This is a genomic window from Neoroseomonas terrae (assembly GCF_018129025.1).
Lineage (GTDB): Bacteria > Pseudomonadota > Alphaproteobacteria > Acetobacterales > Acetobacteraceae > Neoroseomonas > Neoroseomonas terrae.
Window position 1 is genome coordinate 56,586 of the sequence record NZ_JAAEDI010000010.1, and the last position, 56,350, is coordinate 112,935.

General features: G+C 67.9%; 54 protein-coding genes (1 of these 54 running past the window's edge). 25 read left to right on the forward strand and 29 right to left on the reverse strand.

Going from position 1 to position 56,350, the window contains the following annotated elements:
- The 3 genes from GXW78_RS10615 to GXW78_RS10625 form a co-directional block, all read right to left on the reverse strand.
- On the reverse strand, window positions 1–986 hold the 5' portion of the coding sequence (locus GXW78_RS10615; protein ID WP_211868584.1) for an amidase. It extends 337 nt beyond the left edge of the window; 986 of the gene's 1,323 nt are visible here — the first part of the coding sequence; its start codon is at window positions 984–986; its stop codon lies beyond the left edge, outside the window.
- Window positions 979–1,200, reverse strand: coding sequence for a hypothetical protein (locus GXW78_RS10620; protein ID WP_211868586.1), 222 nt, complete (start codon window positions 1,198–1,200; stop codon window positions 979–981). Before GXW78_RS10620 ends, GXW78_RS10615 begins: the two co-directional genes overlap by 8 nt.
- A gap of 242 nt (window positions 1,201–1,442) precedes the next feature.
- Window positions 1,443–2,132, reverse strand: a complete 690-nt coding sequence (locus GXW78_RS10625; protein WP_211868587.1) for an SDR family NAD(P)-dependent oxidoreductase — start codon at window positions 2,130–2,132, stop codon at window positions 1,443–1,445.
- Window positions 2,133–2,250: 118 nt separating this feature from the next.
- Here GXW78_RS10625 and GXW78_RS10630 point away from each other — a divergent pair, with 118 nt between their 5' ends.
- From GXW78_RS10630 to GXW78_RS10680, 11 genes are all read left to right on the forward strand, one after another.
- Window positions 2,251–3,069: an IclR family transcriptional regulator gene (locus GXW78_RS10630; RefSeq protein WP_246522034.1), complete on the forward strand. Its 819-nt coding sequence runs from the start codon at window positions 2,251–2,253 to the stop codon at window positions 3,067–3,069.
- Complete coding sequence (locus GXW78_RS10635; RefSeq protein WP_211868588.1) at window positions 3,066–4,157, forward strand: four-carbon acid sugar kinase family protein; 1,092 nt, start codon at window positions 3,066–3,068, stop codon at window positions 4,155–4,157. The genes GXW78_RS10630 and GXW78_RS10635 overlap by 4 nt, the downstream gene beginning before the upstream one ends.
- Window positions 4,154–5,185, forward strand: coding sequence for a 4-hydroxythreonine-4-phosphate dehydrogenase PdxA (gene pdxA, locus GXW78_RS10640; protein ID WP_211868589.1), 1,032 nt, complete (start codon window positions 4,154–4,156; stop codon window positions 5,183–5,185). Before GXW78_RS10635 ends, pdxA begins: the two co-directional genes overlap by 4 nt.
- A gap of 9 nt (window positions 5,186–5,194) precedes the next feature.
- Window positions 5,195–6,316, forward strand: a complete 1,122-nt coding sequence (locus GXW78_RS10645) for an iron-containing alcohol dehydrogenase (RefSeq protein WP_211868590.1) — start codon at window positions 5,195–5,197, stop codon at window positions 6,314–6,316.
- A 10-nt stretch (window positions 6,317–6,326) separates the two neighbouring features.
- Window positions 6,327–7,502 carry a sialidase family protein gene (locus GXW78_RS10650; protein ID WP_246522035.1) on the forward strand — a complete coding sequence of 392 codons (1,176 nt, stop codon included), beginning with the start codon at window positions 6,327–6,329 and terminating at the stop codon, window positions 7,500–7,502.
- Window positions 7,499–8,389 carry a dihydrodipicolinate synthase family protein gene (locus GXW78_RS10655; protein WP_211868592.1) on the forward strand — a complete coding sequence of 297 codons (891 nt, stop codon included), beginning with the start codon at window positions 7,499–7,501 and terminating at the stop codon, window positions 8,387–8,389. The genes GXW78_RS10650 and GXW78_RS10655 overlap by 4 nt, the downstream gene beginning before the upstream one ends.
- A 53-nt stretch (window positions 8,390–8,442) precedes the next feature.
- The gene (locus GXW78_RS10660; protein WP_211868594.1) at window positions 8,443–9,423 is read left to right on the forward strand and encodes a Bug family tripartite tricarboxylate transporter substrate binding protein; all 981 of its coding nucleotides are present in this window, start codon (window positions 8,443–8,445) and stop codon (window positions 9,421–9,423) included.
- 16 nt (window positions 9,424–9,439) lie between these two features.
- A complete protein-coding gene (locus GXW78_RS10665; RefSeq protein ID WP_211868596.1) occupies window positions 9,440–9,622 on the forward strand; it encodes a LysR substrate-binding domain-containing protein in 183 nt (60 codons plus the stop codon).
- A gap of 65 nt (window positions 9,623–9,687) precedes the next feature.
- Complete coding sequence (gene dinB / locus GXW78_RS10670; protein ID WP_211868598.1) at window positions 9,688–10,767, forward strand: DNA polymerase IV; 1,080 nt, start codon at window positions 9,688–9,690, stop codon at window positions 10,765–10,767.
- Window positions 10,767–12,017 carry a DUF763 domain-containing protein gene (locus tag GXW78_RS10675; protein ID WP_211868599.1) on the forward strand — a complete coding sequence of 417 codons (1,251 nt, stop codon included), beginning with the start codon at window positions 10,767–10,769 and terminating at the stop codon, window positions 12,015–12,017. The genes dinB and GXW78_RS10675 overlap by 1 nt, the downstream gene beginning before the upstream one ends.
- The gene (locus GXW78_RS10680; protein ID WP_211868601.1) at window positions 12,014–12,571 is read left to right on the forward strand and encodes an alpha-ketoglutarate-dependent dioxygenase AlkB; all 558 of its coding nucleotides are present in this window, start codon (window positions 12,014–12,016) and stop codon (window positions 12,569–12,571) included. The genes GXW78_RS10675 and GXW78_RS10680 overlap by 4 nt, the downstream gene beginning before the upstream one ends.
- A 228-nt stretch (window positions 12,572–12,799) precedes the next feature.
- Here GXW78_RS10680 and GXW78_RS10685 read toward each other — a convergent pair whose 3' ends face one another.
- The 7 genes from GXW78_RS10685 to GXW78_RS10715 are packed head-to-tail and all read right to left on the reverse strand — an operon-like array spanning window position 12,800 to window position 20,781.
- A complete protein-coding gene (locus GXW78_RS10685; protein ID WP_211868603.1) occupies window positions 12,800–13,675 on the reverse strand; it encodes an SMP-30/gluconolactonase/LRE family protein in 876 nt (291 codons plus the stop codon).
- The gene (locus GXW78_RS10690) at window positions 13,675–14,631 is read right to left on the reverse strand and encodes a Bug family tripartite tricarboxylate transporter substrate binding protein (RefSeq protein WP_211868605.1); all 957 of its coding nucleotides are present in this window, start codon (window positions 14,629–14,631) and stop codon (window positions 13,675–13,677) included. The genes GXW78_RS10685 and GXW78_RS10690 overlap by 1 nt, the downstream gene beginning before the upstream one ends.
- Window positions 14,628–16,730: an acetate--CoA ligase family protein gene (locus GXW78_RS10695; RefSeq protein WP_211868607.1), complete on the reverse strand. Its 2,103-nt coding sequence runs from the start codon at window positions 16,728–16,730 to the stop codon at window positions 14,628–14,630. Before GXW78_RS10695 ends, GXW78_RS10690 begins: the two co-directional genes overlap by 4 nt.
- 10 nt (window positions 16,731–16,740) lie before the next feature.
- Complete coding sequence (locus GXW78_RS10700; protein WP_211868609.1) at window positions 16,741–17,802, reverse strand: acyl-CoA dehydrogenase family protein; 1,062 nt, start codon at window positions 17,800–17,802, stop codon at window positions 16,741–16,743.
- 4 nt (window positions 17,803–17,806) lie between these two features.
- Window positions 17,807–18,976: an acyl-CoA dehydrogenase family protein gene (locus GXW78_RS10705; protein ID WP_211868611.1), complete on the reverse strand. Its 1,170-nt coding sequence runs from the start codon at window positions 18,974–18,976 to the stop codon at window positions 17,807–17,809.
- 1 nt (window position 18,977) lies between these two features.
- Complete coding sequence (locus tag GXW78_RS10710) at window positions 18,978–19,748, reverse strand: enoyl-CoA hydratase/isomerase family protein (protein WP_211868613.1); 771 nt, start codon at window positions 19,746–19,748, stop codon at window positions 18,978–18,980.
- A 28-nt stretch (window positions 19,749–19,776) separates the two neighbouring features.
- Window positions 19,777–20,781: a Bug family tripartite tricarboxylate transporter substrate binding protein gene (locus GXW78_RS10715; RefSeq protein WP_211868614.1), complete on the reverse strand. Its 1,005-nt coding sequence runs from the start codon at window positions 20,779–20,781 to the stop codon at window positions 19,777–19,779.
- Between the two features lie 226 nt (window positions 20,782–21,007).
- On the opposite strand from GXW78_RS10715, the gene GXW78_RS10720 reads away from it, so the two are divergent.
- Entirely contained in the window at window positions 21,008–22,576 is a 1,569-nt protein-coding gene (locus GXW78_RS10720) for an ABC transporter substrate-binding protein (protein ID WP_211868616.1), read from the forward strand.
- A 21-nt stretch (window positions 22,577–22,597) separates the two neighbouring features.
- Here the strand turns inward: GXW78_RS10720 and GXW78_RS10725 are convergent, their stop codons facing one another.
- The 6 genes from GXW78_RS10725 to GXW78_RS10750 form a co-directional block, all read right to left on the reverse strand.
- The gene (locus GXW78_RS10725; RefSeq protein WP_211868618.1) at window positions 22,598–23,365 is read right to left on the reverse strand and encodes an SDR family NAD(P)-dependent oxidoreductase; all 768 of its coding nucleotides are present in this window, start codon (window positions 23,363–23,365) and stop codon (window positions 22,598–22,600) included.
- A gap of 12 nt (window positions 23,366–23,377) precedes the next feature.
- Window positions 23,378–25,486, reverse strand: a complete 2,109-nt coding sequence (locus GXW78_RS10730; protein WP_211868620.1) for an acetate--CoA ligase family protein — start codon at window positions 25,484–25,486, stop codon at window positions 23,378–23,380.
- A 3-nt stretch (window positions 25,487–25,489) separates the two neighbouring features.
- Window positions 25,490–26,260, reverse strand: a complete 771-nt coding sequence (locus tag GXW78_RS10735) for an enoyl-CoA hydratase/isomerase family protein (protein WP_211868622.1) — start codon at window positions 26,258–26,260, stop codon at window positions 25,490–25,492.
- 446 nt (window positions 26,261–26,706) lie between these two features.
- On the reverse strand, window positions 26,707–27,327 hold the full coding sequence (locus GXW78_RS10740; protein ID WP_211868624.1) for a TetR/AcrR family transcriptional regulator: 621 nt from the start codon (window positions 27,325–27,327) through the stop codon (window positions 26,707–26,709).
- Between the two features lie 65 nt (window positions 27,328–27,392).
- Window positions 27,393–28,358: a Bug family tripartite tricarboxylate transporter substrate binding protein gene (locus GXW78_RS10745; RefSeq protein WP_211868626.1), complete on the reverse strand. Its 966-nt coding sequence runs from the start codon at window positions 28,356–28,358 to the stop codon at window positions 27,393–27,395.
- 53 nt (window positions 28,359–28,411) lie between these two features.
- Window positions 28,412–29,293, reverse strand: coding sequence for a LysR family transcriptional regulator (locus tag GXW78_RS10750; RefSeq protein ID WP_211868628.1), 882 nt, complete (start codon window positions 29,291–29,293; stop codon window positions 28,412–28,414).
- 122 nt (window positions 29,294–29,415) lie between these two features.
- Here GXW78_RS10750 and GXW78_RS10755 point away from each other — a divergent pair, with 122 nt between their 5' ends.
- The gene (locus tag GXW78_RS10755) at window positions 29,416–30,495 is read left to right on the forward strand and encodes an LLM class flavin-dependent oxidoreductase (protein ID WP_211868630.1); all 1,080 of its coding nucleotides are present in this window, start codon (window positions 29,416–29,418) and stop codon (window positions 30,493–30,495) included.
- A gap of 64 nt (window positions 30,496–30,559) precedes the next feature.
- Here GXW78_RS10755 and GXW78_RS10760 read toward each other — a convergent pair whose 3' ends face one another.
- The 6 genes from GXW78_RS10760 to GXW78_RS10785 are packed head-to-tail and all read right to left on the reverse strand — an operon-like array spanning window position 30,560 to window position 36,845.
- Window positions 30,560–31,534: a LysR family transcriptional regulator gene (locus GXW78_RS10760; protein ID WP_211868632.1), complete on the reverse strand. Its 975-nt coding sequence runs from the start codon at window positions 31,532–31,534 to the stop codon at window positions 30,560–30,562.
- A 56-nt stretch (window positions 31,535–31,590) separates the two neighbouring features.
- A complete protein-coding gene (locus GXW78_RS10765) occupies window positions 31,591–32,733 on the reverse strand; it encodes a 2-methylaconitate cis-trans isomerase PrpF family protein (protein WP_211868633.1) in 1,143 nt (380 codons plus the stop codon).
- Between the two features lie 6 nt (window positions 32,734–32,739).
- Complete coding sequence (locus GXW78_RS10770; protein ID WP_211868635.1) at window positions 32,740–33,717, reverse strand: Bug family tripartite tricarboxylate transporter substrate binding protein; 978 nt, start codon at window positions 33,715–33,717, stop codon at window positions 32,740–32,742.
- Window positions 33,718–33,772: 55 nt separating this feature from the next.
- The gene (locus GXW78_RS10775; RefSeq protein WP_211868637.1) at window positions 33,773–34,072 is read right to left on the reverse strand and encodes a DUF4387 domain-containing protein; all 300 of its coding nucleotides are present in this window, start codon (window positions 34,070–34,072) and stop codon (window positions 33,773–33,775) included.
- Window positions 34,073–34,092: 20 nt separating this feature from the next.
- On the reverse strand, window positions 34,093–35,472 hold the full coding sequence (locus tag GXW78_RS10780; RefSeq protein ID WP_211868639.1) for an acyclic terpene utilization AtuA family protein: 1,380 nt from the start codon (window positions 35,470–35,472) through the stop codon (window positions 34,093–34,095).
- A complete protein-coding gene (locus GXW78_RS10785; protein WP_211868641.1) occupies window positions 35,469–36,845 on the reverse strand; it encodes an LLM class flavin-dependent oxidoreductase in 1,377 nt (458 codons plus the stop codon). Before GXW78_RS10785 ends, GXW78_RS10780 begins: the two co-directional genes overlap by 4 nt.
- A gap of 211 nt (window positions 36,846–37,056) precedes the next feature.
- On the opposite strand from GXW78_RS10785, the gene GXW78_RS10790 reads away from it, so the two are divergent.
- The 8 genes from GXW78_RS10790 (at window position 37,057) to GXW78_RS28620 (ending at window position 43,887) form a co-directional block, all read left to right on the forward strand.
- Window positions 37,057–38,463 (forward strand): MmgE/PrpD family protein, encoded by a 1,407-nt coding sequence (locus tag GXW78_RS10790; RefSeq protein ID WP_211868643.1) that lies wholly within the window; start codon window positions 37,057–37,059, stop codon window positions 38,461–38,463.
- 11 nt (window positions 38,464–38,474) lie between these two features.
- Entirely contained in the window at window positions 38,475–38,801 is a 327-nt protein-coding gene (locus tag GXW78_RS10795; RefSeq protein ID WP_211868645.1) for a DUF4387 domain-containing protein, read from the forward strand.
- A gap of 5 nt (window positions 38,802–38,806) precedes the next feature.
- Window positions 38,807–40,201 carry an acyclic terpene utilization AtuA family protein gene (locus GXW78_RS10800; RefSeq protein WP_211868647.1) on the forward strand — a complete coding sequence of 465 codons (1,395 nt, stop codon included), beginning with the start codon at window positions 38,807–38,809 and terminating at the stop codon, window positions 40,199–40,201.
- 35 nt (window positions 40,202–40,236) lie between these two features.
- Window positions 40,237–41,217: a Bug family tripartite tricarboxylate transporter substrate binding protein gene (locus GXW78_RS10805; RefSeq protein WP_211868649.1), complete on the forward strand. Its 981-nt coding sequence runs from the start codon at window positions 40,237–40,239 to the stop codon at window positions 41,215–41,217.
- Between the two features lie 38 nt (window positions 41,218–41,255).
- Window positions 41,256–42,227: a Bug family tripartite tricarboxylate transporter substrate binding protein gene (locus GXW78_RS10810; protein ID WP_211868651.1), complete on the forward strand. Its 972-nt coding sequence runs from the start codon at window positions 41,256–41,258 to the stop codon at window positions 42,225–42,227.
- A gap of 174 nt (window positions 42,228–42,401) precedes the next feature.
- Window positions 42,402–42,584: a hypothetical protein gene (locus GXW78_RS10815; RefSeq protein ID WP_211868653.1), complete on the forward strand. Its 183-nt coding sequence runs from the start codon at window positions 42,402–42,404 to the stop codon at window positions 42,582–42,584.
- 131 nt (window positions 42,585–42,715) lie between these two features.
- Window positions 42,716–43,273: a LysR substrate-binding domain-containing protein gene (locus tag GXW78_RS10820; protein ID WP_272876828.1), complete on the forward strand. Its 558-nt coding sequence runs from the start codon at window positions 42,716–42,718 to the stop codon at window positions 43,271–43,273.
- 449 nt (window positions 43,274–43,722) lie between these two features.
- Window positions 43,723–43,887 (forward strand): transposase, encoded by a 165-nt coding sequence (locus GXW78_RS28620; protein WP_408904177.1) that lies wholly within the window; start codon window positions 43,723–43,725, stop codon window positions 43,885–43,887.
- Window positions 43,888–43,941: 54 nt separating this feature from the next.
- Here the strand turns inward: GXW78_RS28620 and GXW78_RS10830 are convergent, their stop codons facing one another.
- A complete protein-coding gene (locus GXW78_RS10830; protein WP_211868656.1) occupies window positions 43,942–44,643 on the reverse strand; it encodes a glutathione S-transferase in 702 nt (233 codons plus the stop codon).
- Between the two features lie 281 nt (window positions 44,644–44,924).
- On the opposite strand from GXW78_RS10830, the gene GXW78_RS10835 reads away from it, so the two are divergent.
- Window positions 44,925–45,224 (forward strand): DUF427 domain-containing protein, encoded by a 300-nt coding sequence (locus GXW78_RS10835; RefSeq protein WP_338147726.1) that lies wholly within the window; start codon window positions 44,925–44,927, stop codon window positions 45,222–45,224.
- A 41-nt stretch (window positions 45,225–45,265) separates the two neighbouring features.
- Here GXW78_RS10835 and GXW78_RS10840 read toward each other — a convergent pair whose 3' ends face one another.
- On the reverse strand, window positions 45,266–46,651 hold the full coding sequence (locus GXW78_RS10840) for an FAD-containing oxidoreductase (RefSeq protein WP_211868661.1): 1,386 nt from the start codon (window positions 46,649–46,651) through the stop codon (window positions 45,266–45,268).
- Window positions 46,652–47,111: 460 nt separating this feature from the next.
- Between GXW78_RS10840 and egtB the strand changes: the two genes are divergently transcribed.
- Together egtB and egtD are read left to right on the forward strand one after the other, a co-directional pair.
- A complete protein-coding gene (gene egtB, locus GXW78_RS10845; RefSeq protein ID WP_211868663.1) occupies window positions 47,112–48,314 on the forward strand; it encodes an ergothioneine biosynthesis protein EgtB in 1,203 nt (400 codons plus the stop codon).
- A complete protein-coding gene (gene egtD / locus GXW78_RS10850) occupies window positions 48,311–49,270 on the forward strand; it encodes an L-histidine N(alpha)-methyltransferase (protein ID WP_211868665.1) in 960 nt (319 codons plus the stop codon). Before egtB ends, egtD begins: the two co-directional genes overlap by 4 nt.
- Window positions 49,271–49,494: 224 nt before the next feature.
- On the opposite strand, the gene GXW78_RS10855 is transcribed toward egtD, so the two are convergent.
- Both GXW78_RS10855 and GXW78_RS10860 read right to left on the reverse strand, forming a co-directional pair.
- A complete protein-coding gene (locus GXW78_RS10855; RefSeq protein WP_211868667.1) occupies window positions 49,495–50,334 on the reverse strand; it encodes an NAD-dependent epimerase/dehydratase family protein in 840 nt (279 codons plus the stop codon).
- Between the two features lie 7 nt (window positions 50,335–50,341).
- Window positions 50,342–51,322 (reverse strand): Bug family tripartite tricarboxylate transporter substrate binding protein, encoded by a 981-nt coding sequence (locus GXW78_RS10860; protein ID WP_211868669.1) that lies wholly within the window; start codon window positions 51,320–51,322, stop codon window positions 50,342–50,344.
- A gap of 227 nt (window positions 51,323–51,549) precedes the next feature.
- Here GXW78_RS10860 and ggt point away from each other — a divergent pair, with 227 nt between their 5' ends.
- Window positions 51,550–53,163 (forward strand): gamma-glutamyltransferase, encoded by a 1,614-nt coding sequence (ggt, locus tag GXW78_RS10865; RefSeq protein ID WP_211868671.1) that lies wholly within the window; start codon window positions 51,550–51,552, stop codon window positions 53,161–53,163.
- Window positions 53,164–53,306: 143 nt separating this feature from the next.
- Here ggt and GXW78_RS10870 read toward each other — a convergent pair whose 3' ends face one another.
- The 3 genes from GXW78_RS10870 to GXW78_RS10880 are packed head-to-tail and all read right to left on the reverse strand — an operon-like array spanning window position 53,307 to window position 56,127.
- A complete protein-coding gene (locus GXW78_RS10870) occupies window positions 53,307–54,794 on the reverse strand; it encodes a tripartite tricarboxylate transporter permease (protein WP_211868673.1) in 1,488 nt (495 codons plus the stop codon).
- Window positions 54,795–54,799: 5 nt separating this feature from the next.
- A complete protein-coding gene (locus tag GXW78_RS10875) occupies window positions 54,800–55,267 on the reverse strand; it encodes a tripartite tricarboxylate transporter TctB family protein (protein ID WP_211868675.1) in 468 nt (155 codons plus the stop codon).
- Complete coding sequence (locus GXW78_RS10880) at window positions 55,267–56,127, reverse strand: tripartite tricarboxylate transporter substrate binding protein (RefSeq protein ID WP_211868677.1); 861 nt, start codon at window positions 56,125–56,127, stop codon at window positions 55,267–55,269. The genes GXW78_RS10875 and GXW78_RS10880 overlap by 1 nt, the downstream gene beginning before the upstream one ends.
- Window positions 56,128–56,350 lie beyond the last annotated feature (223 nt).

Genomic DNA, 56,350 nt, shown 5'->3' on the forward strand with positions numbered 1-56,350 from the left:
AGCCCGTCCAGGGCTCGGACGTAGTCAACGGCGGAGAGCTGCAATCCTCGCTCGCTGGCGGCAACGATCGCTGCACTGGCTTCGTTCCTCCAACGTTCCGGATGCATCTCTGCCGTTCGGGCCGCGCCGGCTGCGCTCAGGGTTCCCCACACGCGACGGACGAGGTTCAGGTCGAACGGAGCCTCGCGCTCGATGACCTCGCAACCAGCCTCGCCCAGCACGGCAGCACACTCCATGACAGCGGCAGCCACTTCGGGATCGACACCTTCCCCGGCGATAGAGGCACACCACCCCACCTTGAGCGGGCGGTCCGGGGCAACGGTATCCGGCACACGGGTGGAGGACGGGTCCCGCGGATCCGGACCAGCGACGGCGCCCAATAGCAGCGCGAGGTCATCGAGGTCGCGGGCGATCACCCCGACGGCTTGGAAATCGAGCGCCATGGGCGGAAAGCCGTGACGTCGGGCAATGCGGCCGTTGCTTGGCCGAAGGCCGTATAGGCCAGTGTAGCTGGCGGGCAGTCGTGTGGATCCGCCGGCATCCGTCGCCAGAGTGAGCGGCACCAGGCCGGCCGCTACAGCGCCCACCGAACCGTCGCTCGATCCGCCAGGCGTCAATTCCGTGTTCCACGGATTTCTGGCGGGCCCATGCAAGGGGCTGTCCGTGCGGCCCGAAAGCGCAAACTCCGGCGTGTTGGTCTTGCCGACTATTACCGCGCCCGCCCGACGAAGCCGCTCAACGGGAATGTCGTCGACCGGCGGAGCGAACTCTGCCCACATGCGGCTTCCCCAGTGGGCGGGCATGCCGGCAACCCACAGGTTATCCTTCACGGCAAGCGGGACGCCATCGAGCGGACTCAGACGCTTGCCCTCGCGGCGCCGGGCGTCGGCTTCACCCGCGGCCCGGTTGGCACCATCCTCATCGACATAGACGAAGGCTCCGAGCTCCGAGTTCGCCCGCCGTATGCGGGTTAGGCTGTCAGCCACCAACACGCTGGAGGTGAGAGTGCCGTTCTCCGGTCATCAGTTCACGACAGTCAGAAACTGCAGGCTTGTCGTCTTCGAGGCGAGCGAAGACGCCACCCTTGTCGCCCGAGCCAAACGTGTTGATCGGCTTACTACTGCCGATCTTGAACACACAGATCAGCTCATGCTGGCTGCGGTAGGCGCTTCCTTGCCCAGGCCTGGTCTTGTTCCACACGGCAATGTTCTTCAGCTCGCCAACCACCTCGCGACCCACCCGATCGGCCGGCGCCGGCCATCGCCCAAGTGCCGGTTCTGTCTCTCCTGGCCATTTCGGCAGGTACCGATGGGGTCAGATGCCCCTCCCCGCGGAAGGAGTAGGGTCGCGAATCCTGTCCGGTTCCAGCGGGTTGGGGTGCGCTGGCGGGAACATAGGGCACGCCGGCCCTGCGCGCGCATCGACCCGCTGTTTGGTCCCCGTCAGAGCGAGCTGCCGCCGCAGACCAGGATCTGCTGGCCGGTGATCGCGCCCGCTTCGGGACCGAGCAGGAACGCGGTCAGCGCTGCGACTTCCTCCGGGAGGATGTAGCGTCCGATCGGAGGCAACTTGGTCGGCACGCCGCTGCGCCCGGGGTCGCGCAGCATCGGCGTGTCGGTGGCGGCCGGTGCGACGACATTGGCGGTGATGCCGCGCGGCGCAAGTTCGATCGCCCAGGACCGCACCATGGCGACCAGCGCGGCCTTGCTCGCCCCATACTGGCTGCGCCCGAAGCCGCCCGCCGAGGCGCGGCTGCCCACCAACACGATACGCCCACCATCCGGCATCCGTGGCACCAAGCGGTCTGCCAGCAGCGAAGCGGCTTCGACATGCAGGCGCCATAACGTCCGCCCCGCCTCCACATCCAGCGAACCCACCACGCCGCCGCGCATCAGCCCCGCGGCATGAACCAGGGCGGTCGGCTGCAGATCGGCGATGGCGGCCTCCAGCGCGACAGCGTCCAGCAGATCGACGGCACGATGCGTGAATTGGGGGTCGGCCACGTCCGGGGCGGTGCGGCTCAGCCCGGTAACCTGCCAACCCTCCCGCAGGAGCCGCGCGGCGATGGCGGCACCGATGCCTGAGCTAACGCCGGTCACGATGGCATGCCCAGCAGCGGTCTCGATGGTCATCAGTCGTCTCCCTGGCGTTCCAAGCCGCTTGACAATGCGGGTGGCCGACGGATAGCAAGCAAGAACAAATCGAACAAGTGTTCGCATTCCGATCACCAACAAAGACAGGGAGGTGGAGTTGGACGGAACGCGCGGTCGCGCCGAGAACCCGAAGAACCTCGTCCAGTCCGTCGCCAAGGCCTTCGCTGTGCTCAGGGCCTTCGGGGCGGACCTGCCCGAGTTGACGGTGGCGGAGGTCGCGGCGCGCACCGGCCATGACCGCGGTACCGCCTTTCGCCTGATTCACACCCTGGTCGACCTCGGCTACCTGCGCGCGGTACCGGAAGGGCGACGCTTCCGGCTGACGCTGAAATGCCTGGAACTCGGCTATGCCGCGCTCTCGGCCGGGGACCTCCCCGCCCATGCGCGCCCCCTGCTGCGCGAATTGGTGCCCGACATCGCCGATGCCGGCTCCCTCGGCGTGCTGGAAAAAGGTGAGGTCATCTACCTCGCCCGGGTCGAAACCGGGCTCGAACGCCTCGGTGTTGTGCGCCGTCCCGGCACGCGCATCGGCGCCTATGCCACCGCGCTCGGCCAAGCGATCCTCGCCTGGCTGCCGCGGGAGCAGCAGGTCGCGCAGCTCGGCTGTGTCGAGCGCGTCAAACTCTCCGATCACACGCTAACCGATCTCGACGCGCTGCTGGCGCGGCTCGTGGAGGTGCGGGCGCGTGGCTACGCGGTGTCGGATGGCGAGAACGCCTATGGGCTGCGCACTGTCGCCGCACCGGTGCTCGATGCGCGCGGGGCGCCGGTCGCCGGCGTCAGCCTGACGGTGGGCGGCGGCCGACTGGCGATGCCGGACTTCATCGCCCTGACCGAGCCGCGCGTCCGTACCCTGGCGGAGGAACTGGGCAGCGCGGTCCGCCTGTCACTCGGCACGATCGGCGCGCCGCGATGACGGTGCTGCGCCTGATCGCCGACGACCTGACCGGCGCGCTGGATACCGCCGCCGAGCTGACCGGGCTGTGCGGCGCAGTGCCGGTCGGCTGGCACGGCGCCGGCGACGCTACCGGCAGCCTGGCACTCGATTCCGGCACACGCGAGGCCACGCGCGAGGTAGCCATCGCCCGAGTGCGCCGCATGGCGCCCGCGCTGCGCGGCGCTGCGATCGCGTTCAAGAAGATCGACAGCCTGCTGCGCGGGCATGTCGGGGCAGAACTCGCCGCCTGCCTCGACGCCGGCGGCTGGGCGCACGCCGTCATGGCCCCGGCCTTCCCCGTGCAGGGGCGCGTCACGCGCGGCGGCGAGGCTCTGCTGCACGATGGCGCCGTCATCGCCAGCCTGCCCGCGTTGCTGGCAGAGGCCGGGCTGCGGCCGGAGCGGGGCGACCCCGGTGCGCCGCTGCCCCTCGGCCTGTCGGTGTTCGACGCCGAGACCGATGATGACCTCGCGCGCATCGTCGACTGCGGCCGCGCGGCCGCCGGGCCGGTGCTGTGGTGCGGCAGCGGCGGCTTGGCGCGCGCGCTCGCCAGTGGCACCCTCGCGCGGACGGACGGGACGCTGCGCGGCCCGGTCCTGGGACTGTTCGGGTCGGACCAGGATGCGACGGCGCGGCAGCTCGCCTGCTGCGCGCCTTGCCGTGTTTCGATCGCGGCGGGGGACGCGGCGGAGGCGGCGCGCGTCGCGGCGATGCTGGATGCCGCCGGCGTCGCGATGGCCGATGTCGCGCTGCCCGCCGGTCTCGATCGCGCCGAGGCGTCGCGCCGCATCGCGGCCGCCATGGCCGCCTTGACACGCCGCCTGAACCCGCCCGGCACGCTGATCGCCGCCGGCGGGGAAACGCTGCGGGCGATCTGCGACGCGCTCGGCGCCCAGCGGCTGGAGGCAACGTCCATCGTCGCGCCCGGCGTGCCGCGTTCCATCATGCGCGGCGGCGCTTGGGACGGCGTCCCCGTCATCTCGAAATCCGGCGCCTTCGGCGGTGAAGCGCTGTGGCGCGACCTTCTGGCCGACAACGGCTTGCCTTCCGGGAGTTCCTTCGCATGACGCCGCGTCACCTCGCGATCACCATGGGCGACCCGGCGGGCATCGGTCCCGAGATCATCGTCAAGGCGTGCCGAGCGCTCGGCGATCGCATCGCGTCGGGTGCCCTGCGGCTACTGCTGATCGGCAGCGGCGCCGCGCTCGACCGCGCGCGCACCGCGCTGGCGCCGGAACTCGCGATCCCCGAGGTCTCGGCCGGGCAGGCCGACTGGCCGGCGTTGTGCTTTCTCCAGGCCGGGCCGGAAGGCGCCCCGATCGAGCCCGGCGTGCTGACCGCCGATGGCGGCCGCTTCGCCTATCTCGCCGTCGAGCACGGCGTGCGCCTCGCACAGTCGGAAAAGGTCGGTGCGATCGTCACCGCGCCGCTCAACAAGGAGGCGCTGAACAAGGCCGGTTACCACTATGCCGGCCATACCGAGATGCTCGCCGAGCTCACTGGTGTGAAGGGCAGCGTCATGCTGCTGGCCCACGGCAACATGCGCGTCAGCCACGTCACGACGCATTGCGCGCTCGAGGACGTGCCGAAGCGCGTCACGCCACAGCGCATCCGGCTGGTGCTCGACCTGACGCAGCAGGCTCTGCGCGGTCTCGGCATCGAGCGCCCGCATATTGCCGTCGCGGCGCTGAACCCGCATGCCGGCGAAGGCGGGCTGTTCGGCCGGCAGGATATCGACGTCGTCGCTCCCACCATCGCGCAGGCGGTCGCGGATGGCCTGCGCGTCACCGGCCCGGTGCCGGGCGACACCGTCTTCGTGAAGCTGCGCGCCGGCCAGTTCGACGCCGTGGTCGCAATGTATCACGACCAGGGGCACATCCCGGTGAAGCTGCTCGGCTTCCACGTCGATCCGTCAACGGGGAAATGGGATGCGCTGTCGGGCGTCAACATCACGCTCGGCCTGCCGGTGATCCGCACCTCGGTCGATCACGGCACAGCCTTCGACATCGCCGGTAAGGGGATCGCCAGCGAGCGCAGCCTGATCGAAGCCATCGAATACGCGGAGCTGCTGGCCGCGCATCGCGCCGCTGCCTGAGGACATGCCATGACCGACCTGCTCCACCCCATCGAGATCGACCGCCCCACGCGCATCGCCTTCGGCCCCGGCCTGGTCGGTACCGTGGGCAAGTGGGCAACCGAAAAAGGCATCACGCGCAGCCTCGTGGTGGCGGACGCCTTCAACGCGGCGCGCATAGACCTGCTCGATCTGCCCGGCGACGTGACCGTGTTCGGCGAGGTCAAACCGGAGCCCGACATCCCGAACCTGGATGCCGCGCTGGCGCTGGCAGCACGTGTGCAGCCGCAACTCGTCATCGGCTTCGGCGGCGGCAGCGCGATGGATCTCGCGAAGCTCGTCGCCGTGCTGCCGGGCAGTGGGCAGTCGCTGCACGAGGTGGTGGGCCCGGAGAAGATCGCCGGTCGGCGCGTCGCACTGGCTCAGGTGGCAACGACCTCAGGCACCGGCAGCGAGGCAGGATCACGCGCGCTCGTCACTGATCCGGCGACGCAGAACAAGCTCGCGGTGCAATCGCGGCACATGATCGCCGACCTCGCCGTGGTCGATCCCGACCTGACGCTGACCGTGCCGCGCGCGGTGACCGCGGCAACCGGCGTCGATGCGCTGGCCCATTGCGCCGAGGCCTTCACCAGCCGCAAGGCGCACCCGCTGATCGACCTTTATGCGATCGAGGGTATCCGCCTGGTCGGGCGCTTCCTCGCCCGCGCCGTCGCCGATGGCAGCGACCGCGAGGCACGCGCCGGATTGGCACTGGCATCGCTGTATGGCGGCTTCTGCCTGGGCCCGGTGAACACCACGGCGGGGCACGCGGTGGCCTATCCGCTCGGCACGCGGCACCACATCGCGCATGGGCTCGCCTGCGCGGTGATCTTCCCGCACACGCTGGCCTTCAACGCGCCCGCCGCGCCGGAGAAGACGGCGCTGATCCTCGATGCGCTCGGCCTCGGCGGTGCGCCGGACGTGCTGGCGGCGAGCCACGGCTACTGCGCCGGGCTCGGCATCGAGATGCGGCTCTCCGGCCTCGGCGTATCGCAAAGCGACCTCGCCGCCATGGCTGAGGAGGCGCACGCCATCCGCCGGCTGCTCGACAACAACCCGCGCGAGATGAGCCGCGAGCGGATCCTCGCGATCTATCGCGCGGCGCTGTGAGGAGATGCCCATGTCCGACGTGATAGATCGCCCTGAAGTACTGGCCCCGGCGCCCGCCGATCCGGCCCGCATCGAGGCCTTCATCCCGACGCCGTGCGTGCAGAACCACGCTTCCTTCCTGCTGCCGCTGCCAGGCGGTGATCTGGGCTGCGTGTGGTTCGGCGGCACGCAGGAAGGAGTGCCGGATATCTCGGTGCATTTCTCGCGCCTGGCTGCGGGCGCGGATCGCTGGTCGCCGGCGACGAAGTTGTCGGACGACCCAACGCGTTCCGAGCAGAACCCGCTGCTGTTCACGGCGCCGAATGGGCAGCTGTGGCTGCTGTGGACGGCGCAGGTCTCGGGCAACCAGGACACTGCCATCATCCGTCGTCGCATCTCGCCCGATGGTGGCCGGAGCTGGGGCCCGATCGAGACGCTGTTCGGCGAGCAGCCCGGCTTCGGCACGTTCATCCGCAGCCCGATTGTCGTGCTGGACAATGGCGACTGGCTGCTGCCGATCTGGCGCTGCACCAAGCCGCCGGCGGGTGCGTGGACGGGCGACCTCGACACCAGCTCGGTGATGATCTCCGCCGATGCCGGCGCAACATGGACGGAACATGCGGTGCCCGGCAGCACGGGCTGCGTGCATATGAGTATCGTCGATCTGCGTGATGGCACGCTGGCGGCATTCTATCGCAGCCGCTGGGCGGATTCGATCTATGTGTCCCGTTCTTCGGATGGCGGGCGGAACTGGTCGGTGCCGGCGCCGACGGAACTGCCGAACAACAATTCCTCCGTGATGGCGACGCGGCTCGCGGATGGGCGCCTCGCCATGGTTTACAATGATTCCAGTGCGGCCGATGCGACCGGGCGGCGCGTGTCGCTCTACGACGACATCGGCGGCGAGGACCTTGCCCCCGCCGCGCCGTCCGCGGACCGCAGCGCCTTCTGGGGTGCGCCGCGCGCGCCGATGACGCTCGCGCTGTCCGCCGACCAAGGCCGGACCTGGCCGGTGCGGCGCAACCTCGAGACCGGCGACGGCTACTGCCTGACCAACAATTCGAAGGACAGGCTGAACCGGGAGTTCTCCTACCCGTCGCTATGCCAGACGCCGGATGGGGCGCTGCACATCGCCTATACCTACTGGCGGCAGGCCATCAAGTACGTGCGCGTTGTGCCCGATTGGGCGGCGGGAGAGCGCGCATGACCGTGCTGCATCCGCGCGGCGTGTTCAGCGCCGCGCTGACGCCGATCACCGAGGCGGGCGCACCCGACCACGCGCTGTTCGTCACCCATTGCCGGCGCCTGTTGGCGGAGGGCTGCGATGGCATCGCGATGCTCGGCACCACGGGCGAGGCGAACTCCTTCTCCTCCGAGGAACGGCGCGCCTTGCTCGAAGCGGTGGTCGCCGCCGGCATCGCGCCCGAACGCCTGCTGCCCGGCACCGGCGTCGCCGCAGTGACCGAGACGGTGGCGCTGACGCATCACGCCTTGTCCCTCGGAGTCACCACGGTCGTGATGCTGCCGCCCTTCTACTACAAGGGCGTCACGGAGGACGGCCTGTTCGCTGCCTATGCCGAGGTGGTCGAGCGCGTCGCCGATCCGCGCCTGCGCGTGGTGCTGTACCACATTCCGCAGATGTCGGCGGTGCCGATCCCCTTCCCGGTCATCGAGCGGCTGCGCGAGGCCTATCCTGGCACGTTCAGCGGCATCAAGGATTCCGCTGGCGACCTGTCGCACATGGAGGCGCTGGTCGAGCGCTTCCCCGGCCTCGCCGTCCTGGCCGGTGCCGATCCGTTGATGCTGCCGCTGCTGCGCAAAGGCGGCGCGGGCTGCATCACTGCGACGTCCAACCTCGTCGCCGCCGATCTGGCCTTCGTCTTCCGGCACTTCGCGGATGCCGCACAGGCTGCGGCGGTCGAGGCGGCACAGGCACGCATCGTCGCCACGCGCAACCGCGCCTCGCGCTTCGCCCAGATGGCGTCGCTCAAGGCGTTGCTCGCCGAACAAACCGGCGAGCCCGGCTGGCGGCGCCTGCGCCCGCCACTCCTGCCGCTGACGCCGGCGGAGGAAAGGGCATTGATCGACGACTGAAACGTCCAAGACGGCCGCCGCCACACAAGGCGGTCAACAACATGGAGGCAACGATGAACAGACGTCAGATGATCCTCGCATCCGCGGCCGGTGGCTTGGGCGTGCTCGCCGCCCCCGCCATCCACGCGCAGGGCGCCTGGCCGCATGGCCGGCCCATCCGGGTGATCTGCCCCTGGCCGCCCGGTGCCGCCAATGACGCGTTGGCGCGGCTGCTGGCGGCGCGGCTGCAGGAGAAGCTTGGCGCCACCGCCGTGGTGGAGAACCGCACCGGCGGCGCCGGGCTCGTCGGCACCACCGCCGTGCTCGCGGCCCCGCCTGACGGCTTCACGCTGCTTGCCTCGGCGTTCAACACGGCGGTGATGCCGCTGGTGCTGAAGGGCGCCACCTTCGACCCGCAGCGCGACCTCGAAGTTATGGCGCGCACCGCGCAGGCGCCGCTCGTCATGGTGATCAGCGGCCAGCGTCCGCAGCGCACGCTGGCCGAGGTGATCGCAGCAGCGAAGGCCCGTCCGCGGGATTGGAGCTTCGCGATCTCCTCGCTTGGCTCCGCCGGGCACCTTGCCACCATCGAGTTCAACCGCCGCACCGGCGTCGAGATCGACATGGTCACCTATCGCGGGACCCAGCCGGCCCTGACCGACCTGATGGGCGGCAGCGCGCAACTCCTCATTGATCCGAGCTTCGCTCTGCTACCGGCGACTGGCGATGGGCGCATTCGGGCATTGGGCATCGCGACGGCGGAGCGGTCGAGCCTGGCGCCCGACGTGCCGACCATGGCCGAGGCCGGCCTGCCCAACTATCGCTTCCAATCCTGGTACGGTGTCTGGAGCCCCAAGGGCACCCCCGCCGAGATCAACCAGCGCGTCAATGCGCTGATGCAGGAGACGATGCGGGAGCCCGCGATAGTCGAGCGGTTGAAGAGCCAGGTTCTCGAGCCCGTGACGGAGAGTATCGAAGAGACGCGACGCTTCATCGCGGCAGAGATCAGCCGCGCCACTGAGTTACTGCGTAGCGTCAACTATCAGCCCGAGTGAATGGCGTCATGCTGCCTTGGCAGGTGCCGGCCTTGCCTATGTCTGGGAGAACCGAGCTGCGTCCTGGGTTGCCAATGGCCGGCTGGTCCGCTGCCTGGAGGACTGGTGCCCGCCAGACGACTGGCTCTACATCTACTACCCCACCCGCAAATATCTCGCAGCAGGATTGCGGGCGGTGATCGACGCACTATGCGCCTGACGCAGCTGTCAGGCCGGCAATCCCGTTTGTTCCCTATACGTTCGCGATATGCTAGCCTGCGGGAAATGCAGACGCAGGCGCCCCGCAAGATCGTCCATATCGACATGGACGCCTTCTACGCGTCAGTGGAACAGCGCGACGACCCGTCGTTGCGCGGCCGCCCCGTGGCGGTCGGCCATGGCGTCGCCCGCGGCGTGGTGGCCGCCGCGAGCTATGAGGCGCGGGCCTTCGGCGTCCGCTCGGCGATGCCGTCCGTCACCGCGTTGCGCAAATGCGCCGAACTCATCTTCGTCCCACCGCGCTTCGAGGTGTATCGGGCCGTGTCGCGGCAGATCCACGCGATCTTCGCCGACTACACCCCGCTCATACAGCCCCTGTCGCTGGACGAGGCCTATCTCGACGTCACGGAGAACCGCCGTGGCCTACCTACCGCCTGGGCCACCGCGAAGGAGATCCGCGCTCGCATCCGCGACGAGACGGGCCTGACCGCTTCCGCCGGCATCTCCTACAACAAGTTCCTGGCTAAGCTTGCCTCCGACCAGCGCAAGCCCGATGGGCAGTTCGCCGTGACGCCAGAGATGGGGCCGGCTTGGGTGGAGACGCTGCCGGTCGCACGCTTCCACGGCGTCGGTCCGGTCACGGCAAAGCGCATGCAGGCCCTTGGCATCGAGACCGGGGCGGATCTGCGCGCAAAGTCGTTGGCCTTCCTGCAGGCGCATTTCGGCAGTGCGGCAGTCTGGTACCACGCCATTGCCCGCGGCGAGGACGACCGTCCCGTCGATCCCGACCGGACGCGCAAATCCTCCGGCTCGGAAACCACCTTCGATCGCGATCTGGTGGATCCCACCGGCATCGAGGCCGGTGTTCTGCAGATGGCCGACGACGTCTGGGTCTGGTGCACGAAGACCCGGGCCTTCGGGCGGACCGTCACGGTGAAGGTCAAGTTCGCGGATTTCCGGCAGATCACCCGGAGCCGAACGCTGGCCGCCGCCGTCACCGGGCAGGAGCCGTTGCGGCAGGCCAGCCTCGACCTGGTGCGCTTGGTGTTTCCACCCCGGACAGGCGTAAGGCTGGTTGGCGTGACCGTGTCGAACTTCATGGCCGACGCCGCCGGCGACCTTCCCCTGTTCTCCGAGGCTGGCTGATGGCGCAGCGCGCCGGCAGCGCCGACATGCCGCTGCATGGCGGCCGGGTGCCGGCCTGGCTCGGCCAGCGCATGACGCGCCTGGGCGCCGTGATCGTCGAGGCCATCATCTTGGAATATGGTCGCGACGAGCTGCTGCGGCGCCTGGCGCATCCCTTCTGGTTCCAGTCCTTCGGCTGCGTGATGGGAATGGACTGGCATTCCTCGGTCATCACCACCAGCGTGATCGGCGCGCTGAAGCGCGGGCTGGCGCCGCTGTCGAAGGAACTCGGACTGCATGTCTGCGGCGGCCGCGGCCGGCACAGCCGCGAGACGCCCGCCGAGCTGATCGCGGTGGGCGAGCGCGTGGGGCTGGATGGCGAGGCGCTGGCCAAGGCAAGCCGCCTCGTCGCGAAGGTGGACAGCGCGGCGGTACAGGATGGCTTCGATCTCTATCTGCACGCCTTCATCGTCGCAGATGACGGAAGCTGGGTCGTGGTGCAGCAGGGCATGAGCGACGCGCGCGCGCAGGCCCGCCGCTACCATTGGCTCTCCGAAGGCATGGCGAGCTTCGTCGATGCGCCGCATGCGGCGATCGAGGGGCAAGGCCAGGGCCGCATCGTCAACCTTACGGACCGTCGCGCGGCGGGTTCGCGCGACGCGCAGCTCGATCTGCTCGGCGGCATCGGCCCGGATGGCATCCTGCGCGAATTGCAGCGCATCGACGTCCCAGCGGTGCCGGCGGCACAACAATCGCTGCTGCCGCATCTCGTCATGCCCGCGCATCACGATGTGCGGCCGGAGAACGTGGTCGAGCGCCGCCTGCATGGCGCACTCGCGGCCGCGGCGGATAGAGGGCCGGCGGATTTCGCGGACCTTCTGCTGGTGCCAGGCGTCGGCGCCCGCACGGTGCGCGCACTGGCTATGGTGGCGGAAGTGGTGCACGGCGCCCCCTGCCGCTTCACGGATCCGGCCCGCTTCTCGCTCGCGCATGGTGGCAAGGACCGACATCCCTTCCCCGTGCCAACGAGGGTCTATGACCGCACCATCCAGGTCATGAAGTCGGCCGTGCTGAAGGCCAAGCTGGGGAACGCCGAGGAACTCGCCGCGATCGGCCGGCTGGACGACCAGGCGCGGCGCCTCGAGCGGCAGGCGACCGTGCCCTGCGTTGCCGCGCTGATCGAGGAGGAGCGCGCGCGTTCGCACGACTATAGCGGCCGCAGCATCTTCGGCTGGGAACCCGCCGGGGATGACGCGGAAACAGGCGCATGACGGATCTGTTCGGCACGTCCGTGCTGCCCGGCCTGTCCGTCAGGGGCGACCTTGTGACAGCCGAGGAAGAAGCCGCCCTGATCGCGGCAATCGACTCCACGGATCTGTCGCCGTTCCGCTTCCAAGGCTGGACTGGCAAGCGGCTGACCGCGTCCTACGGCTGGACCTACGATTTCGACACCGGCCGGATGAGCCAGGGAGTGCCCTTGCCGGACTGGCTGCTGCCGTTCCGCGACCGCGCCGCGAACTTCGCGGGACTGCCGGCTGAGGCGTTGGTCCAGGCGCTGCTGATCCGCTATGGCCCCGGTGCCGGGATTGGCTGGCACAAGGATCGCCCTGCCTTCGAGCATGTCATTGGCCTGTCGCTCGGCGCGGCCGCGATCATGCGCTTCCGCCGCCGGCGCGGCACCGGTTTCGAGCGCGCCAAGCTGCCGCTCGAGCCCCGCGGCGCCTATCACCTGGCCGGCGAGGCCCGGCATGAATGGGAGCACAGCATCGCCGAGATGGACGAGCCGCGCTGGTCGGTCACCTTCCGCAGCCTCGCAGTGCCGTAGCCGCCACCCCGCCTCACCGCCACATGCCGCGCGTCTGGGCGGCCAAGTCGATCCGCGACGCGGCGGCCGTTCGGGCCATTGCTTTCGGCTTCGTGTTGATGGAATGCAGGGTGTGATGCCGCGCGCGGTCAAGGCGTCGCGCAAGGGTCGTTGTCGTAACCACGGTCGGCGATCAGCTTGCGCGCGCCGATTGGGAACATGAGGGCTGCGCCGCAGAACCCGGCGCCCTCAGAGTCGGCAGCGCGGTTCTGCCAAGCCGATCGCCGCCAGTCCCTCGATCGCGAGCAGCCCACCGGCTTCCTCCGCTGGATCCTCGAAGCGGACGCTTTTAGAAATGGACGTTACATACAGCACATCCAGGTTCGCGCCGCCGAAGGCCAGGCTGGTCGGATAGCGGATCGGGAACGCAATCTGCTGGACCATGCGACCGCTCGGATCGAAGCGCGCGATCGTGCTCGTCCGGATGAGGCAGGACCAGAGATACCCTTCCGCGTCTACCGTCGCGCCATCGGGTGCCGTGCCAAGTGGCTTCAGATCGACGAAGGTACGCTTGTTGCGCGGCGTGCCGGTCTCCGTGTCGTAGTCGAAGGCCCAGATCGTCTGGCGCGAGCTGTCCGCGAAGTAGAAGGTCCGCCCGTCGGGGCTGAAGCACGGACCGTTGGAGGTCGCGATGTCGTCGGCGAGCAAGGTCGCCCCGCCATTCGGATCCAGCCGGAAGAGGCCGCCGATTACGGGGTCCTCCTCCCGGCGATGCAGATGCATCGTCCCGGCGAGGAAGCGGCCTTGCCGGTCGGTCTTGCCGTCGTTCAACCGGACGTCCGGGTTGTCCAGCCCGAGCGGCGCGAGGAGTGTTGTTTCCCCGGTGGTGAAGTCGTGGCGGTGGAACCCGTCCTTCAGGGACAGGATCGCGCCGCCATCCGCACGCAACGACATCGACCCGATGGGCGCAGGAACGGCGAAGTCCTCCACTTCGCCGGTCGACGGATCGAGGCGATGCACGACACCGCCGAGGGAATCGATCCAGAACAGCCGCTGCGTCTCGGCATCCCAGATCGGGCCTTCGCCGAGACGGTCCTTCGTGGTGCCTATGCGGGTGATGCGCATCAGTCGAGCCGCAAGTTGATGGCGCGGATCAACGTGCCCCAGCTCTCGCGCTCATTCTCGATCATGGTGCGAAACTCGTCCGGGTTGTTGCCGACGAGATCGGCCCCCTGGGCGGCAAACTGGTTGACCAGCGCCTCGGCGCGCTGCGCGCGATGCAGGGCCTCGATCTGGCGCATCAGAATCGGCCGCGGCGTCCCCTTTGGTGCGAAGGCACCGTACCAGTAGGAGATGGCGATGTTGCCATAACCCTGGTCGGCCAGCGGCCGCACACCGGGCAGCATCGGAACCTCACGGTCGGCGGTGATGCCGAGCGCCTTGATACGCCCCGCCGCCACCATCTCGGCATGCGCCGGCACGCCGTCGAAGGCCAGCTTGATGTCACCCGTCATCAGCAATTGCTGCATACCGAGCGAGCCGCGATAGGACACGTCCGACATGCGAATGCCCGTCACCTGCTTCATCCGCTCGCCGCAGAGATGGCCGATCGCGCCTGCATTGGCGCCATAGAGGATCGGTTGCGGCTGCGCATTCGCCCAGGTGATCAGCTCCGGTATGGTGTCCGGCGCATCCTTGCTGACGTAGAGGACCATATGCGCGCGCATTGCCATGGTCATCGGCTCGAACTGCTCGAGCCGCACCGGCGGCGTCGAGTAGAGGTTGGGCAGCGTCGCGAAGGTGGAGGAGGAGGTCAGCAGGATCGTCTCGCCGTCCGGCCGCTGCTGCGCGACATGCTGCGCGGCGATCACCGTATTGCCACCGCTGCGATTGTCCACGACCACCGGCTGGTCGAGGATGGGCTGCATCGCATTCGCCAGGCGGCGCGCCAGGATGTCCGGCTCGCTGCCGCCGTTGAACGGCACGACGATGCGGATCGGGCGGCCCTGCGCCCGCGCGCGGCTGGTCAGGCCCAGAACGAGCGGTGCGGCGAGCAGGCTGCGCCGGGTTGTCGTGGTCATGTCGGCTTCCCCGTTCCGTGCCCTGGCTTGAAGGCGATCAACGCATCGAGCGCGCAGGCGCCGCTCTCGCGCACCAGGAATGGGTTGACCTCGACGCTGTCGATCTCACCCCGATGGGCGGCAGCGAAGCGCGAGAGGGCGCAGAGGGCGTCGACCAGCGCCGCGCGGTCGAGCGACGGGCCGCCGCGCCAGCCCTTCAGCAGTGTTGCGCCGCGCGAGGCGTCGATCAGTCTCTCAGCACGCTCCGGCATTAGCGGCGCGGAGGCGAAAGCCACGTCGCGGAACAGCTCGACGGCCACGCCACCGAGGCCGAACATCACCATCGGGCCGAAGACCGGGTCGGTCAGCGTGCCGATGATCGTCTCTACGCCACCCCGCATCATCGGTGCGACCAGCACGCCATCCAGCTTTGCGTCCGGACGTGCGCTGCGCGCGCGGTTCATCAGCGTGGCAAAGCCGCTGCGGACGGCACCGGCATCCACGACGTTCAGCAACACGCCGCCGATCTCCGTCTTATGCGGGATGTCGTCGGACAGGATCTTCATCACCACCGGATAGCCAAGGCGATCCGCCACCGCGGCGGCGTCATCCGCCGTGGTGCAGGCGTGTTCGGGCAACACGGGAAGGCCCGCCGCAGCGATCAGCGCCTTGGCCTGCGCCTCATTGGCGATGCCGAGGCCGAGCGGCTCGGCTTGCTCGACATCGGGGATGGGCTGGGCTTCGGTCTGCAGCCGGCGCAGGCCCGAAGCCCCCGCCACGGCCCGCACTGCCCGTGTGGGGTCCTCGAAGACAGGCACGCCCTGGGCCTCGAGTTGTTGGCGGACCTCGTCGATATGGGTCATGACGGCAACGACCGTTCGGTCCGGCTGATTGCGCCGGAGCGCGAGGAAGGCGCCCTCGATCTTCGGGAAGCGGCGGAGGTCACGGCCGAGATGGGCGAGATAGAAGAAGATCGCTCCAAGATCGGCGCCACCCATCATGGACTGGCTGATCGTCTCGATCACATGCAGCCGGCCCGCGAGCTGGGCTGTCGTATCGATCGGGTTCCGCCCACCAGCCATAGGCTGCACGGCTCGGACGGCATCGAGCGCCTCGGTTGCCAGTGGGGGCACGGACAGGCCGGCCTCGATGCAGGCATCGGCCATGAGCACGCCGATGCCGCCCGACACGCTGACAATGCCCGCGCTCGCCACCGGCGGCAGCGGCGCAATGGAGCAGACATAGGCGACGTCCAACATCTCCTCGATGGAGGAGACGCGCAGGGCGCCGCATTCGCGGAACACCGCGTCAATGACGCGGTCCTCGCCGGCCAGCGAGCCCGTATGCGTCGCCGCGGCGGCCGCGCCCACCTCCGTGCTGCCGACCTTCATGATGATGACCGGCTTGCGGCTGGCGGCAGCCTTCAGCAGCGCGCGGCGGAGGCCCTCGCCATTGCTGCACCCTTCGAGCGAGGCGCAGATGACGCGCGTACCGGGGTCCTCGACCAGGTAGTCGATGGCCTCCGCAACATCGATGTCCACCTCGTTGCCGGTGGCGATGGCGCGGCTGATGCCAATGCCGCGGAAGCCTGCCACCGCGTAGATATGCGACCCATAGGCGCCGGATTGCGTCGCGACGCCAACGCTGCCGGGTGGTGGCTTCGCCGTCGCAAGGAGACTCGAGAAGGTCCCGAAGAAGCCGTCGGGCGGGGAAATGCTGCCGAGGCAATTTGGCCCCGTCAGCCGGATGCCATGCGCGCGCGCCTGCTCCGCAAGCGCCGCCTGCATGGCGACACCCTCGCCGCCCTCCTCCGCGAAACCGGAGGACAGAACCTGCACATGCTTCACACCCTTCGCGGCGCAATCGTCGATGGCCTTCGCGACATGCTTCGCCGGCAACAGGATGAGCGCGCTGTCGGGCGTCTCCGGCAGGTCGGCGACGCTCGGCCAGGCGGGCAGGCCCTGCACCTCGGTCGCGCTCACATTGATCGGGTAGATGCGGCCCTGATAGCCGAGTTCCTTGAGATGTAGCAGCGTTCGACCGCCAAGCTTTTCCGGGTCGCCCGACGCGCCGACGACCGCGATCGACCGCGGCCTGAACATCTTTTCCAGCGGGTGCATGGATCGTCCCTCAGGCCGCCGTGGCGATTAGGCGCTGTGCATGGAAACTACGGTCGCCATACTCGAACTCGGCCATCATGATGCGGCGCGCGAGGCGGATCGCCTGGAGCCCTTCGGTCATGCCCATGCCGCCATGGCACTGGATGGTGGATTGGGCGATGAAGCGGCCGGCCTCGCCGAGCCGCAGCTTGGCAAAGGCGATGTCACGCCAGGCATCCGGCGCGCCGGCCGCGGTGCTGCGCAGCGCATGCGTTACCAGGCCGCGAAGGTTCTCGTACTCCACATACATCTCGGCGACGCGATGGCGCAGCGCCTGATGCGTCGCGAGGGGCACACCGAACTGCACGCGGTTGAGAAGGTAGTCGATCGTCTGCTCCAGCAGCGCGCCGGCGGCTGAGACGGATTCGATGCAGGTCAGCAAGGCACCGACGTCACGCGCCTCCGCGGCGCGGCGAGTGACTTCGCCGCCGCATGCGAGCGTCTCGCCCGCGCCAGCGGTGAACCGCCAATCGGCGGAGGGCCGACCGTCGATGCGCTGGTAGCGGGTGATGGCCACGCCCGGCGCATCAGTCGCGATCAGCATAAGCGCATCACCCACCACGATCAGCGCGTGCGTCGGATCGGGTGGCGTCTCGATGCCGACAGCGGCGCCGGTCAGGCGGCCATCCGTCAGACGTAGCGCGTCGGCTTCGTCGTCGCGCGCAGCCTCAGCCGGAATCAGGGCGATGCGGAAGCGCCCTTCGGCCAGCGCCGACAACAGCGGCGGCTGATCCGCCAGCAGGTATGGCAACACGCCGCAGGACGCCACGACCGGCAGCGGCAGGCCGCCTCGGCCCGCACCGCCCACGAGAGCAGCGAGATCCGACAGGTCCCCGCCCGCGCCGCCTGAATCCTCCGCGATCGCTGTCGTGATCCAGCCCAGCGCGGTGATGGCGTCCCAGTGCCGTCGCAGACACGCCGCCTGGTCGGCGGCGTCGGCGAGCTGCGCGAGCTCGCCATCCACCTCCAGCCCGATCTTGCAAGCCTGATCGAAGGCGTCGCCGCCGATGATGGGTTTCGCTGTGAAGGGCATGGCGTCAGGACCCGAAGAGCTGCTTGGCGATAACGTTCTTCTGCACTTCGCTGCTGCCGCCGTAGATCGTACGGACGCGGCCATACATGTAGTTCTGCACCCACTCGATGCCCGGCGCCTCGGCATTGGCGCCCGAGGCATCGGTCGGGCGGAAGCGCGGCGCCAAGCGCTCACCCACGGCATCCAGCGCGATCTCGCCGACATGCTGATAGGTCACGCTGGTCGACAGCTTCAACACGGATGGCAACAGCCCGAGCGATCGGCCTTCCATCGTCGCCGCGATGGCTTCCTGGCCCAGCGCCTGCGCACCGCGCAGCTCGGCCTCGGCGAGCAGCAGGCGCTCTTCCAGCAGGCTGCGCTTCTGCGCATGCCGCGGTGCAGCAAGTTCCTCCGCAAGCAGGGCACGCGTACGCTCGAGGTTCCTCATCGCCGGAGCGACATTCGCCCCGCCGAGCCGCTCGCGCTCCAGCAGGAACTTCCCGTAGGTCCAGCCCTGGCCTTCCTCGCCCACGCGGTTCGCCACCGGCACGCGAACATTGTCGAGGAAGACCTCGTTCACATGGTGCCAGCCATCGATGGTGCGGATCGGACGGATGGTGATGCCCGGCGAGCTCAGCGGAATCAGCAACAGGCTGATGCCCTGCTGCTTCTTCGCCTCCTTCGAGGTACGCACCAGCGTGTACATCCAATCCGCCTCCTGCGCATGGGATGTCCAGGTCTTCTGGCCCTCGACGACATAGTCGTCGCCCTCGCGCCGCGCCGCGGTGCGCAGCGATGCCAGATCCGACCCGGCATTGGGCTCCGAATAGCCCTGGCACCACCAGTCCTTTCCGTTGAGGATGCCCGGCAGAAAGCGCTGCTTTTGCTCCTCCGACCCGTATTCGATGATGACGGGGCCGAGGTGCCGCAGACCGTGATGGTACTGCGGCGGGCAATCGCATTCCGCCATCACCTCGTCGAAGATGTGGCGCTGCTTCAGGTCCCATCCGGTGCCGCCATACTGCTTCGGCCAGCCCGGCGCCCCCCAGCCGTGCTCGAACAGGATCTTCTGCCAGGGATACCAGATCTTGCGCGACAACTTGCGATAGGTCGCAACGACCGCGCGGATCTCCGGCGGGCAGCGCGTCATTGCGAAGTCGCGGACTTCCTCGCGGAAGGCGTCGTAGTCCACCATGTCAGCGCCCCTTGAAGACCGGCTTGCGCTTCTCGAGCTGCGCAGCGCGGGCCTCTTTCGCGTCCTCGGTCTTGGACAGCTCGTAGGTGAAGTTCTGCTCGAAGCGATAGGCGTCCTTGGGCGGCATCAGCTCCACCATGTTGCAGCTGGTCTTGGCGTACTTGATGCCGAGCGGGCTCTTCGCCGCGATGCGCGCCGCCATCTTCATGGCCTCGGGCACCAGTTCCTCCGGCTTCCAGACGGAATCCAGAACCCCGAGACGGTACAATTCCGACGCCGGCAGCCTGTCGCCGGTAAACATCAGGCGGCGCGCGAAGGATCGCGTGAAGAACTCATTCGCCATCGCTGCGCCGCCAGCGAGGCCGACGTCGATCTCCGGCATCGAGAAATAGGCGGTCTCGGAGGCCATCATGATGTCGCAGGCTGTCATCAGCCCGAAGCCGGCGCCGAGCGCCGCGCCGTTCACGGCTGCGACAACGGGCTTCGCGCATTCGCGGATCGCGTTGTTGGTCTCGCGCGTGATGCGGTTGTGGTGCCAGTAGGCGCCGGGGATCGTCGGATCCGGTCGCTGCTTCAGGTCGGCACCCGCCGAGAAGATCTTGCCCTGTCCCGTCAGCACCAGCACGCGGATGTCGTCGCGGTCATTGGCCAGATCGAATATCTGGATGATGCGGTCGCGAACCTCGGAATTGACCGCATTCACCGGCGGCCGATTCAGCGTGACGAGGCCGACGTAATCGGAGACTTCGAGCGTCACGACATCGGATGACATTGCGTTGTGGTTTCCCTGATTGAAAGCGTCAGCCGGCCTGGATGCCGGCGCGGCGAATCACTTCGCCCCATTTCGCGGATTCGTTGCGCAGCATCGTGCCGAGCTCCTCGGGCGTGCTGGAGACGGGCGGGCTCGACCCCGAAGCCTGCATGCGCGCCTTCAGTTCCGGATCGGCGAGGACTTGCACCAGCGCCTCGTTCAAGCGCCGGATGATCGGTGTCGGCGTGCCTGAGCGCACGCAGATGTAGTTGATGACGCCGACCTCGAAGGCCGGGATCGTCTCAGCGATGGTCGGCACATCGGGCAGATCCGCCTGACGTTGCGCGCTGGTCACCCCGATGGCGCGCAGATGACCAGATTGCAGCAGAGGGACCATCGGGCCATAGGAATCAATCGACATCGTCACGCGCCCGGCCGCCACGTCTTGGAGCGCCGGCCCCGTGCCGCGATACGGCACGTGCGACATGCGGATGCCGGCCTCCATGCAGAGCAGCTCGCCGGCGAGGTGACTACCGGCGCCGACGCCGGAACTCGCGAAGCTCAGCTCGCCCGGCCGCGCCTTGGCCAGTGCGATGATCTCCGAGACACTGCGCGCAGGCACATCGCGGCTTACGGCCATGACATAGGTACCGCGCGTCAGCAGGCTGACCGGCGCGAAGTCGCGGTCTGGATCGTAAGGCAGCGACGCCATCAGGTGGCGGTTCGTGATCAGCGGGCCCGGCGTACCGTACAGCAGCGTGTAGCCATCGGCTGGAGCCTGAGCGACCGCGACGGTACCGATGGTGCCGCCGGCGCCGCCACGGTTCTCGACGACGATGGGCTGACCCAGCACGGCGGCCAGCGGCTCGGCGACCTGTCGGGCGTTCAAATCGGCGCCGCCGCCTGGTACGAAGGGAACGATCATCCGGATCGGCCGCGAGGGATAGGATTGGGCGAACGCGCTGGATGCGGATGCGGGAATGACGATTGCGGCGCCGAGCAGAGCCCTACGTCGCGTCGCTGCTATGGTCAGGCGGCTTTCGGAACTGGCCATGACTGTTTTCCTTCCCGCGCCGGCCGGTTCGTCAGCATGCACTGATCGACCGGTCAGTCATGAGAAGCATACTGGCGTTGCAGATGCGATCCTGCAAGACCCGCGTCCGCGCGCGTATATCGCGCTGCCCACGCGGCTTGCGGCGCACGGCGTCCGGCCCTAGATTTCACGTAAATTGACCGAACGGTCAGGCGCGCCTAGCGCCTTTAGGAGAGGAGATCGCCTGATGCTTCGCATCAATCGCCGCTGGCTGCTCGGCCTGGCCGCACTGCCGTGGACGGCCGCCCTGGCCGGCGCGCAGACCCTGACGATGGGCGTCGGTGCCCCCGTCTCCTCGCTCGACCCGCACTATCACCTGCTCCGGTCGAACAACGAAGTCGGGCAGATGCTATTCGATAGCTTGGTCGTGACCGATGCCCGCGCTGCGCTGCGACCAGGCCTCGCCGAGAGCTGGCGCGCGCTGAGCGACACGGTGTGGGAGTTCCGGCTGCGCGAGAATGTCCGCTTCCACGACGGCACACCCCTAACGACTGATGATATTGCTTACACCTTCGAGCGCATCCCGCAGATGCGTGGTCCGGGCGCCTCCTTTTCCACGATGATCCGGCCCGTGCAGCGCCTGGAGATCGTCGATGACCGCACCGTGCGCATGCACACCGCCGGCCCGGCGCCACTGCTGCCGACCTACCTCTCCCAAGTGATGATCGTCAGCCGCCGGCTGCATGCCGAGGCCACAACGGCCGACTTCAACAGCGGCAAGTCAGCGATCGGCACCGGTCCTTTTCGGCTGGTCTCGCACGCGAATGGCGACCGCATAGTCATGGAACGCAACGACCAGTACTGGGGCCCGAAGCCGCACTGGGCCCACCTGACCTACCGCATGATTACCAACGATGCAGCGCGCACAGCGGCGCTGCTGTCGGGTGATGTCGACATCATCGACCAGATCTCGACTAGCGACCTAGAACGGCTGCGCCGTGACAGCCGCTTCCATGTCGCGGAGACCACGAGTTTACGGGTCATGTATATCACGCTGGATGGCACACGGCAGCCGCCGGTTCCGCTGCTGACCGCAACAGGCGACCGCAACCCGCTCGCCGATCCACGCGTGCGCCAGGCTCTCGATCTGGCGATCGACCGGCGCCAGCTCGTCGAACGCGTGATGGAAGGCGCTGCATTGGCGACCGCGCAATTCATGCCGCCGGACGCCTACAGCTACATACCGGATCGTCCGGTACCTGCCGCCGATGCCGCCGCAGCGCGCCGGCTACTGACCGAAGCCGGGTATCCGCAGGGGTTCCAGCTCACGCTGATGGGTTCCAACGACCGCTACATGAACGATGCACGCGTGGTGCAGGCGGTCGGTCAAATGTGGACGCGCATCGGCGTACGCACGACGATCGAGGCTCAGCCCTATGCAACATTCATCGGCCGCGCGACGCGGCGCGAGGCGCCGGCCGCCTTGCTGACCTGGGGCAATTCGACCGGCGAGGTCTCGGTCCTGCTGAACTCGGTGCTGCGCACGCCGGACCGCGATCGCGGCCATGGCGCGGCGAACCGCCTGCTGTACTCCAACCCCGCAATGGATACGCTGGTTGCCCAGGCCGAGGTCGAGATGGACGATGCGAAGCGCGAGGACCTGCTGCGCCGCGCCAGCACCGTCGCGCTCGATGACCGCATGCTGGTGCCACTCTACCTGCAGAACGCGTTGTGGGCGATGCGCTCAGACCTGACCTACGAGGCCCGGATGGACGAGCGAAACAACCCCACCGCAGTGACGCCCGCCGCGCGGTAACGCCGCGCGGCGTCAGTCGTGTCAGATGTTGGTCGTGGTGATCCCGCCATCCACGGCCAGCACCTGACCGGTGACGAAGCTCGCCTGGTCGGTGGCGAGGAAGCAGATCGCCTTGGCGATGTCGTCCACCGTGCCGAGGCGGCCGAGCGGCGTGCGCGCGATGCGCTTCTGATCCTTCTCAGCCGTGCGGTGCTTCTGCGTGCCTTCTGTCGGCACGGCGGAGGGCGCGATGGCATTCACGCGGATGCCGCGCGACCCAAGATCCGCCGCCGCCGCGCGGGTGATGCCCATGACGCCGGCCTTGATGCCGCTGTAGACGATCGAGGACGGCGTCGAGCGCAGCCCCGCGGTCGAGGCGACGTTGATGATCGCGCCGCCGCGTTCCGCGTCCATCGCCTCGGCAGCCGCCTGGATGCCCCAGATCACCGATTTGAAGCCGACCTCGACCATGCGGTCCACGGTCTCCGGCGCGATGTCCGGCACCGCCTGGTACCGCACCCAGGCGGCATTGTTCACCAGCACGTCGAGGCGCCCGGCGCGCTCCGCGAGACCCAGCACCGCCAGACGCATGCCGTCGCGTGACCCGACATTCTGCGCGATGCCGATGGCCTTGCCGCCCGCCGCCTCGATGGCCGCGACGGTCGCATCGACGAATTCCTGCTTGAGGTCGTTCACGCCGACCACCGCACCCGTCGCCGCCATGCGCAGAGCCGTCGCCCGGCCGATCCCGTTGCCCGCGCCGGTGATGAGGGCGACGCGCCCCGCCAGCGTCATGTCCCGCAAGTCCATCGTTTCCCCCGTTCAGCTCGCAGCGGGCACGATCAGCGCATCCAGCGCCACCGCACCGTCCCCCGCCGCTCGCACCAGCAGCGGATTGATGTCGATCTCAGCGATGTCCGCGGCATGCTGCGCCGCGAAGCGCGACAGCGCCGCAATGGCCGACGCAGCCGCGGCGAGGTCGGCCTTCGGCCGGCCCCGCGCCCCGTCCAGCACAGCGAAGGCCTTGAGGCTGCGCAGCATCGCCATCGCCTCGGCCTCGTCCACCGGTGCGGGACGCACGGCGACGTCCTGGATCACCTCGGCGAAGACGCCGCCGAGGCCGACTAGTACGACTGGTCCGAAGACCGGATCGCGCTTGGCGCCCAGGATCATTTCCGTCCCACCGCGCACCATCGGCGAGACCAGCACGCCGTCGATGCGCGCGGACGGCGCAGCGCCGCGCACCCGCTCCAGCATCGCGTCATGTGCCGCGGCGACGGCCACGGCACTGTCCAGCCCGAGTACGACGCCACCGACCTCCGTCTTGTGCGGCAGGTCGGGCGACACGATCTTCAGCACCACCGGGAAGCCCATGGCGGTCGCCGCCTGTGTGGCCTCGGCGGCGCTGGCGACGACGCGTTCCGGCAGCACCGGCACGCCGGCTGCGGCAAGCACCTGCTTCGTTCCCGCCTCGGTGCGCAACGCCACGGCGTCGACCGGCGGTGCCGGCGGCAGCGTCGCCGGCAGCGGTGGCAGCGTCCGCGCGGCCGCGATGTCGCAGAGCCCGGCCAGCGTCTGCGTCGAAGGCCCGACACCGTCCACCACCGGGAAGCCCATGGCCGTCAGTTCTGCGACTGCGTCGGGCGGACCATGCACCGCCAGCATCACGACCTTGTCCGGGTGCTTCTCCCGCACCGCGCGCAGCGTCGGCATGTACACGTTCCGCAGCCGCGGCAGATAGAGCGACGCCGACATCAGAATCAGCAATGCATCGCACGCATCGTCCTCGAGCAGCGCCGCGAGGATCGCTTCCAGGATCTCTGGTCGGCTCGACATCTGCGCCGTCGCATCCACCGGATTGCGCGGCGATGCGTAAGGCACGACGTCAAGGATGCGTCGCTGCGTCGCCTCGGCTGGCGAGGGCAGGGACAAGCCGGCGGCTGAGGCCGCATCCGCCAGCAGCACGCCGAAGCCGCCCGAGGCGGTCAGCAGCATGGTCCGCCGGCCCTTGGGCAACCGGTCGCCCAGCACTGCAGCAGCGTGGCCGAGGTCGAGCAGCTGCTCCACGCTATGCACGCGCACAGCGCCGGCACGGCGGAACACCGCGTCGAACACCGCATCCGACCCGGCCAGCGCGCCGGTATGCGACGCTGCCGCCGCTTGGCCCGCTTCCGACGCGCCGATCTTCAGTACGATTACCGGCTTGCCGGCCGCGCGCGCCATCTCCAGCGCTCCGGTCAGGCGGGGGGCGTCGCGGCAGGTTTCGAGCACGCAAAGGATCACCTTCGTCGCGTCATCCTGTGCGAGGAAGGCGATGCAGTCCGCGATGTCGACGTCGCATTCATTGCCGGTGGTGATGAACCGGCTGGCACCGATGCCGCGCTCACGCGCCAGCAGCGCGGTGTAGCTGCCGATGTTGCCGCTCTGGGATGCGATGCCGAGCGGCCCAACCGGTGGCAACCCGTTCTCCAGCACGACGGAGAAGGTCGCGATAGTGCGTTCCGCGACGGAGGCCGCGCCCAGGCAGTTCGGCCCCAACACGCGCATGCCGCTGCGCAGCGCTGTCGCACGCAGCCTGTCCTGCATGGCGAGCCCGGCTTCGCCGAGCTCCGCGAAGCCGGAGGAGAAGATCACCGCCGCCTTCACCCCCTTCGCCGCGCAGGCGTCGAGCGCATCCGGCGCGGCCTCCGCCGCGACGGAGATGATGGCGAGGTCCGGCGCCTCCGGGATCGCGTCGACCGTGGGGAAGGCGGGTAGCCCCTGCACCTCGGTCGCGCGCGGATTCACCGGGTAAATCGTGCCGGGGAAGCCGAAGCGGCGCAGCAGTTCCACCGGGCGCCCGCCGATCTTCGTCGCATCCTGCGACGCGCCGATGATCGCGATCGACTTGGGGGCGAAGATGGCCTCGAGGCCGGCACCGAGTGGCGCCACGGTTCAGCGCCCCTTGAAGTTGGGCTTGCGCTTCTCGATGACGGCGGTGCGGGCTTCCTTCGCGTCCTCTGTCTTGGACAGGGCGAAGGTAAAGTTCTGCTCGAAGCGATAGGCGTCGCGCTGCGGCATCAGATCCACCATGTTGGCAGAGGTCTTCGCGTAGTTGATCGCAAGCGGGCTCTTGTTTGCGATGCAATCGGCATATCGCATCGCTTCCGCCAGAAGCTCCTCGCGCGGCAATGCCTTCTCGATGATGCCGCGGCGGTAGAGCTCCGCGCCGGTCAGGCGCCAGCCCGTGTACATCATGGTGCGCATCGCCGAGCGGCCGAAGATCGTGCGCAGCATCGCGCCGCCACCGGCCAGGCCCACGTCGATCTCGGGCATGCCGAAGGCGGCGTCCTCGGCGGCGAGGTAGATGTCGCAGGCCGCCATCAGCCCCATGCCGGCGCCGAGTGCGGCGCCGTTGACCGCCGCGATCACCGGCTTCGCGCATTCGCGGATGGCGTTGCCCGTCTCGCGCGTGACGCGGTTGTGGTCCAGGAACGCGCCGGTCTTCGTGGGGTCCGGGCGGTCCTTGAGGTCCGCACCGGCGCAGAAGGTCTTGCCGGCGCCGGTCAGGACGGCAACGCGAATGTCCTCGCGCTCGGAGACGGCATCGAATGCCTCGATGATCGCGTCGCGCATGGCCCGGTTCAGCGCGTTCACCGGCGGCCGATTCAGCGTGATGAGCGCGATGTGGTCGGAGACCTCGAACTTGAGGATATCCTCGGCCATGGCCGCTTTCCTTCCCTTGCATTCCGCCGGTGCGCTGTCGCTGACCGGTCGGTCAGCAAAGTCCTACCGCGCCGTCTCTCTGTGCGCAATACGGCTGGTGCCTGGACCGAGCGGGCGGTGGCACGACATTCAGCAACGAAGGAAGCGGCAAGAGGAACGGCGCATGTTTCGCTTCGGCAGGCATGTGCTCGCGGACGGCGCGATCGGGCTGGGCGTGCCAGCACATGCGCGCGCCCAGGCGCAATGGCCGTCGATATGCATCCTCATCGCCGCCCCTCAGGGCGACGCGCACCGGGCTGCGCAGCGATGGGCTGACCGCGCAGATGGTCGCGCAGCGCTACAGATGGAAGGCATCGACCCGCACTGCCTTCCGCACCTTGCTTGCGTCGGAATACGCTCGGTGGGGCGCGCTGGTCCGCCACATCGGACTGAGGCCCTAGTAGCGCCTACTCCGCCTTCAGCCCGTTGAAAATCAGGTCATAGTAGGAATCGGCGATCTGCGCCGGGGTCAGCCCCTTCTCGGGCCTATACCACCGGTGCATCCAGTTCAGCGAGGACAGCACAAGCCGTCCCGTGAGCGGCACGTCGACCGGGCGGAAATCGCCGGAATTGATGGCGTCTTGGATCAGACGGCGGATCAGCCCCTCATACCGGTCGCGCCACATCATGCGTTCCTTGTGGCGGCGCAGCTCGGGATCGCTCCAGAAGGCGGCAGTGGACGCGATCCAGTTCGACCGGTAGCGCTGGAAGTAGTCGCCGGTTGCCGTCATGAAGGCGCGCACGCGCTCGGGCGGCGTGCCGCCCTCGGGCAGCCGCTCCTCCACGAATTCAAACAGGCGCTGGGTCGAGCCGAGCGCGATCCGCGCGTAGATCTCGTCCTTATCGGTGAAGTGGTGATAGAGCAGGGACTTCGAGATGCCGCAGGCCTCGGCGATGTCGCGCATCGAGGTGCCGTCATAGCCCTTCGTCGCGAACAGCCGCGCGGATTCCGACAGTATCTGGCCCATCCGGTCGCTCGCATCGGACATTTCGCCCGATACCGCCTTCACTGCTGCTGCACGCGCCATCAAACTGCCCTGCTTCCGACCAGGCGGTCAGTGTCGCATGGCGCCGTGCGCCGCGCCACCGAAGCTCATTCCAGTGTGATACCGACGCGGCGGATGATGGCGCCCCACATCTCCTTCTCCTCCTCGATCATCGTGGCGAAGGCGTCAGGGCTGTTGGTCTCGATGACGCCGCCCTCATGCACCAGGTTCTGCCACAGCGCGACGTCCCGCATCGTGTCGATGGCCGCGGCGTTGAGCCGGGCAAGGAGCGGCGCCGGCATGCCGGCCGGACCGAACAGCCCGTACCAATGCTGCCGGCCGAGGTCGCTGAGTCCGGCTTCCGTAAAGGTCGGCACCTGCGGCAGGGCGCCGACGCGACTGTCTCCCGTGACTGCGATGACCTTCACGCGACGTTCCGCGGCAAGGCTGAGCCAGGCGGGGATCCCGTCGATCGCCAGTGGAAGGTCGTTGCGCACAATGCCTTGCTGCATCGGGCCGGTCCCTCGGTAGGGCACGTCCATCAGTGTGATCCCGGCAGCGATCTGAAGGGCCTCGCCCGTCAGATGCGTGGAATTGCCGCGGCCCGTGATGCCGTAATGCATCGGGGCGCGCGCGGCCTTGGCGAGGGCAACGACACCCGCGACGTCATTCGCCGGAAGGTCGACATTGGCGTAGAGCGCAAGCCGGGTGCGAATGAGCAGCGAGATCGGCTGGAACTGCGCCAGCGCATAGGGCAGGCGGCGGAACAGGAACGGGTTGGTCAGGAAGGTCGTGGAGGTGCCCATGAACAGGGTCTGCCCATCCGGCGGCGCGCTCGCGACGAACTCCGCGCCGATGATCGTGGTGGCGCCCCCTCGATTATCGACCACGACCGGCGCATCGATGCGGGTGGAGAAGCCTTGTGCGAACTGCCGGGCAAAGAGGTCGGGCCCGCTGCCGGCTCCGTAGGGAACGACGAAGCGGATCGGTCGGGACTGCGCCAGCGCCGGGGCGCCGGCGAGCAGGGTGGCGGCGGCGCTGATCGCGGCACGGCGATGCATGCGAAACGCCATGACGATTTCCTCCATCTTCGATGTCGCCATCTAGACAGTGACTGACCGGCCGGTCAATTATCGCGCACAGCGTTGGCCAGGAAGTCCAGGAACACCCGTGTCTTGGCCGGCATCATGCTGGCCTGGCGAAAAACCGCATAGATGCCCAGGTCGAACCCGGTATTGCTCACTTGCATGCCAGGCAGCAGCCGGACCAGCTTCTGGGCGGCAAGATCGGCGCGAACGGTGTAGTCGTCGAGCAGAGCGATGCCGTGGCCGGCCAACGCCATGCTCCGCAGCACCTCGCCATTATTCGTGGTGAAATGCGCCGAGATGGTTAGTTCCTCGAGGACGCCCTGACTCAGAAACCGCCAGACCGCGTCGTCAGGGCCCTGCCAATAGGTGAGGCAGCGCTGGGAGCGGAGGTCCCGCGGCAGAGTGACCGCCGGCATCCGGGCCAGATAGTCCGGGCTCGCCACCAGCAGGCGTTCACATCGCAGGAGCCGCCGCTGCATCAGCGCCGCGTCGGGCGACGGGCTGAGGCGAAGATCGATGTCCACCTCCTCCTCCGGCAGGCGCGCCGCATGCTCGGTCAGGCGCAACTCGACGCGCAGTTCCGGGTAGCGCACCTGAAAGGCGGGGATCAGCGGTGCGACCACCCGCATGCCGAACATCAGTCGCGAATGGACCCGCAGCGTGCCGCGCGGCGTCGCCTGCAATGCAGCCGCGGCCGCTTCAGCGTCAGCGATGTCCTGCAGGATCGGCTCCAGCCTAAGGAGGTATTCGCGCCCAGCATCGGTCAGGCTCAGCGAGCGGCTCGTGCGGTTCAACAGTTGCACGTTCAGGCCTGCTTCGAGCGCCGCTATCTGCCGCGACACCGCAGCGGGAGAAAGCCCAGCGCGCCGACCGGCGGCGGAGAAGCTGCCTTCACGCACCGCGCTGGCGAAGAGTTCCATGCTCTGGAGGCGCCGCATTGCTCAACCTTTACGTAGAATGCAAAGATACTGTGATCTGATACATTATTGTTGCGCACAATGACCAGGGTCTAGCGTGGGGCTCTGGGAAGGGAGCAGGGTCCATGGAATTCGGCATATTCATCCTGATGCAGCAGCGCGGCTACCATCAGACCTCTGACCAAGTGTTGCGCGCCGCGGTCGATCAGACCGTCGCCGCCGACCAGGCGGGCTTCGACACGGCCTGGTATGCCGAGCATCACTTCTCCAACTACGGGTTGTGCCCCTCGCCGCTGATGATGGTCTCGCACATGGCGGGGCTGACGAAGCGCATCCGGCTCGGCAGCGCGGTCTGCGTGCTGCCCATGTACCACCCGGCCCGCCTGCTGGCCGAAGCCGGCTTCTGCGACGCCATCTCGAACGGGCGGCTCGAACTCGGCATCGGCTCCGGCTACCAGAACTACGAGTTCGAGCGCTTCGGCGTGAAGATCGAAGATGCGCCGGCAATCTTCCAGGAGTTCCTTGACGTGCTGAAGGCTGGCATGACGCAGAAGGGCTTCAGCTATGAGGGCAAGCACCTGCACTTGCCGCTGACGTCGATCAGCATGCGCGCGGTGCAAAAACCGATGCCGCCGATCTGGATCGCGACGGGCAATCCCGACACGCAGGCGCTGGCCATGCGCGAGGGCCATTCGTTGTTCGTCACCGCGCTGCTGCAAGGCACGGAGAAGCTGCAGCAGATGCGCGCGACGCTGTCAGGGATCGCGGAGAAGGAGGGCCGGAACGTCGACGACACCCGTATCGGCCTGCTGCGCTGCGCCTTCGCGAGCGACAGCGATGCGGAGATTGACAGCTACCTGGAGAATGCACGGTACCAGCGCCGCATCTCGGAAGCACTGAAGCTCCGCCGCGCCCATTCCGACGACGGTTTCCTGGTGCGGGAGGAGGAGAGCCCGAACGACATCCCGCTGCGGCAGATGCGCGCGAACCTGCCGGTAGGTAGCATCGACCGCGTCATCGAGCGGATGGTTGAAGAGATCCGCATCCTGAAGCCGAAGCACGTGGCAATTCAGGTGCAGCCGGGCGATTTCGACACGCGCGCGACGTTGCGGCAGATCGAACTGTGGGGTGAGCGGATTATTCCGGCCATCCGGCATGAACTCGGTACGACAGGATCAGCCGTGTCCATGGTTGCCGCCGAATAGGCTCCTCCGGAGCCGGCGGTATCGCTGGTCGCTCTGCCTGGGTCGTGGCGCGAGCCGCGATTACTCAACCAGTGGCATGCGGCAACTTGGTAGGCAGAATCCATTCGCCGCGGAGGAATTCGCCGAAGTTTCGTGCCGCCATGCTCAAGGTCCGCTCCTTAAGCGTTAGGATACCGTATCGCCGTCGCAGCATGACGCCCTCGATTTCGAGGCAGTGGCGCGGCTCCGAGCGACTTCGTGCGGCCATAACGCGGGGCAGCACCGCCAGCCCCGCGCCGGCATCCACCATCCCAAGAATGGTCTGCAGATTCGCTGCGGCGCCACTCGGCGCGAAGTGCAGCCCCTGGGCAGTGCAGGCCTGCTCGATCTGCGCCAGGATGCCCACATACTGTTCCAAAATCATCACCGGATGGGAGGCGAGTTCCGCCAGAGTTATCGAACCCCGCGTAGCGAGCGCATGCCCCGCCGGCGCCAATGCCACCACCTCGTCATCCATCAATACTTCGAAGCGGAAGCGGGGCAGTGGTTCGTCGAGTGCGAGAACGGCGAGGTCGCACTCCCCCCTATCAACGCTCTCCAGCGCGTCGAAGTGTCGCAGGTCGCGCAGGACGACAGCCATATCCGGATGCTGGGCATGAAACCTCTGCAGCACGCTGGGCAACAGCAGCGCGGCTACCATAGGCGTCGCCGCGACCGTGACGCGGCTCCGCGCCTTGCCGCTTTCCACCAGCATCTGGGCAACAAGGCGCTGTAACCCGCGCAAGGCTTGGCCCGCCTCCAAGGCCAGACGAGCACCCGCCGACGTCGGTTCAATTCTGCGGGTCGTGCGGTTCAGCAGCCGTATGTCCAGAACCTGCTCAAGCTTTTGTACCCGCGCCGTGACCGCAGGCTGCGACAGATTCAGGCGGCGAGCGGCCTGGCTGAAGCTGCCCTCGTTCACGACAGCGAGGAAGGTCTCCAGCTCCGGCAACCCGATGCCAATCGACGTCAACAACCGCTCACTGGGTGGCGGGGGCGCAGGCAAGGCGTCTTCCTCCATGGACTTATCAGCTTTAGTGATAAGCTTAGGCGTCGGGCGCCGCGGAGGAAAGCCTGTCACGTCATGACGAATGCCGTGCCCTGCATCAGCCGCCGTGCCGTCCGGCCGAAGCCAAGCCTCTCGAAGCGTGGCTCCCCCGGGGCATCGGCAGCGCGCACGACAACCTCCATGACGCCGAGCGGATGGCCGATCCGCAGACTGTCGGCGTTGCGCATGCGCATGGCGTCGCGCACCACGGTGCCGGGAATGCGCGACATCGCTGCCAGGCACATCGATCCCGTCCCGGGCATGCTTTCGTGGCAGCGATTGTAGAAAATCATCCGCGCGCGCAGGTCCAGCGCTTCCGCATCGACCGCCCGCTCCTGCGCATCGGCATAGCTGGCGGGCGGCGCCACCAGCATGACCATCGGCAAGGCGGGGGTCACGGCCTCGGCGGAACGCCAATCGGGCGCGAGGCCCATCATTGCCGCCGCCCGGCCGCGCAACTCCAGCAGCGTCGCGATCAGTGCGGAATCCGCATTGATGGCGTCGGGCAACTCGCTGCCGGTCAGACCAAGCTCCTCGGCCGCAACAAAGACGGCGGGGTTGGCGACATCGCCCAAGGTGACGCGGAAGCTGCGGCCATCCTCCATCGTCAGCGTATCGGTGGCGGCGCCGGTCGGCAGCGTGCGCCCTGTCTTGGCGCCGGCCGTCCCGCTGTAGTCCAGAAAGATCTCGGCGCCACTGCCGGGCACACCAGGAATGGTGAAATCACCCTTCACCTTCGCACGCCGGCCCTGCACCGGCACATGCGCCACCAGCAGCTTGCCGGTGTTGGTGTTGTGGATGCGAACCGTCGTGACCGGATCGCGCGCCGCCACCATGCCCTCATCGATGGCGAACGGACCGACACCCGCCGAGATGTTCCCGCAATTGCTGGTGTAGACGACGATGCCGCGGCCCGGCGGGACAATGCCGTAGGTGTAGTCGACATCCGCATCGGGCCGTGACGACGGCCCGATGATCGCGAGCTTGGCCGTCACAAGGCGGGACCCGCCCAGCCCGTCGATCTGAAGCAGATCCTCGCTACCGATCAGCGCCTTCAGCACCGCGTCACGCTCGGCACCAGCGGGCGGCAGATCGTCGCTCCGGAAGTATAACCCCTTGCTCGTGCCGCCGCGCATCAGCGTGACGCGGACCGGGCGCTGCTCCTCATCCATGGCGGGTCAGTCCACCTGCGCGCCGGATGCGCGCACCGCGCCAGCCCAGCGATGGATTTCCGATTCCAGGAAGGTCCGGAACTCGGCGGGCGTGCCGCCGACAAGCGTGGAGGCGAGGCTGGTGTAGTGTGCGATGACGTCGGGCTGCGCCATGGCGCGGTTCACCTCGGCATTCAAGCGCTGCACGATCTCCGGCGGCATGTTGGCGGGTCCCACCAGCCCCGCCCAGGTCAGCGCGAGAAACTCCGGAAAGCCTGATTCGGCAACGGTCGGGATATCCGGAGCGCGATCACTGCGCTGCTGGCTGCTGCTCGCGATCGCGCGCACACGGCCCGCGACGATATGAGGCAGCATGGAGCTCGAACTGTCGAAGGCGAATTGGACCCGGCCGGCGATGAGGTCGGTCACCATAGGCGGCGAGCCCCGATAGGGCACGTGCAGCATGTCGATGTTCGCTGCCTGCTTCAGCATCTCCATCCCGATATGGGCCGTGGTGCCGCTGCCGCCCGACCCGTAGGAGACCTGCCCAGGCCGCGCGCGTACATACGCGATCATCTCGGTCAGCGTGCGCACAGGGATCTCATTCGTGGCGACGAGGAACATCGGGCTGGTGTTGACCAGTGCGATGGCGGTGTGGTCGCGCAGCGGATCGTAGGAGAGATTGCGGAACAGCGTGGGGTTGATCGCAAGCGTGCCGCTCGACGCCATCTGCAGCGTGTAGCCATCGGGCGCCGCCGCCTTGACGATGTCATGCGCCATGATGCCCGTCGCGCCCGGCCGATTGTCCACGACCACCGGCACGCCGAGCCCGGCGGTCATCTTCGCCGCGATGACGCGCGCCCCGATGTCGGTCGCCTGGCCGGCGGGGAAGCCCACCACCATGCGGATGGGCCGCGAGGGAAACACCTCCTGCGCGCGGAGGATGCGAGGCACCGCCAGGGCCGCACCGGCCAGCAGCCCCGGCAGCAGACGCCGTGTGATCATTGTCTTTACGTTCCTCCCGACGATGGCAAGCGACCCGGCAGCAACGCCGGGATAATCATGGAATCATCAGTTCCAGCAGCGGCGCGTGCTGCTGCGCGCCGAAGGTGTCGCGCTCCCCCACGCTGCCCTGCGCCCAGCCGCGCTTCAGGGTAAGCTTGAAGGCACGCGCCGGGTCGAAGAACATGCAGACGATCACATCGTCCACCGGCACGCCGAACAGCTCGGCCATGCGCGCTGTGTGCAGCGCCTGGCTGCCCTTGACGCGCTCATAGACCGCATCGTCGTCGAAGATCACGTCGAAGGTGATCTCGAAGGGGCCGGAATTCTTCGACCGCAGCACGCGGGCAAGGTCCATCAACCGGTCGCCAGGCATGCTCAGACCTCGATCGTCTCGATGGGGAACAGGGCGGTCGGATCCTCGACCTCCAGCAGGTGGTAGATGCTGAAGCGGCAGACCGGCCCGATCGGGTTCTCCGGCGGGTTGAGCGGGATGGCGAAGTTCCCCGCGGTACAGATCTGCCCCGGATAGGGCATGTGCAGCACCACCACGCGCGCGGCGCCGGCGATTGCATTCGCCATCTCCTGCGTCGGCGCGGTGATCTCGCCGAGCAGGCCGATCTCGTGCGGCACGCGGTCCCGCAGCGGCTCGAGTGCGCCCATCACCGCGTCACGGCCGTAGCAATGATAGTGCAGCGTCGCCTCGCCGCGGGCGAGTTCAGGATGTAGCACCTCGGTGCGCCGACGCGCCTCCGCCAGGAAGCCGTCGAGCTGGCCGAGCAGGATCGGGTCGCGGATGCCCCCGATGAAGATGGTGCGGTAGCCGACGATCGCGGCCCCTTCCAGTTTCACCGTATAGCCCTGCGAGGGAATGAAGGCGCTGCCGCTGACGCGCACGCGGCGATCGTCGAGCGCCTCGTACCGCGCGCCGCGCAGGTCGATGGTGCCGCCCGGGCCGCTCAATAGGTCCGGCCGTGTCTTCTCGTACAGCGTATGCGCGGCGACCGAAGTCGGCGTGCAGCGCTCGGCCGGATTCATCGGCTCCACATCGAAGCTGCCGGGGCGGATGGTGGCGAGGATGTTCCGCCCCTTCGGCTCCGCGCAGGCGGCGCCGCATTCGATGATCTTGCCCATGTGCCAGTACAGGCCGGGATCGATGCCGCGGCCCATGCAGAACCCCGCATGGGGCGCGGGATCGTAGGCCCGCCCCGTGACGATGATGTCCGCATCCGGATGTTCGTTCAGCGCGCGGGCGAAGGGTTCCGCCCCCATCTGCGCGACGATGTCGACCGTCTCGTCGATGTCGGTCTCGGTCAGCTCCGGGGCCGAACCGCAGGAGGAGACGCGACCGCGCCTCAGCCCCTCGCGAACGACGTCCTTCGCCACGCTCGACCGGATCGCGGCGATGCGGGCGCGGCGGCCGCGCGCGCGCGCGATCTCGCGGATCATGCCGATCATGTCGTCGAGCTGCGCATCCGTGCCGGCGCCGCCGGCCGAGGAGATCACCAGCCGCGTGCCCTTCTCCGCGCAGCCATCCATCAGCAGCGCGAGCTCCCGCATGTAGGCGCTGCGGGAGACCAGCGTATGGCCGAGGCCAAGCTGATAGGGCCCGGGATCGGTCGAGCCGCTGTCGACGATCACAATATGCGGGTCCCGCCCCATGCCGCGCTTGAAGTGCTCGACGGGAATGCCGTAGCCGAACATGCCGCAGGGCGTGAGGATGCGCAGTTCCTCGCCGGCGAGATCGAGCGGGCTCACTCCGCGGCCTCCAGCGCCGTGCGCGGCGAACGGCGCAACGGCGGGGCGGGCACGCCGATGGTGTCGCGCAGCGTCCTGCCCGGATACTCGGTGCGGAACAGGCCGCGCCGCTGCAGTTCCGGCACCACCAGCCGTGCGAAATCCTCATAGGAGCCAGGAATCTCGGTGGCGGCGACGACGAAGCCATCGCAGGCGTCGGAGAACCATTCCTCCATCTGGTCCGCGACCTGGGTCGGCGTGCCGGAGATGGTCAGGCTCTCATTGATCGTACCGCGGCCGGAGGCTTCGACGAAGTCGCGCACGGACGGGTTCTTCTTCCCCGTCTTCTGGATCACCTTGTCGCGCAGGCTGTGCCAGGAGACGCCGGCCAGTTCCTCGTCGGTGAAAGGCTCCTCATAGGGGCGCGTCGCGAAGTCGACGTTCAGCACCTCGCAGAGAAGGGCGAGGCTGTCGATCGGCTTGGCGAGCGCGGCGATCATCTCGCGCTTCTCCTCGGCCATGGAGGCCGTCTCGCCGATGATGACTTTCACGGCGGGTGCGACCTTCATCAGGTTCGGGTCGCGCCCCGCGGCGGCGGCCGCGCCCTTCAGCGCGGCATACTGCTTCCGGCCCGCCTCGCGCGTCTGATAGGAGGCGAAGACCACCTCCGCCCAGCGACCGGCGAAGGCGATGCCGCGCCCGCTCTGCCCGGCCTGCAGCAGCACCGGCTGGCCCTGCGCCGACCGCGGCACCGGCAGCGGTCCCTTTGAGCGGAAGTATCGCCCCGCGTGATCGAGCCGATGCACCTTGTCCGGGTCGGCGAAGCGGCCGGACGCCTTGTCCACGATCAGCGCATCGTCCTCCCAGGAGGACCAGAGGCCGGTGACCACGTCGAGGAACTCGTCGGCGCGATCGTAGCGCGCATCGTGCTCCATGTGCTCGTCATGGCCCATATTCGCCGCCTCGCTGTCGTTGAACGAGGTAACGACGTTCCAGGCGACGCGCCCGCCGGTCATCAGGTCCATGGTGGCGAACAGCCGCGCGACGTGGAACGGCTCGTAATAGGTCGTCGAGTAGGTCGAACCGAGGCCGAGATGCGTCGTCACCGCCGCCATCGTCATCAGCACGGTGCAGGGATCGATCTTGACGGTGCGGATGCCGTTCTCGACGGTCGCGCGATGGTCGTTGCCGTAGATGTCGGGCATGGCCAGCCGGTCGTCGAAGAAGGCCATGTCGAACTTCGCGTCCTCCAGCGTCCGCGCAATGCGCTGGTAGTAGGCGGGCGTCAGGAAGTCGGACATCGAGGCCGGATGACGCCAGGATCCGACATAGTTCGTGCAGTTCTGGGCCTGCATGAAGGCAATCAGGCTCATCTGCCGGTTGGCGGCGTTCATGCGCGTTCCCTCGTTCTGCTCGCCCGACGTTAGGCGCGGCGGCGACGGCGCGGCAATTCGCGGTCCGCGATGGATCCATCAGGCTTGCTGATAAGTCGTCGACCTATCGGCCGGACTGATAGGCGTATCGGCAGAGGCGATTTGTGCCGACCCTGCGCGGGGCCATAGCCTGCACGCAACAAGCCCAGGCAGGGCTGCAAGGAGAACGCCCATGTCCCCGACCCTGACGGCGCCGGTCCTTCGTGACGCCGTGGCGGCGCCGACCGAGGCGCGGCACCTCGCGCGCTTCGCCCTCGCCTTGTCGCTCGACGACGTGCCGCCCGCGCTGATCCGCCTCGCGAAGGAGCACCTGCTCGACGTCATCGGCATCGCCCTCGCCTCCTCGCGCTTCGACTTCGGCGCGGCGATCCTGAAGGGCGCCAGCGAGCTGGGCACCGGCGGACAGGCCAGCGCCATCGGCAGTGGGGCCGCGCTGCCGCCGGCCTCGGCGGCCCTGGTGAACGGCGTGCTCGCCCACGGCCTCGACTTCGACGACACGCATGTCGGCGCGATCTACCACGCCAGCGCGCCGGCGATGGCGGCGGTGCTGGCGTCGGGCCAGGCGAGCCGCGCCAGTGGCGAGGAGGTGCTGACCGCCTTCATCGCCGCGCTGGAGATCGGCTGCCGCCTCGCGACGGTCGGGGCGGGCAAGCTCCATGACCGCAGCTTCCACCCCACCTCGCTGTTCGGCACCTTCGCGGCCGCCGCGGCGGCGGGCCGGCTGACGCGCACGGCGGAGGAGCAGCTCGTCTGGGCGCTCGGCATCTGCGGCAGCCAGGCGGCCGGCATCCTGGAACGCGGCAATTCCTGGCTGAAGCGGCTGCACCCCGGCTGGGCTGCGCATGCCGGGCTCTCGGCCGTCTCCCTCGCGCGCGGCGGCTTCATTGGGCCGGACACGGTGTTCGAGGGGCGGCGCGGCTTCTACTTCGCGCATACCGGCGAGATTCCGCACGGCGAGGCACTGCCCTCCCACCGGCTCGGCCGCGAATGGCAGGCGATGGGCATCGCACTCAAGCCCTATCCGTGCTGCCACTTCATTCACGCCTTCGTCGATGCCGCGCTGGAACTGCGTGGGAAGTTCGCCCTGCCCGACATCGCGGCGATCGAATGCCCGCTCACGCCCAGCCTGCACAAGATGGTCGCGGAGCCGCGCGAGCGCGTGATCCGGCCCGAGACGATCTACTCGGCGCAGTTCAGCGTTCCCTATGTCGTCGCGCTCGCACTCGTCACGGGCCGCGTCGACCTCGCGTCCTTCCACGACGACCCGCTCGACGATCCGGCGGTCCTGCGCATCGCCGCGCTGGCGGAATGCACGCCCGATCCGCTGAGTGACTATCCGAAGCACTTCCCCGGCGAGGTGATCGTCACGCTGAAGGACGGGCGCGTCCTGCGCAGCCGCAAGCCGGCCAGCCTCGGTACGCCCGACGTGCCCCTCACCGCCGCCGCGGTGGAGGCCAAGTTCCGCGCCAATGCGACGCGCGCCGTCAGCGCCGAGACCGCCACGGCGATCATCGAGGCCGTCAACGGCCTTGAGCGGGAGGCGTCGCTCGACCGCTTGATGCAGCTCTGCACGGCGTAGGGGAAGCGCGCATGACCGGGGATGGATCGGCGCCCCGCCGGCTCGTCGACATCGCCAGCGTCGTCCGGAGCAAGAATGCCGGACCGCTGCACGTGACGCTCGACCTTATGTTTCCGGATGCGGAATCCTTTGGCCTGGCGGCGCAGTCGCCCGCGCTGTCGGCCACCGCGCTGGCAGAGCTCTACGGTGTCGATCCGGACACCGTCGAGGTCATCCCCTTCGCCGCGGCGCATGCCATCAAGGTCGTGCTGGACCGACCTGTGATCGCGGGCTCGCCGGGCGACGTGGACGTCTATGGCGCGCAGCAGCACCGGCCGCTGCTGGGGGTGGTGCTGTGAACGTCGTGGCTCCCCTGCGCGACCGCGCGATCCGCCCGGGACGCGACGCGCTTCGCGTGCTCGCAGCCTCGGGCCAGCTCGGCAACGGCATCGCCGTTACCGCCTTCCGCGCCGGGCTGGCTCGCCAGCCGCACGTCATCGGCTGCGACATGGGCTCGGTCGATCCCGGCCCGGCCTATCTCGGCAGCGGCCGGATGGCGACGTCGGAGGCGGTGACGCGTCGCGATCTGCGGCTCGTCATCCACGGCGCGCGGGACGTCGGCGTGCCACTCATCATCGGCAGCGCGGGCACCGCCGGCGCCGCCCCGCATGTAGCCCTGGTGCTCGACATGATCGGCGCCATCGCGCGGGAGGATTCGCTGCCGCTGCGCGTGGCCGTCATCCACGCCGACACCGACCGCGCCTGGCTGAAGCAGCAGGTCGCCGCCGGGCGGGTTCAGTCGCTCGGCCGCGCGATGCCGGCGCTGACGGCGGCCGAGGTCGACGCCTCGGCCCATATCGTCGGCCAGATGGGCACGGAGGCGTTCCTGCGGGCCCTCGCCTTGGAACCCGACATCGTCCTCGCCGGCCGCGCCTGTGACACCGCGATCTTCGCCGCGGTACCGGTCATGCTCGGTTATCCCGAGGGGCTGGCGACGCACATGGCGAAGATCATCGAATGCTCGTCGCTGTGCTGCACGCCCGGCGGCCCGGACGCCATGCTGGGCACGCTGCACGCCGACGCCTTCGAGATCGAGAGCATGAACCCCATCCGGGCCGCGACGCCGGTCACAGTGGCGGCTCATGGGCTCTACGAGCAATCCAATCCGCACGAGGTCCGGGAGCCGCACGGGACGTTGCACCTCACCGATGCACGGTTCGAGGCACTGGACCATCGGCGCGTCCGGGTCTCGGGCGCGCGCTGGGCGGATGCCGCCCAGCCTTCGATCAAGCTGGAGGGGTCGTCCTGGTGCGGCGAACGGGCCGTGACGATCGCCGCGACCTGCGATCCCGGCGTCATCGCCCATCGCGACGCGATCGCCGAGGGCGTGCGCGGCGCGGTGGCGGACATACTGCCCGACGCTTCGTACGACCTCAGGGTCCGCGTCTACGGCGCCGGTGCCACGAACCTCTACCCCGGTGCCCGCACCGGCATCACCGACGCCGGCGAGGCTTTCCTGCTGATCGAGTGCATCGCGCCGACCGCGGATCTCGCCAAAGCCGTGGTCGGGCTGGCGAAGCAGAAGATGCTGCATTTCGGCTTCCCCGGCCGCCTCTCGACCGGCGGCAATCTGGCGTTCCCCTTCACGCCGCCGGAATTGTCGGCGGGCGCGGCCTACCGTTTCTCCGTCTACCACGTCGCCGAATGCGACGATCTCGCCGCCGCCTTCCCGGTGGAGCTGGTCAGGCTCGGCCCGTGATGCCGACGAACGCGACGCGCGAAGGAAGTCCGACGATGCGGATCGATCGACGGGGCGCGGTGGCGACGCTGGCGGGCCTGGTCGCGCCGTGGCCGCTGAGGGCGCAGAACCAGGCCGAGTTCCCTGACCGGCCGATCCGCATCATCGTGCCGGCATCGGCGGGCAGCGGCAGTGACACGCTCGCCCGCATCATCGCCACGGGAATGCGGCAGACCTTGCCGCAACCAACCCTGGTCGAGAACCGCGCGGGCGGCGGTGGCATTCCCGGCACGGAGGCTGGCGCGCGCGCTGCGCCGGACGGCTATACGATCACCTTAGGCTCGTCGAGTTCGCTCGGCGCCAACGCCGCGCTCAGCCCCTACGCGAAGTATGTGGTCGAGCGCGACTTCGCGCCGCTCGCGGGGGTCGCGCGCAGCTACTACGTCATCTGCACCGGCACGCTGCCCAATTCGCCCCGCACCTTGGCAGAGCTAGTGGCGCGCATGCGCGACGGCGACGAGTCCTTCGCCGCCGGTAGCCTCGGGACGATCGGGCATCTCACGCAGGAGCTTTTCCTGAGGCGCGCGGGTGTGCGTGCGACGCAGATTACCTACCGCAGCGGTAGCACGGCGTTGAGCGACCTCGCCGCGGGTCGCGTGATCATGGGCTGCGACACGCTCGCACCGGTTATGCCCTTTATCCAGGGCGGGCGCGTCCGGGCGCTCGCGGTCACCGCGCCGCAGCGCCTCGCCGGCCTGCCCGACGTGCCGACGACCGCGGAAGCCGGCATCCCGAACCTGGTCGTCGACACGTTCTTCGGCCTCGTTGCGCCCGCGGCGACCCCTGCTCCGATCCGCGCGAAGCTGACTGAAGCGATCCTCGCCGCGGTGAATGATCCCGAGGCGCGCCGGACCTTCGATACGCTGATGCTGGACCCGATGCCGATCGGCCCGGCCGCGTTCGGACCAATGATCCGGGATACCACCGCTTTCTGGACCGGCTTCCTGAATGAGGCCGGTATCCGCATCGAGTTCTGATGCGCGCAACTAACCAATTACCGCATGAGGAGAAGACTATGACTACTGGACGGCGTGCGTTGTTGTCGGCGGGTGCCGCCGCCCTCGCCTTGCCAGTGCCAGCCGTGGCGCAACAGGAATGGCCGCAGCGCCCGATCCGAATTGTAGTGCCCTATGCGCCCGGCGGCGGTACGGACCTTGTCAGTCGCCTGCTGGCGGAGGCCATGCGTCATGACCTGGGTCAGCCTGTGATCATTGAGAACCGACCGGGCGGCAATGGCGTGGTGGGCACCGATCAGGTCGCTCGGTCGCCCGCGGATGGCTATACACAGGTTGCCGTCACCAACGGGCATCTGTTGAGCCCCTACGTCACGCCAAGCCTCCCGTTCGATCCGGTCCGCGACTTCACGCCGGTCGCGTTGCTCGCTGCCTACCCGATCGTACTGGTCTCTCGGCTCGGCCTGCCGTTCCGCGACCTGCGGGGCCTGATCGCCTTTGCACGGGCGAACCCCGACGGTGTGAGCCACGGGACCTCGACGCCGCTCAGCTCATCCATCGGCAATCTCTTCGCGCGGCAGATCGGCGCCAAGATGACCGAGGTGCCTTACCGCGGCGGTGGTCCAATGATGACCGACCTCATCGCCGGCCATCTGGATGTCGGCTGGGCGAGCCCGGAATCGGCGCTGTCGCAGATGGGCAGCGGGCGGCTGCGCATCATCGGCGTGACGTCGCGCGAACGCCTTCCGCTCCTGTCGGATGTTCCGTCGATCAGCGAGGCGGATCTGCCCGACTTCGAATTCACCGGTTGGGTCGGGCTCTATGCGCCTGCCGGGCTACCGGCCGCGATCGCGCGGCGAATGAACGCCGCGCTGCGGGCGGCGGTGACACAGCAGGAGGTGCGCCGTCGCATCATCCAGATGGGCAACTACGATTTCGTGGAAGATGCGGAGGCATTTGCAGCCCGGACGCACAGGGACGCCGAGCGTTGGAACAAGGCGGCGCGCGAGGGACTGCTGGCATCGGGAGGCTGAGATCGGCGGACGACGCGCGCGCCGGCATGTGCGCGTCAGTCGCACATGTGGGCTACGGGAGCTGCCGTTCACACGTTGGCGGGCGCGAAGCGGAACTGGATACCGTTGCCGGTGAGCGTGGCGTGGGCGCGTCAGGGCACGGCGGCAGCAAGGGTCTTCAGGAAGGCGGGTGCCGTGACGCGCGTTGCGCTGCTGACCATCTGGACGAATGGTCAACTTCGAAGCGCGGTCGACGACAAGAAAGAAGTAGAGCCTGCCCTCGGTGATCTGCACCTCCGCGATAGTGATGTGAAGGAAGCCGACACGATAAGGCTTGAACGCCCTCTTGATGGCCCTATCGCCTTCGATCTCAGGTAGGTGGGAGATGCCATGGCGGTCAGGCAGCGGTGCAGCTAGGATCGGGTTAGTTGCGCGATCGTCGGCTGCAAGGCCTCGAGGCAATCCCTCGACGGAAGCGGCGTGGCGGCGGAAAGCTACGATGACGGCCCTTGCTCGGCGGGCAGAATGCTCGAGACGTCACCGTCAACATGCGCATCACGACGATGCTGGAAGCTGCGTCCCTGGTTGCGGATCATCGTGTCGATATCGGGATGGTCATCGGCCACATCGGTGATCCACGCGCGTCGGTGCGGACCCTGTCCATCCTTCCGCTAGGCTGCGTCCTTCCCCGTCGACATCCGCTTTGCGTCCGCGACACGCTGACGCCGGCCGACCTTGCGGACGAAGCCATCATTGCCGCGGCGCGGCACTTGCCGGCCGGTCAACTGATCGCCCCGGCATTCGAGGATGCCAATGTTGAGCTGCGCGTCGCCGTGGAGGTGAACCAGGCTTCCGTCGCGTGCGCGCTGGCGCATGGCGGGGCGGGGGTCACGGTGCTGGATGGCTTCGCCGTACTCGCGGCGCGCGAACAGGGCATGGAAACGCGGCCGTTCCTGCCATCCGTGCCACTCCCGGCGCGGATCCTGACCTCGCGCCAGCGGCCGCTGCCCAACCTCGCGGCTCTCTTCGTAGAGACATTAGACCTGGTGAAGCCGAAAGAGGATTGAAATGCGAGCCGCCCGCGGAGCGACCGGCATCGACGACGCCCACCGCGCAGGGACGGTTCCCCGGCCGCGGTTCGAAGCGCCGAGCTGCGGCGCAGTCGATGCGAACACCTGGAATCAAGTTGATCTTGCGGATCTGTTTGAGATTGTGAGGTGCGTGCGTTGCGCTCGGCTGAAGCAGAAATCGGACCGCGAGTGGTGGGCTGCTGGATGTCTTCTACCTGCGGCCGCACGCGGGGACGAGCTGTCGTGCTCCTGCTCACCGAAGGCCAGGCCAGTGACGATCGCGGCGCGATCCTCCTGCTTCCGCGGTTCTCAATCAGTCAGAGCGCGGCAACTGATCGCTGACCGAGGCTACGACAGCGCTTGCTTTCGCGAAGCCTTAGCCGCGCGGCATCACACCCTGCATTCCATCAACGCGAAGCCGAAAGCAGCCGATCCCGCTCGACGCCCTGCTCTGCTGCCAGCGCCACCGCATCGAGATCATGTTCGGCAGGATCAAGGACTGGCGCCGCATCGCCATGCGCTACGACCGCTGCGCACGCACCTTCATCAGCGCCATCGTCCTCGCCGCAACCGCCATCTTTTGGCTCAATCAGCGCGTCCGCCTTCCCTAATCATTACGCGGACCAGACTACCGCCCTGCCGCTCTCAACGTGTCTGCCGGCGGCTTACGCGTCGAGAACATTGTGCAATGACGCTTCGATCCGTCCGCCGCAGTATGCGTCGCCATAGTCCTTTCGCGCTTGGGCGGCCAAGCTAACGAATGGCGGCAGATCACACACTCTTCGCGTAAGGGCTGCCGTCATTGGCGCGGTGTCCTGGAGGATCGACCCTATTGTCTCGAAGCGATCGGCCATGGTCGACCACAGGGTGGCCGTAACGATGTCGGCGATGGCCGGCGTTTCGCCGCCCAGGAGAAAACCCGAGCCCTTCTTCAGGCCATGGCGGCGCCCGGTCTCCTCCCACAGCGACATCCACTTTTTCAGGCGCGGCACAAAGTCGTGCCAGCGCCGCTCCGTCCACATCTGACGGCCGCCATCCAGAGTGATCTCATCGATCACGTCGTTGGCGTCGTTGACGATCTTCATGGTCAGGGCGCGCACAGGGGGAGTCGCCGGCAAGAGGTCGAGCGTCTCACCCAGATACAGAACGATGGCCGGCATCTGGGCGATGGCGAAGCCCGCTTTCCTGTCGACCAGAATGGGCGGGCCCATGAACGGGACGGGCATCTCCTTCACGGAGCCGCTCATCATCTTGGAGATCGCGGCATCCCCACCTTCCGTCCAGCTCTTGCCCGCATAGGCGAGGACAGCGCGCACGAACTGGCCCCGGAACGGCACCGACCAATAGAAGAGATCATAGTCAGACATCTCAGAGCCTCCAGATCAGGTGTACCGCGATCCTCAACACGCTCGCGGAGCCAGCGCTCGTAACGGGATCCGGCTTTGGCGTGGACATCCAATGCTGACGCACCAGTTAACAGGGCTGCCCCGATCTCCGTGCGTTCAGAAGCGTCGCGGCTTTTCGGTCTGGCCAGATCGATCGGCGCCAGGCCGTCATCACAGACATTCCGGGAGTTCTCGCGATGACAAGACCCGTCCTTCAACCTGGCCCCGATCATCCCATCACCATCGAGCCACTTCGCCGCCGAGTGACCGTCGTTGTCGGCGGGCAGACGATCGCCGACAGTGACAATGCCCTTGTCCTGCGGGAAGCGGCTTACCCGGCGGCGATCTACATTCCGCGCCAGGATGCGCGAATGGACCTGCTGGAGCGGAGCGATCACGGCACCTATTGCCCGTACAAGGGCGACGCGTCGTACTTCAGCATCCCAGCCGGCGGCGCACGATCGATCGATGCCGTCTGGACCTATGAGGCGCCATATGAGGACGTGCGCGCGATCAAGAATCACCTCGCCTTCTATCCTGACAGGGTGGATTCGATCGCATGAGACGAACCTGTTCCAGATCCATCAGCAGTTAGCACTCCCGTTCATGCCTGGATTGCCGGCTTCAATTCCTCCAGCAGGGTGGGGATGAGTTCGGAGACGGTCGGGTGGATCGGCACGGCGCGCTGCAGCGTCGTATACGGCGCATCGGCATTGATTATGTCCAGGATGCCGTGGATCACCTCGTCGCCCCCGGTGCCGAGGATGGCGGCGCCGAGGATACGCTTGGTCCCGGCGTCGACAACGACCTTCATGAAGCCTTGCGTCTCGCCCTTCTCCACGGCGCGGCCGACCCGCGTCATCGCGCGCTTGCCGACGAGAAGGGGACGACCCGTGGCGCGCGCCGCCGCCTCGGTCACGCCGGCTCGTCCAAGCGGTGGATCGGTATAGAGCGCGTACCCGGGCACGCGCTCGCTCAGTTTCCAATCCTGCCCGTCCAGGAGATTGGCTGCCACGATCTCGAAATCGTTATAGGCGGTGTGCGTGAAGGCACCGCGGCCGTTGCAGTCGCCCATTGCCCAGATGCCCGGCACGTTCGTGGCCAGGTGGTCGTCCACCTTGATGTAGCCGCGCGCATCGATCTCGACGCCGGCGACATCGAGCCCGAGATCATCGGTATTGGGCCGGCGGCCAACCGCCAGCAGGAGATGCGATCCGACGATCTCCGGCTCGCCGCTCGCGCAGTCGACCGCAACGGCTACGCCGTTCTCATGCGGCGAGAGTCGAATGCATTTGGCGCCAACGCGGATGTCGACGCCCTCGGCGGCCAGGATGTCGGCGATGGCCGCCGAGACGTCCTCGTCCTCGCGCGACACGAGGCGATCGCCCATCTCCACGACAGTGACCTCGGCGCCGAAGCGGCGAAACATCTGGGCGAATTCGAGCCCGATATAACTGCCGCCAATGACGACGAGATGTTTCGGCAAGTGGTCGAGTTCGACCATGTCGCTGTTGGTGAGGAACGGTACGGTACGGATGCCGGGTATGTCCGGTACACTGGCGCGCCCACCGACATTGATGAAAATGCGCGGCGCGCTCAGCACCTCGCCCCCAACCCGCAGGCGATCGGACCCCTCGAACCGCGCATGGCCGCGCAACACGGTGCAGCCTGGCATGCTGCCCAGCCAGGTTTCGACCCCCTGCCGGGAGTCGCTGATCACCTTTCCGGCCCGCGCCTTCACGCGCGCCATGTCCATGGCGGCCGGTCCACTGAGGACCACGCCATATTCCGCCGCACGGGCAGCCATGCGGGCCGCATAGGCGCTCGCCACCAAGGTCTTGGTCGGCTTGCAGCCGGTGTTCACGCAGGTGCCGCCGAAGAACTTGCGCTCGATGATGGCGACACGCATGCCGGCGCCGGTCAGGCGACCGGCCAGCGGTGGGCCGGCCTGCCCGGCGCCGATGACTATCGCGTCGAAGGCGCGGCTCATGACACTACCGCGACAGCTGGGAAAGACCTGGTGAGACGGCCGGAGAAGGCCATTCTGGTACCTGCGTCCCGTGTGGCCCTGGTGGTGCCGGCAACCATTGTGCTGTCCATCCTGGAGCCCTTCCGCGTGATGGCCCGGCGCCAGCCGCCGCCCAAGAAATTCAGAGCGCTCGATCGCCGCACAAGTTGCTGCGGCCTGCCGACAGCATGAGCATCGCGAATCCGAAGACCCCTTGGCAACACAACTCGACGAACCACCTCAATGGACGGTGGCTCAAGTGTCCGATCGCGAACGGCGAGTCAGGCCGCGTCGTTTGCGAGGCCGCGGATTGCCGCCGGCAATCCCAATGTCGGTCGCGGGGGGAAACTCCGCGGACCATTTGTGCTTGTAGCAGGGTTGGCCGGATTCAACGCGAGCGGAACCGCGCGCCGCGCTGCACCAATCAGGGGGACCGCCCATCATGAACGCTATCGATCGCAGCGCTACCGCCATCAGCCGTCCAGTCGCAGAACGCTACGCGCGGGTTCGGTCGAGGACGGAAGCCTTGGCTGCTCCCCTCTCACCCGAGGACCAGGTGGTCCAATCCATGCCGGACGCGAGCCCGACGAAATGGCATCGGGCGCACACGACCTGGTTCTTCGAGACCTTCCTGCTGTTGCCCTTCGTGCCAGGATACAAGAGGGTCGACGAAAGCTTCGCCGTCCTCTTCAACTCCTACTACGTCGCCGCGGGGCCACGGCATGCGAGGCCTCAGCGCGGCATCCTGACCCGTCCCAGCAATGACGAGGTCACGGCGTATCGCGGTGCGGTCGACCTCGCCATGGCGGAGCTGCTGCGCGACCCGCCGGCGGAGGCGCTGCCGCTGATCGACCTCGGCCTTCAACACGAGGAGCAGCATCAGGAATTGCTGCTGACCGACATCCTGCACGCGCTCTCGGGCAATCCGCTGCGCCCCGCCTATGACGCCGGCTGGCATGCGCCGGCGAGTGCCGGTGGCACCGCCCGCATGCTCGACGGCCCGGAGGGCGTGGTCGAGATCGGCCACGGCGGGCCGGGCTTCGCCTTCGACAACGAGACGCCGCGCCACCGGACGTATCTGGCGCCCTTCCGCATTTCCGACCGCCTGATCCGCAACGGCGAATGGCTCGCCTTCATGGAGGATGGCGGCTATCGGAACGCCCTGCTCTGGATGAGCGATGGCTGGGCGGCCTGCCAGGCCGAGGGGTGGGAGGCGCCGCTCTACTGGGAGCGTCGCGACGGCGCGTGGTGGCAGTTCGGCCTCGGCGGCCTGCGATCGGTCGACCCGCTCATGCCTGTCCGGCATGTCTCCTGGTACGAGGCGGACGCCTTCGCCCGTTGGACCGGCAAGCGCTTGCCGACCGAGCAAGAGTGGGAAGCCGCTGAGACCCTGGAGGGCTTCGCCGAGCGGTCGGACATTGCTTGGCAGTGGACCGGCAGCGCCTATCGTCCCTATCCCGGCTTCACGCCCTGGGCGGGCGCCGTCGGCGAGTACAATGGCAAGTTCATGATCGGGCAGATGGTACTGCGCGGTGGGTCGCTCGCGACGTCGCCAGGGCATGCACGGCCGAGCTACCGAAACTTCTTCCCGCCCGGTGCGCGCTGGCAATTCACTGGCGTGCGGGTGGCGGAGGATGCAGCGTGAGCGGCGCGGTCAGTCGCGATGCTGCGTCATCGCAAGCCGAAGCGCTGCGAGCCGACGCGTTGGCCGGGCTAGCCGCTTCGCCGAAAAGCCTCCCCTGCAAATGGTTGTACGACGCGGAGGGGTGCAGGCTGTTCGAAGCCATTACCCGGCTCTCCGAATACTATCCCACGCGCACGGAGGTGCGGATCCTGCACGAGAGCGGGCCGGACATCGCCGATGCCATCGGCCCCGGCGCCGCGGTCGTCGAGTTCGGCCCCGGCGACGGCACCAAGGCCGTGCAACTGCTTGGCACGCTCCAGGCGCCGGCCGCCTATCTTCCCGTCGATATCGCCGCCGAATGGCTTGATGCGGCGGCCGCGCGCGTGTCCGCCGCCTTTCCGGACCTCAGGGTTCGGCCGGTCGTGGCGGATTTCACATTGCCCTTCGACCTGGGCGGACGGGCGGCCGGCAGCAGGACGCATCTCGGCTTCTTCCCCGGGTCAACCATCGGGAACTTCGAGGCACGGGAGGCGGTCGCCTTCCTGAGTCGCGCCCGCGCCAGTCTCCGGCCCGGGGCTCGTATGCTGCTCGGCGCAGACCTCGTGAAGGAGACCACAGTTCTCGAGGCGGCCTATGATGACGCGGCCGGCGTCACGGCCGCTTTCGACCTCAACCTGCTTGCCCGATTGAATCGCGAGGCCGGTGCCGACTTCGACCTCGCTTCCTTCCGTCACGAGGCGCGTTGGAATGCGCGGCTCGAACGGATCGAAATGCATCTGGTCGCGCGGCATGCGGCGAGCGTGATGGTTGCTGGCCATCGCTTTCGCTTCGCCGCGGGCGAAAGCATCCATACCGAGAGCAGCCACAAGTACAGCCCGGACCGCCTCCGCGCGCTCGCCGAGGCCGCGGGCTGGCGGCCCGTCAGGATGTGGACCGATCCGGAGCAGCTCTTCTCAGTGTGGTTGCTGGAAAGCTGATCCGCGAGCCGTTTGCGTGAAGGCATGCCTCACACCACGGGACCCCGGCTGCGGCGGTTCCCGCTCTTGTCTGTCGAGGAGAGATCTCGGCAATCAGTTGACCGGTGCAGATCCTGCAGGCGCCGCTCAAAGGATTGCCGCAGGTGAGTTCGCTGCGGCCGCCGTCAGCCCTGCTCGCCTTCGGCCGCGATTGATCGGGAGGCGCCAGCGCGGTCAGCAGCCGCTCACGGCGCCCGCGCCGGGGGCCGGGAGACGCGGGCCTCGTCGCCGCTGAAACCGAGGCGGCATACAGTGCCGCCGTGGAATCGCGCCTCGATGCTACCTGGCTCCGGCGCGATTGCTTCGATCTCGCTGGCGAAGACTTCGGCGTCGTCGATTGGGTTGAAGCCGATATGCGTCCGGGCCGTCTCATCACGCCCCCACCGCGCACGCGCATTGGCGGAGACCCCGTAGAGGACCAGGAAATGGAAGGGCGGTGCCTCGACGCAGCAGCGCGCCAACCGCGCCATGTCGCCATGGCTGATCCAGGCTCCAAGTTCCCGCGCATTGCCGGGCCGGGCACGGAATGCCCCGATGCGCAGGCATGCCACCTCGATGCCATGCTTGTCGGCATAAAGTCGTCCGAGCGCCTCGCCGAAGACCTTGGTGGCGCCGTAGATGCCGCTCGGGCGCGGCGGTTCCGTCGTACCGACGGTGTCCTCCGCCGGGTAGAAGCCGATGACGTGGTTGCTGCTGGCAAAGATGACCCGTCGCACGCCGTTAATCCGTGCCGCTTCAAACAGCTGGTGGCATCCGATCACATTCGCCTGCAGGATGTCGGCGTGCGTGCCGCCGGTCTCACGTGGGACGCCAGCGAGATGGATGACGCAATCCACACCCTGGGTCGCTGCCAGAGCGATGCCCGGCTCCGCGAGATCGCCCTGCATGGTTTCGACGCCGGCACTTTGATCGGCGATCGTGCGACGATCATGCAGCCGGACACATCGAGCGGATTGCGTCACGGCTGTTCGGATGACCGTGCCGATCTCCCCCGCGGCGCCCGTGATCAGCAACCGGTTCCACACGCGACCGCTAGCCCTCGACCGTGATGTTGGCAACGCGGACGATCTCACCGAACTTCTCGGCCTCTGCGGTCACGAAGCTACGTGATTCCTCAAGCCCCATGGATTGCACGAGCAAGCCCTGGCCCTCGAACCGAGCGCGCAGCTCCGCATCGCGCAGCGCGGATGCCAGCACACCGTGGAGCTGGACCATGAGGGGCTCCGGCGTCGCCGCCGGCGCGAAGACGCCGAAGAAATTCACCAGCTCATACGCGGCCAGCGGCGCGTATTCCGACACGCTCGGGACATCCGGAAGCTGGGGCATCCGCTCCTTGGACGTCACGGCGATCGCACGGATCCGGCCCTCCCGGATCAGCGGCAGCGCCGATGCCAGACTGTTGTAGCCGAACTGCACCTGGCCCGACGCAATGTCCAGCACCGCAGGCCCCGAGCCACGATAAGGCACATGGAGCGTGCGGATGCCGGCCATGTGGTTCAAAAGCTCGCCGGCGAGATGCTGCGGATTGCCGATGCCGGAGGACGAGTACGAGAACCGGCCAGGCGCCGCCTCCGCGGCCGCGACGAGCTCCGGCACGTTGCGGAACGGGGCCTCGGGATTGGCCATCACGACGTTGGGCACCTTGACCACCACCATGATTGGCCGAATGTCGCGCACGGGCCGATAGGTCATCCGATCGCGAAACAGGTGATGGTTGATCGCCGTCTCGCCCGCCCCGCCGAGCATCAACGTGTAGCCGTCAGCGGCCGACTGAGCGAGCGCCTGAGCAGCAATCATACCGGAGGCGCCGCTCCGGTTCTCGACCACGACGGGCTGCCCGAGGCCCGCGCGTAGCGGCTCCGCCAACAGGCGGGCAGCGATGTCCTGCCCGCCACCGGCCGCGTAGGGCACGAGCATCCTAATCGGGCGGCTGGGATAGGATTGCCCAAGGGCCGGCAGCGACAAGGTCGACAGAGCAGCGGCGCCCATGATGGCGTTCCGGCGACCGATCATCCATTTCCTCCCGCATTTGCACCGATGCTAGCCTGGGTCATCCGATGTCACTAGGTGCCCGATCGCGCGATCCTGGTCCAACAGCGCCATCTCAACAGGGCGCGTGACGCGCGTACCGATCCTCCGTCGTGCGGCGGAAACGCCACGCGGCGACGGGAACGCGGCCATGGTGACGGCCCCGCCCGACTGCGGCACGCTGTCAGCCACGCCGAGTAGGGACCGCCCGCATGAATCATATCAAAGGTATCGTCGTCTGCCCGCAGCCACGCGCTGCCGATGCTGGCGCCGATATCCTCCGACGCGGCGGGACCGCATTCGACGCGGCCCTGGCCGCCGCCTTTTGCCAGATGGTGCAGGACCCCTTCATGTGCGGCATGGGCGGCATGGGGACGCTCCAGTTCCGCGACTCGCGATCGGGCGCGCACGGCATGATCGATTTCCATGCCCGCGCTGGTTCCCGCGTCATCCCGGATATGTGGGCGAACCAGAGCAAGGGGCGATCGGAAATCTCGGCCTACTCGATCTTCGACGATTACCGCTCCGAACTCGGGTACAGCGCCATCATGACGCCCGGCACCGTGGCGGGCTTCGCGCGTTTCCACGAGCGCCTCTGCACCTGGGACTGGGCCGATCTTCTCGCACCTGCGATCCGCATGGCGCGGGAGGGCATGGTCGTGACGCCATTCTTTCGCGAGTTCCTGACGCGCCGGCCGCAGCCGGGGCTGCCGGACGGCAAGCGGCGGGTGACCAGCTCGCCCGGCTGCGCGGCGCTTTATCTCCGCCCGGATGGCGAACTGCACGAGGTAGGCGACCTCATCCGGCACCCCGAGATGGCAGCGACGCTGCAGCGGATCGGGGAGAAGGGCGCGGCCGACTTCTACACCGGCGAGATCGCCGGCGTGATCTCCGAGGATTTCGGCCGCAGCGGCGCCTTCGTCACCGCACAGGATCTCGCGGCCTATCGCGTGGTCGAGGCCGCGCCGGTGATCGGAACCTATCGCGGATACCGGATCGCATCGAACCCTCCGCCGGGCTCGGGCGCCGTGCTGATCGCAATGCTGAACATCCTGGAGAACTTCGATCTCGCGGCCGAGCATGCCGGCAGCGCTGCGCATTTCGACCTCGTCGCGCGCGCGATGGCCGCAGCGCATGAGGATCGTGAGCAATGGCTCGGCGATCCTGCCTTCGTCGAGGTTCCCGTCGAGGAGATGATGTCGAAGGCTCGCGCCGCGGCCTGGGCGGCAAAGATACGTGACGGATGGCTGCCCGGCGGACGGAAGGCCGCGCCCCCATCCTGCACGACGCACCTATCGGTTTGGGACGCCGCCGGAAACTGCGTCTCGGTCACGCATACGCTTGGCACCGGTGCCGGCGTCGTCACGGGCGGCCTCGGCTTCAACTGGAACAATGCGATGAAGCTGTTCGACGTGCAGCCCGGTCGGTCGAACAGCATCGCCGCGGGCAAGGCCCGCACCACCGGCATGGTTCCGACCATGGTGTTCAAGGGCGACGAGCCCTGGATGATCGTCGGCGCACCGGGCGGCAGCGTCATCATATCCGCGGTGCTGACCACCATCGTCAACGCCATCGACTTCGGGATGACCGCGGTCGAGGCCGTATCCTTCCCCCGCATCCACTGCGAGGGCGGGCCGGTCTTCTGTGAGGCGCGGGTACAGGGTGATGTGGTGGACGCGCTTCGCGGTCTTGGGCACGAGATCCGGCACTCGCCGATCTCGTACGACGCGGGCATGAGCCGCGCGCACGCCATCCTGCTCAAGGGCGGACGGCCGAGCGGCGGTGCCGATCCCCGCGGCGGCGGCGGCGTTGCCATCGCGTGGTGAACATGGAAATCGCTTTAGCGTTGGAGGACGATATCCGCCCAGGGTCGGACATCGGGTGCGGCGTTCTCGGCGTCCGGCACTCGATTCTATCCAGGCCCAGACTCTAGCAAGCGGCCGGCGGGGCGTTCCCCACCGGCCTGCGGCTATGCCCGTGCCGCTCGCCCCCCACGCAGCAGGCGCGACACCATGGGCCAAAGTAGCCCGGTTATGGTCAAGGCAAACAGCGTGAGCGCAATCGGTCGCCCGAGGAAACCCGCCAAATCATCATCGAAGATGATCAGCGACTGCTTCAATGTCTCCTCGACCATCGCACCGAGCACGAGGCCCATGATCAGCGGTGCCGGCGAGAAGCCGGTGCGGCGGAACAGGAACCCGACGACGCCAGCCACCAGCATCACGAGCACGTCGCCCATCGACTGGTTCGGTCCGTAGGCACCGATAACCGACAGCACGAAGACGGACGGCCAAAGGATCGCCGGCGGGATCAAGGAGATCCGCGCGAAGAGCTTCGCCATGGACAGTCCCATAACGAGATAGAAGAGGTTTGCCGCAAGCATGGAGGCGAAGACCGCGTAGAGCAGCGTCGGCTGCTCGGTAAACAAATGCGGCCCCGGCCGCACGCCCTGCACGATCAGCCCGGCAAGGATGATCGCGGTCGTGGCGCTGCCCGGGATGCCGAGCGCGAGCGTTGGCACCATGGATCCACCGACAGCCGCGTTGTTTGCCGCCTCCGGCCCGGCCACGCCCTCGATGCTGCCCTTGCCGAACTCGTGTTTGTACTTCGACCAGCGCCGCGTCTCATTGTAGCCGATCAGCGCCGCGGTTGTGGCGCCGAGCGCGGGCAGCACGCCGATGAAGGTGCCAACCGCGCTGCCAACCCAGATCGAGCGGTTGCACTTCTTGAACTCGGCCCAGCCCGGCACCCGCGCCGCGTCGAGGTGAATGATCTGCGCCTTGCCCACGCGCTTCGCCGCTTGGTCCAGCATCTCCCCCACCGCGAACAGGCCGATCAGCACCGGCACGAAGCCGATACCGTCTGACAGTTCATAGATGCCGAAGGAGAAGCGCTCGATCCCGGTGGTCAAGTCCATCCCGACCGTCGCGATCAACAGCCCGAGCACCGCGGCGATGAGGTTCTTGAGCGGGCTATCCCCGCCGATGGCGGCGCACATCGACAGCCCGAACAGCGCGATCGCAAAGTATTCCGGCGGCCCGAAGCTGTAGGCCGCACGTGCAAGCAGCGGCGCCGCGACGATCAGCACGAAGACTGAGACGATCCCCCCGATCGCCGAGGCGATGGCGGAGATGCCGAGCGCAAGTCCCGCCTGCCCCTTCTCTGCCATCTTGAAGCCCTCGAGAGCGGTAGCGCTGGCCGAGGGGTCGCCCGGTGCATTCACCATGATGGCGGTAATCGATCCGCCGAAGTTCGCCGCACAATAGATTGCACCGAGGAAGCAGATCGCCGGGATCGGTCCCATCGCGATCGTCATGGGCAGTAGCAGCGCGATGGTCGTCGAGCCGCTGATACCCGGCAGCGCCCCCACGAAGATGCCGAGCACAGTGCCCAGCAGAACCATCAGCATTACATAGGGATCGATGAGAATGGCGAGGCCGCCAAGAAAGCCCTCCATGCGTCTCAGCCCCCCAACGCGGCGCCGAGCCACCCGGTCGGCAGCGTCAGGCGAAACAGCTTCGCGAAAATGACCCAAAGCGCGAGCGTGAACCCCGCGGCGTTGAGCAGCAGGATCCGCAACGGCATCGCACCCCAGATCAGTCCGGCTGCCACCAGAAACACTGGGATGGCCGCCCAGAGGCCGATGACCTCGAGCGCCGGCAGGAACAGCAGGCAGATGCCGAAGACCGCCCAAGCCCCGCGGTCGAGCGGCGGCGCGTCCCCCTCGGATGGCGCCGTGCCGGGCGTCATCGCCAGCAGCCCGGCGAGCCCGAGCAGCACGAGGCAAAGCAGCCGCGGGAACTCTGCTGCGCCGAGGCCGGGAAGGCCAGGCGGTACGGGATCAAACCAGTAGGTGCCGACGAAGGCCGCCGCCGCCACGGCCGCGACCGCTACGGCGATCGTGTGGTTCGGGTTGCGCGCGGTCCACATCAGCCGCGAAGCAGTCCGAGTGCCTGCAGCGCCTCGCGCCCGTCGCGATTGAATTGCGTGAGCTGGGCACCCCAGGCCTCCCGCCCAGTAACACTTTCCGGCATCTGGCCGGTGTTCTGGAGGTAAGTTCGGTAGACCTGCCCCGACATCGCCTCGATCAGTCCGCTTTCCAGCCGTGCCACGCGATCATCCGGCGTGCCCTTGAACACGCAAAAGCCGCGCAGCGTGTAGCCGGTGGCATCGATGCCGAGCTCCTTCGCCGTCGGCACATCGGCGAAGGCCTCCAGCCGGGTCTCAGCCAGTGAAATCAGCGGCCGCACCTCGCCGGCCCGGAGCTGTGCCTCTGCTTCGCCCGGATTCACCACCGCCGTGTCGACATTGCCGCCCACCACGTTGATGACGACCTCCCCACCGCCGCGGAATGGCACGAGTGTCGGGCGCTGGATGCCCGACGCGCGACCGAAGGCGAAGATCACGACGTGGTCGGTTCCGCCGACATGCGTGCCGCCGAAGCGCAGCGACCGCTCCTTGCCCGCGTTGATCAGGTCAGCTGGGGTGCGGAAGGGGCTATCGCGTCGGACGAGAACGAGGTGCGGGTCCGCGGTGGCACGCGCCACCGGGATGAAGTCGGCGAATTGCGGCAGGGACGGGTTGCGCAGCTGCGTGAGGATATGCGTCTGCGTCATCAGGATGATGGTGTGGCCGTCGGCCGGCTTGCTCGCAACGTACTGCAGCGCCTGTGCGCCGCTGCCGGCGGTGCGATTCACGACGGTGAATTCCTGGCCGAAGACAGCCGGCGCCTGCACCATCATCATCCGCGCAGTAATGTCAGTGCCGCCACCGACGCCGGCGTGGGTCACAATCTCGACGATGCGAGAAGGAAAGGCCGCCTGAGATCGGACCTTAGCGGGCGCAGACAGCACCGAGCCGACGGCCGCGGCTCCTATGAGGAGGCCGCGGCGAGGAAGCTTCATGGAGCCTGTCATCTTCCTTGTCTCCCATTGTCGCCGCCTGATGCGGCGCCCCGGAATGAGCGTCGTTGAAGCGACGTTTGCCGCCGACCAAGGGAGGTGACGAGTGGTG

Coding starts and splice junctions, on each gene's coding strand:
- GXW78_RS10625 (WP_211868587.1), bottom strand. CDS start 2,132: ATGACCATCGAGACCGCTGCTGGGCATGCCATCGTGACCGGCGTTAGC.
- GXW78_RS10635 (WP_211868588.1), top strand. CDS start 3,066: ATGACGGTGCTGCGCCTGATCGCCGACGACCTGACCGGCGCGCTGGAT.
- pdxA (WP_211868589.1), top strand. CDS start 4,154: ATGACGCCGCGTCACCTCGCGATCACCATGGGCGACCCGGCGGGCATC.
- GXW78_RS10645 (WP_211868590.1), top strand. CDS start 5,195: ATGACCGACCTGCTCCACCCCATCGAGATCGACCGCCCCACGCGCATC.
- GXW78_RS10650 (WP_246522035.1), top strand. CDS start 6,327: ATGTCCGACGTGATAGATCGCCCTGAAGTACTGGCCCCGGCGCCCGCC.
- GXW78_RS10655 (WP_211868592.1), top strand. CDS start 7,499: ATGACCGTGCTGCATCCGCGCGGCGTGTTCAGCGCCGCGCTGACGCCG.
- GXW78_RS10660 (WP_211868594.1), top strand. CDS start 8,443: ATGAACAGACGTCAGATGATCCTCGCATCCGCGGCCGGTGGCTTGGGC.
- dinB (WP_211868598.1), top strand. CDS start 9,688: ATGCAGACGCAGGCGCCCCGCAAGATCGTCCATATCGACATGGACGCC.
- GXW78_RS10675 (WP_211868599.1), top strand. CDS start 10,767: ATGGCGCAGCGCGCCGGCAGCGCCGACATGCCGCTGCATGGCGGCCGG.
- GXW78_RS10680 (WP_211868601.1), top strand. CDS start 12,014: ATGACGGATCTGTTCGGCACGTCCGTGCTGCCCGGCCTGTCCGTCAGG.
- GXW78_RS10685 (WP_211868603.1), bottom strand. CDS start 13,675: ATGCGCATCACCCGCATAGGCACCACGAAGGACCGTCTCGGCGAAGGC.
- GXW78_RS10690 (WP_211868605.1), bottom strand. CDS start 14,631: ATGACCACGACAACCCGGCGCAGCCTGCTCGCCGCACCGCTCGTTCTG.
- GXW78_RS10695 (WP_211868607.1), bottom strand. CDS start 16,730: ATGCACCCGCTGGAAAAGATGTTCAGGCCGCGGTCGATCGCGGTCGTC.
- GXW78_RS10700 (WP_211868609.1), bottom strand. CDS start 17,802: ATGCCCTTCACAGCGAAACCCATCATCGGCGGCGACGCCTTCGATCAG.
- GXW78_RS10705 (WP_211868611.1), bottom strand. CDS start 18,976: ATGGTGGACTACGACGCCTTCCGCGAGGAAGTCCGCGACTTCGCAATG.
- GXW78_RS10710 (WP_211868613.1), bottom strand. CDS start 19,748: ATGTCATCCGATGTCGTGACGCTCGAAGTCTCCGATTACGTCGGCCTC.
- GXW78_RS10715 (WP_211868614.1), bottom strand. CDS start 20,781: ATGGCCAGTTCCGAAAGCCGCCTGACCATAGCAGCGACGCGACGTAGG.
- GXW78_RS10720 (WP_211868616.1), top strand. CDS start 21,008: ATGCTTCGCATCAATCGCCGCTGGCTGCTCGGCCTGGCCGCACTGCCG.
- GXW78_RS10725 (WP_211868618.1), bottom strand. CDS start 23,365: ATGGACTTGCGGGACATGACGCTGGCGGGGCGCGTCGCCCTCATCACC.
- GXW78_RS10735 (WP_211868622.1), bottom strand. CDS start 26,260: ATGGCCGAGGATATCCTCAAGTTCGAGGTCTCCGACCACATCGCGCTC.
- GXW78_RS10740 (WP_211868624.1), bottom strand. CDS start 27,327: ATGGCGCGTGCAGCAGCAGTGAAGGCGGTATCGGGCGAAATGTCCGAT.
- GXW78_RS10745 (WP_211868626.1), bottom strand. CDS start 28,358: ATGGCGTTTCGCATGCATCGCCGTGCCGCGATCAGCGCCGCCGCCACC.
- GXW78_RS10750 (WP_211868628.1), bottom strand. CDS start 29,293: ATGGAACTCTTCGCCAGCGCGGTGCGTGAAGGCAGCTTCTCCGCCGCC.
- GXW78_RS10755 (WP_211868630.1), top strand. CDS start 29,416: ATGGAATTCGGCATATTCATCCTGATGCAGCAGCGCGGCTACCATCAG.
- GXW78_RS10760 (WP_211868632.1), bottom strand. CDS start 31,534: ATGGAGGAAGACGCCTTGCCTGCGCCCCCGCCACCCAGTGAGCGGTTG.
- GXW78_RS10765 (WP_211868633.1), bottom strand. CDS start 32,733: ATGGATGAGGAGCAGCGCCCGGTCCGCGTCACGCTGATGCGCGGCGGC.
- GXW78_RS10770 (WP_211868635.1), bottom strand. CDS start 33,717: ATGATCACACGGCGTCTGCTGCCGGGGCTGCTGGCCGGTGCGGCCCTG.
- GXW78_RS10775 (WP_211868637.1), bottom strand. CDS start 34,072: ATGGACCTTGCCCGCGTGCTGCGGTCGAAGAATTCCGGCCCCTTCGAG.
- GXW78_RS10785 (WP_211868641.1), bottom strand. CDS start 36,845: ATGAACGCCGCCAACCGGCAGATGAGCCTGATTGCCTTCATGCAGGCC.
- GXW78_RS10790 (WP_211868643.1), top strand. CDS start 37,057: ATGTCCCCGACCCTGACGGCGCCGGTCCTTCGTGACGCCGTGGCGGCG.
- GXW78_RS10795 (WP_211868645.1), top strand. CDS start 38,475: ATGACCGGGGATGGATCGGCGCCCCGCCGGCTCGTCGACATCGCCAGC.
- GXW78_RS10805 (WP_211868649.1), top strand. CDS start 40,237: ATGCGGATCGATCGACGGGGCGCGGTGGCGACGCTGGCGGGCCTGGTC.
- GXW78_RS10810 (WP_211868651.1), top strand. CDS start 41,256: ATGACTACTGGACGGCGTGCGTTGTTGTCGGCGGGTGCCGCCGCCCTC.
- GXW78_RS10830 (WP_211868656.1), bottom strand. CDS start 44,643: ATGTCTGACTATGATCTCTTCTATTGGTCGGTGCCGTTCCGGGGCCAG.
- GXW78_RS10840 (WP_211868661.1), bottom strand. CDS start 46,651: ATGAGCCGCGCCTTCGACGCGATAGTCATCGGCGCCGGGCAGGCCGGC.
- egtB (WP_211868663.1), top strand. CDS start 47,112: ATGAACGCTATCGATCGCAGCGCTACCGCCATCAGCCGTCCAGTCGCA.
- GXW78_RS10860 (WP_211868669.1), bottom strand. CDS start 51,322: ATGATCGGTCGCCGGAACGCCATCATGGGCGCCGCTGCTCTGTCGACC.
- ggt (WP_211868671.1), top strand. CDS start 51,550: ATGAATCATATCAAAGGTATCGTCGTCTGCCCGCAGCCACGCGCTGCC.
- GXW78_RS10870 (WP_211868673.1), bottom strand. CDS start 54,794: ATGGAGGGCTTTCTTGGCGGCCTCGCCATTCTCATCGATCCCTATGTA.
- GXW78_RS10875 (WP_211868675.1), bottom strand. CDS start 55,267: ATGTGGACCGCGCGCAACCCGAACCACACGATCGCCGTAGCGGTCGCG.